The following is a 57,671-nucleotide window of genomic DNA, read 5'->3' as shown; positions in this document are numbered from 1 at the left end:
ATTAGCCAATCCGCCCTAACGCAACAACTGTCTGCTATTACACCTGACACGTTGGATCAGATACCGTGCATCGGACACAACCGCATCGTTATCATGGCCACCGACACGGTGGAATGTGCTTACAGTGATATCAGCGGCGTGCATGTACGCTCCACCAGCCAAACCGCGAGCACCCAACTGACATTAAAAACGTTGGAAGAGAAAACCCCTCTAGTCCGCTGCCATCGTCAATACTTAGTCAGTATTAAAGCGATTAGCGAAATCAAGTTACTGGAAAATGGGTTAGCGGAAATCATCACCAAAACAGGCTTTGAGATACCAGTAAGCCGCCGCTACTTAAAGGTGCTCAAAGAGATGCTCGGCATTAGCCACTAACACAAAAACTTCACACATCATCGCTGAGTTTCCGCTAGCGTATAAATAGGACGCTCTGAAAAGACGAGGCGATGATGTATAAAGTTTTATTCATATGTAAGCACAACGCTGGACGAAGCGTCCTCGCGGAGTCAATCGCAACCAATATCCTGCCAGCAGATTTTAGTGTCACCAGTGGAGGCTCACATCCCACAGGCAAGGTGCACCCAGTGGTGCAAAAATATTTAGATGACCACCAACTCCCCATTCCGCATATCCACACGCATTCATGGGAGGAGCGAACTCAGTTTCTTCCCGACATCGTTATTATTCTCTGTGATTCTTTACATCAAGAAACCGCTCCTCAGTGGCTTGCAGGTGGTGTTCGAGTAAACTGGCAAGTTGATGCTTTTCCGACCGATGGTTCTGATGAAGACATGTACGCACATTGCGAAAAGGTTGCTCAATCGCTTGAGCGAAGAATCACGAAGGTGTCTGATATGATTATCGATGGTTTAGGAAAAGACCAAATTCGTGATTACCTAAATGAGTTAAGAGAGATGTAAAAAAGGCGACCCCACAGGTCGCCTTTTGAATATTCGATAAATGGAGACTAATCCACTTGCTTGATTTGCAGTTCTTTAGGTACTTCAAAGAACATATTCTCTTCACGGCCAAGTACTTCATCAACCGCTTCGGCACCAACGAGTTCTTTGATTCGCTCTAGAATCTGATTAACGAGCTCTTCCGGAGCAGATGCTCCCGCAGTCACGCCGACCTTTGTTTTGCCTTCAAACCACTCAGGTTTGATATCTTCCGGACAGTCGGTTAAGTAGCCAGGTGTCCCTAGCTTTTCAGCTAGCTCTTTAAGACGTGTAGAGTTTGATGAGTTTTTAGAACCCACCACAACCATCACATCTACGTCACCAGCTAATTCACGTACGGCATCTTGGCGGTTTTGTGTCGCATAACAGATATCGTCTTTACGTGGACCTTGGATATCTGGGAACACGCGGCGTAGCTCTTCGATAACATCGGCAGTTTCATCGACAGAAAGCGTCGTTTGGCTTACGTAATGAAGATCGGATGGATCTTTCACAATCGCCTTCAGTTTCTCAACATCGGCTGGAGTTTCAACCAAGTACATACCACCGGTTTCACTGGCGTATTGCCCCATCGTACCTTCGACTTCAGGGTGACCTGCGTGACCAATCAGAACCACTTCCATATTACGACGGCTCGCACGCGCCACTTCCATATGCACCTTAGTTACTAAAGGACACGTTGCGTCAAATACGGTCAAATCACGCAGCTTGGCTTCCTGACGAACCGCCTGCGATACACCATGAGCAGAAAAAATCACAATGTTGTTGTCTGGCACTTCATGCAGCTCTTCAACGAAGATAGCACCACGTTGTTTTAGCCCTTCAACCACAAAACGGTTATGCACCACTTCATGACGCACATAAATCGGTGGCTGATACATCTCTAGCGCACGCTCTACGATGCTAATCGCACGGTCTACACCAGCACAAAAGCCGCGTGGGTTAGCTAATAGGATTTTCATTTCATTGCTCATGGAAATTATCTTTATTGGGTTCGCTATTCTACTGACAAAATTTCAACTTCGAAAGTCACGTCTTGTCCCGCTAGAGGATGGTTGAAGTCCACAGTGACTGAATCGCCTGCAATCTCTGTAATAATGCCCGGGATTTCCATGCCATCAGGGCCACTGAAGGCCATGATTGTACCAACTTCCACTTCTGCATCACCTACAAATTTAGTGCGATCCATATAGTGAATATGATCAGGGTTTGGCATACCAAACGCGTCTTCTGCCTTTAGCTCAATCGCTTTTTGTGCGCCTGTTTCGAGGCCTATCAAGCACTGCTCAAAGTTTTCACTCAAGCTGCCATCACCCATAACAAATTTCGCTGGTTTACCCATGTTATGAGTACTATCTGCAACCGATCCGTCTTTCATTTTAATCGTAAAGTGAAGGGTTACTACCGATTCATTGGTTATTGTTGTCACGTTAATGCTTCCTTGTTCTTGGGTTATTACGCTGTCAGCTTGGTCTTTTTATACATTGATATGCTGATTGGCGCTCCAACATAATAAAAAGCGTCGCTCGAATCAACGGACGACGCTTAGGGTTATTCGATATACCGCAAAAGATTACTTGTCAGCGTCTTTTTTACGGAAGCCATCCAGAATAATCATTGCCGCACCAATACAGATCGCCATGTCAGCAAGGTTGAATGCTGGCCAGTGGTAGTTACCCCAGAAGAAGTCTAGGTAATCAACAACAAAGCCATGAACGACGCGGTCAAACACGTTGCCCACTGCACCACCAATAATCAGTGCATAAGCAATGTTGTTCCATTTTTCTTTTGCTGGAAGCTTACTCATCCAGTAGGTCAAAAGACCCGTAACAACAAACGCGATACCTGTAAATAACCAGCGCTGCCAACCAGCTTGATCGCTCAAGAAGCTGAAAGCGGCACCGTAGTTATGAACGTAAAGTAGGTTGAAGAATGGCAACACCTCAATTCGGTTTGCCCATCCGTAGCCCATGTTGTCCATCACCACCAATTTGATGCCAATATCTGCAATAAATACCAGAATTGCTAACCACAGCCAGCGAACTCCAGATTGCTTTAACGTCAGTGCTTTTTCACTCATTACTTTACCTACAAACAGCCCCAGTAAATACTGGGGCTGTTAATTTAAAAAAAAGTTCAGTCGTTCTAGGCAATTACGCGAATTTACGTACTTCACCTTCGCCGTCTACGTTAGACACACAACGACCACAGATTTTCTCGTGACCTTCAATTGTGCCTACGTCTGGCGTGTGGTGCCAACAACGATCACACTTCTCGCCTTCAGCTGCTGCTACTTCAACAAATAAGCCTTCGATATCTGTGGCTTGTGCTGCATCCGTCTTCTCACCTAGAGGCTTAACTTTCGCCGCAGAGGTTAGTAGAACAAAGCGCAGTTCATCTTCAAGTTTGTTGATCTTCGCTGCTAGTGCGTCATCAGCAAATAGAGTCACTTCAGCTTGTAGTGCACCACCAATGGTTTTCTCTTTACGCGCATCTTCTAGAAGTTTGTTTACCGCACCACGAACCGCTTGGATCTCAGACCAGAATTCGTTGTTCAGCTCTTCACCTTCAGCAAGACCGAATAGACCGTCGAACCACTCACCAGTGAATACGAACTTGTCGCGTTGACCTGGCATTTCGTTCCAGATTTCATCTGCAGTGAACGACATGATTGGCGCCATCCAACGAACTAGCGCTTCTACGATGTAGTAAAGTGCAGTCTGACAGCTACGTTGAGCGTTGCCGCCACGTTTTGCTGTGTACTGACGGTCTTTAATTACGTCTAAGTAGAAAGAGCCCATTTCGATTGAACAGAATTGCATTAGACGCTGAGTCACACCGTGTGTGTTGTACTCTTCGTATGCTTTAACAATCTCTTCTTGTGCTGCTAGTGCACGACCAACCGCCCAGCGATCTAGCGCAACCATCTCTTCAACAGGAACGATGTCTGTTTCAGGGTTGAAGCCGCTCAAGTTAGCTAGGAAGAAACGCGCTGTGTTACGGATACGACGGTACGCATCTGCGCTGCGTTTTAGGATTTCATCAGAAACCGCAACTTCACCAGTGTAGTCTGTAGAAGCAACCCATAGACGAAGAATGTCAGCACCTAGCTTGTTGGTTACGTCTTTTGGCGCAACCACGTTACCGATAGATTTAGACATCTTACGACCCTGACCGTCAACCACGAAACCGTGTGTCAGTACTTGTTTGTAAGGTGCTTCGTCTTTCATCGCAATAGATGAAATTAAAGAAGATTGGAACCAACCGCGGTGTTGGTCAGAACCTTCTAGGTATAGGTCTGCACTGTTGCCGTTGTACTCTTCACGAGCATCAACAACAGAGAAGTGAGTGACACCTGAATCGAACCATACGTCTAGCGTATCTAGCACTTTTTCGTATTGGTCAGCGTCAGCACCTAGTAGTTCAGCGGCATCTACATCCCACCATGCTTGGATGCCTTTCTCTTCAACCAGCTTAGCGACTTTCTCGATCAGCTCTAGCGTGTTTGGATGAAGTTCTGCTGTTTCTTTATGAACAAACAGAGCAATTGGCACACCCCAAGTACGTTGACGAGAGATACACCACTCAGGGCGACCTTCGATCATACCTTCGATGCGGCTTTGACCCCACTCAGGCATCCACTCTACATTCTTGATTGACTCTAATGCTTTAGCACGTAGGCCAGCTTGGTCCATAGAAACGAACCATTGAGGTGTAGCACGGAAGATGATTGGGGTCTTATGACGCCAACAGTGTGGGTAGCTGTGCTCGTAAGCGTGGTGGTGTAGTAGTGCACCTTTTTCTTTTAGTACTTCTACTACTGCATCGTTCGCTTTAAATACGTGCTGACCAGCAAATAGCTCTGTATCTGGTAGGTAAACACCGTTTGAGCCAACTGGGTTTGCTACTTCTAGGTTGTACTTGTTACCAACCGCGAAGTCTTCTTGACCGTGACCAGGAGCAGTGTGAACAACACCAGTACCTGAATCAGTCGTAACGTGATCACCAAGGATCGCCGGTACAGTGAAATCGTAGAATGGGTGTTGGAATTGAGAAAGCTCTAGGTCCGCACCTTTAGCAAAGCCAAGGTTGTGGAAGTGCTCGATACCCGCACGGTCCATTACGTCTTTCGCTAGCTCAGCAGCAACGATGATACGCTCAGCGTTGTCGCCTTCTGTTTGGATAAGCACGTACTCTAGATCATCACGTAGACATACTGCGCGGTTTGCAGGCAGTGTCCAAGGTGTTGTTGTCCAGATAACGATAGATACGTCACCGTGACCTTCATGACCTTCTGTCAGTTCAAATTTAGATAGCAGTGCCGCTTCGTCAGCCGCTTTAAAACGAACGTCGATAGATGGCGATACTTTATCTTTGTATTCTACTTCCGCTTCAGCAAGAGCAGAACCACAGTCTGTACACCAGTGAACAGGTTTGAAACCTTTTAGCAGGTGACCATTGCTTGCGATCTTACCAAGAGCACGAATAATGTTCGCTTCAGTTGCGAAATCCATAGTGCGGTATGGCTTGTCCCACTCACCCATGATACCAAGGCGTTTGAAGCTCTCTTTCTGACCTTCAACCTGACCTGCTGCGTATTCACGACATTTCTCGCGGAATTCCGCTGCTGTCACTTTTTGGCCTGGCTTACCTACTTTCTTCTCTACCATTAATTCGATTGGTAGACCGTGGCAGTCCCAGCCTGGGATGTAAGGTGCGTCAAAACCTGAAAGTGTTTTGGATTTAATAATAATGTCTTTAAGAATCTTGTTTAGTGCGTGACCAATATGAATGTCACCATTTGCGTAAGGAGGGCCATCGTGCAATACGAATGACTTTTTGCCTTTCTTAGCTTTACGGATTTCACCGTAAAGATCTTCTTTGTACCAACGCTTAAGCATTTCTGGCTCACGATTGGCCAGGTTGCCGCGCATTGGAAACCCTGTTTCAGGTAAGTTCAGGGTATCTTTATACTCACTCATCGATTCTTAATTCCGTTATATTGGGCGAAAATTAGACATTATGTTGGACGGTGGAATAAACCGCTCAACGCTTAAGCTGACGCAGCCACACCCTTGCTGCTTCAGCATCCAATTCGATTTGTTGTTTAAGTGCTTCAAACGACTCAAACTTTTGCTCATCTCGAAGTTTATGCAAAAGTTCCACTTCTAGTTGCTTGCCATATAAATTGGCATGAAAGTCGAATAAGTGCACTTCTAACTGTTGGCGAACACCATTGACGGTTGGTCTTTGACCAATATTAGCAACACCACCAACTGGCTTATTTCCTAAGCCAAGCGCTTGAACAACATAGACTCCGGAAACCGGAGAAACACAGCGTTTCAAAGGAATATTTGCAGTAGGGAACCCAATGGTTCGACCTAGCTTTCTTCCGTGAGAAACACGACCGCTGATGCTGTAGTTTCTTCCCAGCATCTGTTGCGCGGAATGCAAATCGTCACGCGCCAGCGCTTGCCGGATAGCCGTACTGCTGACACGTAATTGTTGTAAACAAAAGCTCTGGGTACTTACGACATCAAAGCCGTATTTTTCCCCTGCTTCCTGCAGCATTGCAAAGTTACCTGTACGGCCTTTGCCAAAGCAGAAATCATCACCAACGACAAGAAACTTAACACCCAAACGCTCGACCAACAAGTCACGGATAAACTCTTCCGCGGTTAAACTTGCAAAATGGCGATTGAAATTGACACACAGTAAGCGGTCAATATCGAGCTTACTCAATTGCACGAACTTATCGCGTAATCGCGTCAACCTTGCAGGTGCCTTGTCTTTGGCAAACAGCTCCATCGGCTGAGGTTCAAAGGTCATCACAACAGAAGGCAAGGATAGCCTGTCCGCTTGCTCAGACACTTGCTGCAATACTTGTTGATGGCCTTTATGGACACCATCGAAATTGCCAATAGTCAGCACACAACCATGATGTCGCGGGTTGATATTGTGAATGCCTCTAATCAGTTCCATTGGATACTGCTTTCTGCCTCTGTTTTACTTTACACTGTGTGAAACTGACGGATTATATACTAATCACCCTCAGTCTGTCCCAGCTTTTAGGTCTTTTAAACGCGCACCAGTTAAAAATAGAACCACTAGGTAAACCACGGCTCCTAAACCGATCAACATCCCTAGCACCGCGCTTCGGTGAGCAAAGCTCCAGCCCAGCCATACTGACATATCTTCCAGTTGCCATAAGATTGCCGCCACCATCGCCGCGCCAGCAATAGCTAAACGTATAATAAAGAAGACGGTTCGCTTAGTGATTTGGTATACCTCTGCGATGTGCAGGCCACGATACAGCAGTGCCATATTCACAAATGCCGATAGTGCCGTCGCGATAGCCAAGCCAACGTAGCCATAGAAGTACGCAAAAATTGCATTAAATACCATGTTGGTCACCATCGCAATGATGCCGTATTTCACTGGCGTTTTAGTGTCTTGACGCGAGTAATAACCCGGAGCGAGCACTTTAATCAGCATAAAGTTCAACAAGCCTGAAGCGTAAGCAAAGAGTGACAATGATGCTTGATGTACGTCTTGTGGCGAAAACTCACCTCGCATGAATAACACCATCAACATAGGTTTTGCCAGTACCATCAAACCAAGCATTGCAGGAAGGCCAAGTAAGATCACCATGCGCACCCCCCAGTCCATGGTTTGTGCGAATCCTTCATTTTGTGCGTCAACATGTTTGCGTGATAATGCTGGTAAAATCACCGTTGCAATAGCAATACCAAACAGACCTAACGGGAATTCCAACAAGCGATCTGAATAGTACAACCAACTGATCGAACCGGTTTGCAGAAAGCTGGCAATAAAAGTATCAAACAACAAGTTGATTTGGCTTACCGACACACCGAACAAAGCAGGAATCATTAAGGTTCGGATCTTCACCACGCCCGGATCGCGCCAGCCCCATTTCGGCTTAACCATAACCCCCGCTTTAATAAGGAAAGGGATTTGAAATAAGAACTGAACCAAACCACCAAGGAAAACACCGATGGCAAGACCAATCTCTGGCTGTGGCATCTGCGGCGAGATAAACCATGCTGCCAAAATGATCATCACATTGAGGAAGACAGGAGTAAACGAAGAAACCGCAAACTTACCTAGTGTATTGAGAATGGCTCCCGATAGGGCAACAAAAGTGATGAACCATAAATAAGGAAAGGTAATCTTGAGCATCACGCTAGCAAGTTCGAACTTCTCAGCCGCCGGACCACCATGCATCCAGTCTAGGAACCAACCAAAACCAAACAGTGCAGTCACCACTCCGGAACCTAGAACACCTAAGATGGTAACAATTGAGACTATCACCCCTAATGTACCCGCCGCACGAGCAATGAGCTCCCGAGTTTTATTCATGTCGCCTTGAGCATGGCTTTCCGTTAAAACAGGTACAAACGCTTGGGAAAAAGCACCTTCAGCAAACAAACGTCGTAAAAAATTAGGAATTTTATTGGCGAAGAAAAAGACGTCTGCGCTTGCTCCTGCCCCCATTAAATTTGCCACTACAACATCACGAACTAGGCCAAGAACGCGGGAAATAAATGTCATAGCACTGACGATCATGCCAGACTTGAGTAGTCGTTTACTCACTGTAACCTCGGAATATCACCATAAGACAGCTAACCCTATACTGTTTCTCTGACAGGTGCTGTAAATAGACGTCAAAAATCTATCCGCGGGTTGTAAGGAATAAGTGTGCCTTTCGCGGATAATTATTAGCATTGGTATAAAAATGCTGTTAGAATCCCCGCCATCTTAACCGCGATAACCTGTCTTACCAAAATTTGTTTTGGCTTAGATCGGTTTTTGCACAAATCATTTGACATTTAAGCGCAAATGAGGGATATTCCTCGCCCTTAAATTGTCACAGAACTAAGTTTTTGGGAGTTAGACCCTTGGCAAATAGTAAATCTGCTAAGAAGCGCGCTATCCAAGCTGAGAAACGTCGTCAGCACAATGCTAGCCGTCGCTCAATGATGCGTACTTACATGAAGAAAACTGTTGCTGCTATCGAAGCAGGCGACAAAGAAGCTGCAACTGCTGCATTCGCTGTAGTTACACCTATCCTAGACCGCATGGCAACTAAAGGCCTTATTCACAAGAATAAAGCAGCTCGCCATAAGTCTCGTTTCGCTGCACAAATCAAAGCTCTTTAATAGAGTCCTGATTTTACAGTGAAGAAAAAACCGACCTTGTGTCGGTTTTTTTATATCTACAAAGTTTTCTTAATAAAAAAAGCTGGCAATGCCAGCTTTTCTTTTTCTGAATGTCCCATTTAAAGACATCAGCTTATTCATTACCCATATAACGCTCAAACTAGAAAGCACTAATAAAACACTTGAGAACAAAGCAAATTGGTCGATGAGTAGTACCCTATCATCAAAAGTTTAACGCCACTCTCAAATATTCCAACAAGTTAGATTCACACTCTAAGATGAGCAGTATATTAGGACTATTTAATTAATGTTGAGCACTCTCAGCACAATAAAGACTATGCAGTGTTTTTATTAACGCTTTCACTTCATCACTCTTTAATGTGTAGTACACCGTCTGTGCTTCTTTCCTTGTCGTGACTAACTCATCACGGCGAAGCCAAGCAAGATGCTGAGATAATGCCGACTGGCTTAGCTCTAACTTTGCACACAGCTCTCCCACGGACAGCTCTTGGTTATGCAGCATACAAAGGATTTGTAGGCGTCTCTCGTTTGCCATCGCTTTGAGCAACACGACGGCTTTTGCGGAGTTCTGCTCCATTTCTTGTAGATTCATGTGTTGGACCTCTAGCTACAACTTACTTATTCCAACCCTGGCCAGCTTGTTGTGTTGCACTGATTTATATATCTAAGAAAATCAAGATACACTTCCAGAGTCTTCATTATTAGAACCTCTAATTTAGTTGTTAGTGATACACCAATATTATCCACCAAGGATTTTAATTGGTGCGCCATCAATAATTAATAGTTTTGCTCACTAAAACAAGTATCTTGCTTACTTAGATATTATTTAGAATTATATTTTTATTGATAGTAATCTATTTATTTACGCAACGATACGGGTTTACTCAAACATTTGACTGAAATCAGCATCACAAACATTTTTTACCGCGGGGTGTTGGATCATTCGTTCCGCAAAAATCACGTAGTACTCTTCTTTTAGCCCATCGACATGGCCAATTAGCTGTAAATTTCGGTCGTCTTCAATCTCCGACATGTATACGGTCGGTGCCAAGAAAATCACATCATCGTGGTACCGAGCAAAAGCTTTCATCAACGCAACATCATCAAACTCCCCTAGCACATTGGGTTGAAGGCCTTGACGATCAAACCATTGAATAACTTTACGCCCCATAGCCGTTCGGCTCGCGGGAATCAGAAGTTTTTTTTGTTCCAAGATCTCAGGGAATCGCACATTTTCAATTTCAGAAGAAGCAAAAAAGCTCATGCTACTTTCACCCAACTTTTTGCTATAAAGGCCAGGACTTTGAGTAGAATCAACGGGACAATCCGAAAGGATCATATCTAGCTTGTGCTGAGAAAGGCGTTCAAGTAGCAGTTCGTGGGTCGATTCATAACAGCGTAAATGAATACTGTTATCTTCCGGGACGGTCGTCATCAGTACTTTACTGACCAAGCGTTTAGATAATGCATCGGCTACACCAACTTCAAATAGAATGTTCGAGTGCTGGCTGTAATTGACGATATCTAACATCTCATAGCTCAAACCGAACATCCGGTCGGCGTACTTAAACACAAGCTGACCTAACTCAGTGGGCTCAACTGTACGACCATTGCGCTTGGTTAACTTTCCTTTCATGCGCTCTTCAAGCGCTTTAATCTGTCCTGTCACGGTTTGCGGTGTCAGGAAGAGCGCGTCAGCCGCCTTAGTTACAGAGCCCTGTTTGCACACCATCCAGAAATAATAGAGATGGTTGTAGTTTAGATGTGACATGATCGAGTCCCGAAAAGAAAGTGATACTTTTTATACCAAATGTGACAGAGACAAACAATAAACTCGACAAAACCATACAATACCTTACAAAAGCATAAGTTTTACCGAAAGTATAAAGTCAATACTGTCATAAAAGTTGAACTGAGGCGCATTTTCTCTACAAAAAAAACGCAAAAACCAAACAAAACGAAACCAAAATTTAACCACTAAAATCAACAAGTTAAAAATTAATTTTCTTCTTCTTTTACGCCATTATCAAAAAGAACAATAAAAATCTCTCACAGCAAGAAATCTGTAATATTACTGAAATATTTATTCTCTAACATCGCCCGCAGATTCAACTACAGACCGAAAAATGAACTGAAAGGTCAACGGAGAAAATTATGATGAACCAAGCTACTTCAACAGTGGCACCAATTTCGAGCACAGCTCGTTGGTTACGCTGGGCTAACTTGGCATTCATGTTATATCTGCTTCTTCTAGCAGTATCTATGGTTGGTAGTGGCTTTAAATGGGCAACTGGCGATCAAGCTAAGGTGCTATTTGAATTTGCCGCACACCCAGTTGCAGGTCTAATGATCGGCTTGGTGGCAACAGCCTTAATTCAGTCTTCAAGTACTGTAACGTCTATTATTGTAGGCTTGGTTGCAGGTGGCTTACCTGTAGAAACCGCTATCCCTATGGTGATGGGTGCTAACATTGGTACCACAGTGACCAATACGCTTGTATCTCTTGGCCACGTGCGCTGTAAAGAAGAGTTCAAACGTGCATTTGCAAGTGCAACCATTCACGACTTCTTCAACTTGCTTGCTGTCGCTATTTTCCTTCCGTTGGAAATGATGTTCGGCATTTTAGAGAAAGTTTCTCACTGGCTTGTTTCTCCACTGCTTGCTACTGGTGATATGAGCATTAAAGGCTTCAACTTTATTAAACCAATTACAAAGCCAGTCGTAGGCGCAATTAAAGAGCCACTTTCTACCTTCGGTGATACTGTTGGCGGCGTCATGCTTATTGCTTTGGGTATTGCGACTATCTTCGTTGCAATCACAGTGATGGGTAAATTGATGAAGAGCCTAATGGTTGGTCGCGCACGTGAAATTTTGAAAAACGCCATCGGTCGTGGTCCTATTCACGGCATCGTATCAGGCTCAATCGTGACCGTTCTAGTACAATCTTCCTCAACCACGACAAGTTTAATGGTTCCGTTGGTTGGTACTGGCGTGTTGAAAGTACGAGATATCTACCCTTTCACTCTGGGTGCTAACATTGGTACTTGTATTACGGCACTACTAGCAGCGACAGCGGTATCTGGAGAGTTCGCAGTATTCGCACTACAAATCGCTCTAGTCCACTTAGTATTTAACATCATGGCGACGCTGTTTATCTTTGGAATTCCATTCCTACGTGAGATTCCGGTTAAAGGCGCTGAGATGATTTCTGAAATGGCTATTAAGAATAAAGCTGTTGTTGGTGGTTACCTAATGTCAGTATTCGTTATTCTACCAGGTGCAATTCTAGCCCTAACAACGTAACAACAACGACATACCATCGCTTATTGTTTAGGCTCCACATCGTGGAGCCTTTTTTATGATAATTAAACTGTTCAAATCGATTGTCCGGTGATAATTTGAGCCACATCAGCATGCTTATGCTGAGCTATCTCATTTGGAGTCGACAACATGACGCAGCTTAATGACGCTATTTCTGATCAGCTACTCGCAATAGACGAAAACCTAACCCAACTGGTTGCTGATATTGATATCCTCAGTAGCGTGAATCCTCTTAATTATGCTCAAGAAAGAGAACGTTTCATTAAAAACAAATATTCTCAAGAGCCTAATTTTCAATATTCAATTACTAACGTAGATACCCACAGCGCAAAGCGACGCCTATATGAGCTACCTCTAGAAAACATTCAAGACACCCAACTGCAGAGGCTATACGCGGATGTAATTCAGTCTTATGCAGATAAACTGGATCAAGTGAATACCATCGGCACGCAAGAGTTTCTTTATAACTCCTTACGCTATTATGGGGAACCGAGCGCCAAAGATATTGCCAACGCCCATTTCATATTGCACCTTCCTACAGAAGAAGAAAAAGAACCTCAGCACGATAGCCGTGCAATAGCACGTTTCATGCAAAATTTTGCTCAACGCAATGGGTATGAATGTGAAATACAGGTGTTGGACGGGATGTTAGCAAACGCACTAGTTTCAGGGTCTCGAGTCAAAATTAACCACGCGGCGTACATCACCACTGATGAGCTGGAGGCTCTTGCACATCATGAAATGGGAGTACATCTCCTGACTACGCTTAACGGTCGTCAACAACCGCTAAAAGTCCTGAGCTTAGGTTGTCCTGCCAATACCAACACTCAAGAAGGGCTGGCTATATTATGTGAGTATCTGTCAGGACATTTCAGTATCAAGCGCCTAAGAACCTTAGCCTTACGAGTTCTGGCAGTAGAGTCGATGATCAAGGATCGCGATTTCCGCCATACGTTCATGCTATTAAAAGAACAGTATAAAGCTTCTGATCTTCAAGCATTTACAACGACTGCCCGAGTGTATCGAGGTGGAGGTTTAACGAAGGATTACTTGTATCTTAGAGGATTCCGAGAGGTGCTCAATGCCTATGATAAATTGGGCGATGACTTTTCACTATTGTTGTGCGGGAAAACGGAGCTGAAGTACTTTGAGCTTATCCGTTCATTAGTGAGTAAAGAAATATTCACTCAACCTAAGTTTATTAGCCCGGCACTGTCCAAACCGATGCAGACCAACCCAATTCACCGTTATATTGTCAGTGCACTAAAATAATACCTTCTAAGTACAAAAAAGAAAAAAGCTCCATTCGGAGCTTTTTCTATATCTTGAAGAACGATACTCGTTACACTGAGAATGGGTAACGAATAGGATCGTGATGCTCGTACCCTTCAACCCAAAAGTCATCCAGTGTGACCCATGTTTCCAAATCTTCTAGAGATTTAATCTCTGGGTTGATATGGAACGTCGGCGCTTTTAATGGCTCACGTTTCAACTGAACATCGCGCATCAGTTCAAGCTGGTCTTCATAAATGTGAGCATTCACAATCTTATGAAATGCCTGACCAGGTTTCTTGCCCGTAATTTGCGCAATAATCGCCAAGAACACGTAAACTTGAACCATATTGAAGTTTAAGCCAAGCGGTACATCACACGAACGCTGAGTACTATTCAGGTAAAGCGTATCATCCAGCAATGAAAAATGGTGACTGTACATACAAGGACGCAAGCACCCCATGTGGAACTCACCCGGGTTGTAGAAGTTCAAGATTTCACCGCGGTCATCAACGCCACGCGTTAAGTCATCCACTATCTTACGTAGCTGGTCAACATGACCACCATCAGGTTTCGCCCAGGCGCGCCCTTGAACCCCATAGACACGGCCCATGTCGTCTTCGCCTTTACGGTATGGGTTATTCAACCAGGCATCATTTAGGTTGGCATTGGCATCCCAGGTTTTCGTGCCCAGCTTACGAAAATCTTCCGCATTATCGTAACCACGAATGTACCCTAGTAGCTCTGCAACGGCTGCTTTCCAAAAACTTTTACGTGTGGTGACCAACGGAAATTGATTGTTCGCAACATCGTAGGTTAAATCCGCGTTGATTACGGTCAGGCAGCGCTTGCCTGTACGCTCATTTTCAACCCAAACACCTTGGTCAACGATGCGTTGACACAAATCTAAATACTGTTTCACACCAATACCTTACTTCGTCTTTTGTGGTAATTCGTCTTTGTAATGACCACGTTTGTATGCCCAAACCATCATGAGGACACCGATAACCACCATTGGCAGGGATAAAATCTGTCCCATGGAAATAAAGCCACCGAATAAACCCAAATGAGCGTCTGGTTCGCGCACGTACTCAACTAAGAAGCGGAATGTACCATATCCAGCTAAAAATAGCCCTGAAACAGAACCTAGAGGACGAGGTTTCTTGATGAACCAATTCAAGATGAAGAAAAGTACGATACCTTCAAGCGCCATTTCATAAAGCTGCGATGGATGACGTGGCAGTGGACCGCCATTTGGGAAAACGATCGCCCAAGGCACATCCGTTACTCGGCCCCACAACTCGCTGTTCATGAAGTTACCTAAACGCCCCATACCCAAACCAAATGGCACAAGCGGCGCGATAAAGTCAGCAACACCGAAGAAAGTTCGCCCGTTTTTGTGTGCATACCAGAACATCGCAGTAATCACACCCAGTAAGCCGCCGTGGAAAGACATACCACCGGTCCACACTTTAAATAGATACAAAGGGTCAGCCAGGAAGAGCTCAAAATTGTAGAAAAGCACGTAGCCTACACGGCCACCAATCACCACGCCAAGGAAGCCTGCGAACAACAAATCAGAAACCTGCTCTCGTGTCCAACCACTTCCAGGCTTATCCGCACGTCGGTTCGCTAACCATAGAGCAAACATAAAGCCCACAAGGTACATCAAACCGTACCAACGAACCGAAACAGGACCAATAGAGATTAAAACCGGATCAATATTGGGAAATTCAATATATCCCTGAGACATAAATCATTCTCTTCTTATCACAACAAAATAAATATACCCAAGTAACCTCTAGATGCTTGGTTCAGCGAGAATGACTTGGGTACAAACTTAGAGCAGCATGGTCGCTGCAACAAACATTAAGAACACCGCGAATATCTTTTTTAATACCGCAGTTGGAAGGTTAGTTGCCAGCTTCGCACCCACTTTTGTTGTGAGCATCGAGGCCATAGCAATCGCTAATAAAGCGGGAAGATAAACATAACCAATACTGTATGAAGGTAAGCCTTCCACTTTATAGCCATGTAAGATGAAGCCGATCATACCAGAAATAGCAATCACGCAACCACAAACGGAGGATGAACCCACCGCTTTACGCATCTCTATCCCATGTTTATTTAAAAATGGTACCGACAGTGAGCCACCACCAATACCAGCAAGGCTTGATACGACACCAATTCCCGTGCCGTAAACTACAGTCACAGGGCTGCTCGGCATAGGTTTACTGCTCGTAACTTTAATGGAACGAAACATTTGTACTGACAGGCAAAGAACAATGACACCAAACACTTTCGGCAAATAGTGTGTAGGGATCCACTCAGCAATATTGGCACCAACAAAGCCACCAATGACCACACCAGGCATCAACCATTTTACGACAAACATATCGACATTGCCGAGCTTAAGGTGATTCATCGCCGATGAGCCAGACGTGACAATAATACTCGCTAACGAAGTGGCTAAGGCCATGTGCATACTCATTTCTGGAGAGATCCCAGCAAGAGGAAGCAAATACAACAAGGCAGGAACAACAATCAAACCACCACCGATACCGAGTAACCCCGCCATCACACCCACAAAAGCGCCTAGCGCCAACAATAACAAAAATAAAGAGACGGTCACGATTTCCTACTTTTTACCTGCACGGATAAAGCCCGCAAAGCCCTGTTGAATGAAGAAGTCATGCATCATTTGATGAATGTCCTCCCCATAGGACTTTGTCATTGCTTGCTCCGCTAATTTTTCTAATTCTTCTTGTTGACTATGACGAATCAAATATTTCACCTTAGCCACGTTGGAGGTGTTCATACTCAAACTGGTATACCCTAACCCAAGTAAGAGAAGAGCGCCAAATGGATCACCCGCTAGCTCACCACAAATACACACGGGCACCTGATATTTATCACACACCTCATGGATTTGCTTAAGCGCTAACAGTACCGCAGGATGCATAGATTCATAGACATCCGCTACGCGCGAATTGTTCCTATCTACCGCTAATAAATACTGAGTTAAATCGTTTGTCCCGACAGAAACAAAATCAACACGGTGAGCAATCGTTGGCAACAGATACACCATCGATGGTACTTCAATCATGACCCCAATTTGTGGGAATTGAATTCTATCATCAAGCAAAACGGCTTCGCTGTGAGCTTGATTAATCAAGCTAATGGCATCGTCTAGCTCTTTTACCCCTGACACCATTGGCAATAAGATACTTAAGTTTCCGCTTTCTGCACTCGCTCTTAACATTGCACGCAGCTGGATCAAGAAAATGTCTGGATGATCCAATGTAAAACGAATGCCACGCCAGCCTAGAAACGGATTATCTTCTTCGATGGGCAAATACGGCAAAGGTTTGTCACCACCAATATCCAAAGTACGCATCACTACTCGTTGATTCGGATAGCTGTTAAGTATTGCTTGGTATTGATGATACTGCTCATCTTCCGAAGGAAAGTGATGCTGAAGTAAAAATGCAATCTCAGTTCGGTACAACCCAACACCATCAACACCTGTGTTGATGGCAATATTACTGTCTGCACTGAGTCCCGCATTCAGCATAATTTCGATATGGTGATTATCTTGCGTAACCGCAGGGAGTGCGAGGTCCTTGTTTACCATGGCAAACAATTCAGACTCTTCGCTTACTAAGCTGCGATACTCTCGCAACAACTGGCGGTTTGGCTCTAAGAAGATCTCACCCGTATAGCCGTCGACTATCCCGAGTTTGCCATTAACCACATCCGGATTAATGTTGGCGCCCATGACTGCAGGGACCCCAAGAGCTCGAGATAAAATGGCAGCGTGAGAGTTAGCGCCTCCCTCTAATGATACGACAGCTAACAAAAACTCTTTAGGTACAGAAGCGAGCAAGGTGGCAGTGAGTTCATTCGCCACCAAAATAATGGGACGATCAATTGCAGAATTTTCTTGCTCGCTGTTGTGTAGAAAATAGAGCAGCCTTTGCCCTAACTCTCGGATATCTTGCGCTCTTTCACGCATGTATACATCCGACATTCTGGCAAATCGATTCGAGTATGACTCTACAACTTGGCGTAACGCCCAGTCTGCCCTATCTCCTTTTTCAATCTGCTTCTTCAAATCACCGCGAAGCATCGGATCATTCAGTAAGTGAGTAAACAGATCGAAGATCGCAAGCGCATCTTTGTTGATTTCACTGTCCAGCTTTTTCCGCATACGGCGAAAGTCATTTAACGCTCGCTCTATGGCCACCAGTAATGTCTCGTGCTCGCGTTCCTTATCTAACGTGGACGAAGGGAAAACATCCGATAAACTCGGCTGGGTATTGTCGAACCAAAACTCTCCAATCGCGACACCAGTAGACGCAGGCAAACCTTTTAATACCGTGGGTTTAGATGCTAACTGCCAATGCCCAAGACTCTGCGCATGTGCAATGAGCACCGCTAACTGAGCGGATAAAGTAACAAGAAACGATTCTTCCATTTCACTAAACAAGCGCGGTGTTTTTTGTTGGATCACCAACACACCTAAAACTTGTTTACGATGAATGATTGGAGTAGCTAAAAAAGAGTGGTAAATCTGTTCGCCGAGTTGAGGAAAGAATTTGAACTCGGGGTGTTTTGAGGCTTCGGCAAGGTTAAGGGGTTCAGCGCTTCGTTTTACCAACCCAACCAAGCCTTCATTGAAGTTGATATGAATACTATCACCTTCAAAAATAAGGCCTTGAGTTGCCATTAACTCAAGGCGCTGCATTTCTTCATTAGCAAGATAGATAGTACAGCACTCAGTACTAAGGGCAGCACAAGTCTCTTTCACCAATATATCGAGTGCCAGATGCACATCATCGACCCTGGAGACTTTCTCAACTATTTCCCTTAGCTGACTGAGCATGATTATCCTCTACGTTGCTTTTTTCTTTTCCCTTTCGCTTTTCTCTCTCGAAAAGGCATGGCTAAGGATGCAAATTCTTTCATCGCTCGTCGATAAACATCTCGCTTGAAAGAAACAACTTGCCTAACTGGATACCAGTAACTTACCCAGCGCCAACCATCAAATTCAGGGGATTTTCCGCGTTGCATATTAATGCGAGACTCATCGCATTCTAATCTCAGCAGAAACCATTTCTGTTTTTGGCCGATACAAACAGGCTTGGAGTCCCAACGCACCAATCGCTTTGGTAGCTTATATCTTAACCAATGACGACTTGTTGCAATGATCTTAACGTCTTTTTTCGTTAAACCGACTTCTTCGTATAACTCCCTGAACATGGCTTGTTCAGGGGTTTCACCTTCGTCAATCCCACCTTGTGGAAATTGCCATGAGTGTTGCCCGTATCGTTTAGCCCAGAAGACCTGACCATGGTTATTACATATCACAATACCAACATTAAGTCGGTAACCATCGCCATCTATCACTGGCTAACCTCTATGAATAAATTTTTTATTACCGTGATTTTTCCACATATCCCCATTACTAGCAAACTTACTGATGTGATATGAGCAAGATTTATTACCTTTTCAGCATTTTTGGATATCTTTTAATCAAACCATACCTTATCAACACAAGAGTGAGACATTGCCCACATTTATTCACCTTTTCTGTGAATAACTTTGTGAAGAATTCAATTCAAATGAGTAATTCAGTTCAATCCCATCAAATGAAAAACAAATGAATAAACAAAAAAACAAACATAAAACATTGATAAAAAAGTATTTATTTTTAAAAACAACGATAATTCGATCTTCAATTTCTTGATGATCTTTTCACCAAACTCAGATCGGTCAAAGATCCACCAACAGGCTATTTATCCACACTTACCTGCTATTCGTTTAGATGATTACAACAAAATCAACCCCAAAAATGCATTTTAACCCCTGTTTATTCATACAGACCTCGTCAGGATCTTATCTATATCTCCTCCACCTGTGGATAAGTTATGAATTGATCGTTCTTACACCGCCTCGGTGAAATCTTAAACAGTAGATTTGGTCGGAGTTTGATAAACTATATTTTTTGTAATACCACCTTGTAACTATGAAACCAGAACCACAAACAGAAGCAGAGCTATTGGAACGAGCGCATGATATGGCAGGACTCAGTTTTGCTGAGTTGGCCGCCGAGGCGAATATGATTGTTCCTGAAAACTTAAAACGTGATAAAGGTTGGGTGGGTCAATTACTCGAATGGCACTTGGGCGCTCCAGCTGGCAGTAAACCTCAACAAGATTTCGCAAAACTAGGGATCGAGTTGAAAAGTATTCCGATCAGTTACTCTGGCAAACCTTTAGAAACAACCTTTGTTTCTGTGGCCCCCCTCACTGGTGTTCATGGTCTTACATGGGAAACAAGTCATGTTCGAAACAAGCTATCTCGTGTGCTTTGGGTACCCGTAGAAGGAGAACGAGAAATCCCACTCGCTGAAAGACGTGTGGGCAGTCCACTCATTTGGTCACCAGATGAAGAAGAAGAACGGATTTTGCGAAATGACTGGGAAGAGTTAATGGAGATGATCGTCTTGGGAAGATTTGATCAAATTTCCGCCAGACACGGAGAAGCGCTGCATCTTCGCCCTAAAGCCGCAAATGCAAAAGCGCTCACCGAAGCATATAACTCAAATGGTAAGCCGATGAAAACTTTGCCCCGAGGCTTTTACCTTAGAACACAGTTTACTGAACAGATCTTACTCAAGCACTACATTAACACTCAACCAGAATAAAACTATATCAGCTATTTAGTGCGTCACGAGCGATAACTCAATATCGCAGTATGAGGCTGCCTCTTCAGTGCCACATTCGTCATACGCATTGCGCAGCCTTAAATACGCTTTATCGACCCCTAACCTCAATAGTTCTTCTTTTACTAAGTCTAGAGAGCCAAAATGTATCGGGTCTTCACCGTCTTTAATCGGCTCAAGTTGATGCTTGTACTCCACAGCTAAAAGATAGTCAGAGACATCAGAACACCCAATCACAAATACTTTGGGAGTTTTATAAGTATCTTTATGTGGACCATGTAGCCACATGTCCAATTGATGCTTCTGCATAACATACCTCCTTCACACGATCATTTAAGTGTAGTTAGGCTAACTGTAGCTTTCGAGTTTGCTCTTCCTTTATACGTAAATCATTTGCGATTGCGGCTACAAATCCCCTATATTGGAGTCACTTATTTAGTCGGTAACTCTTCAAGGACGTGATATGCAATACACAAAACTACCGCACTCATCACTTGAGATCAGTAAAATCTGCCTCGGCACTATGACGTTTGGCGAGCAAAACACAGAAAAGGACGCCTTTGAACAGCTCGACTTTGCCCTCGATCATGGGGTGAACTTCATCGATACCGCAGAGATGTACCCTGTACCGCCAAACTCGGAAACACAAGGGCTCACCGAGCAATACATCGGTAATTGGTTAGCAAAAAGCGGCAAAAGAGAGAAAGTAGTACTGGCAACAAAAGTGGCAGGCCCTCGCAATGTTCCTCACATTAGAGACAACATGAGCCTTAATCGTCGCCACATCCATACAGCAATTGATGACAGCCTTAATCGTCTACAAACCGATTATGTCGATTTGTACCAACTACATTGGCCGCAGCGTCAAACCAACTGCTTTGGTCAACTCAACTACCCATACCCTGACAAACAAGAAGAAGTCACGTTAATTGAAACGTTGGAAGCGCTTACTGAATTAGTGAATGCAGGTAAAGTGCGCTATATCGGCGTATCCAACGAGACGCCGTGGGGTGTGATGTCGCTATTGCGTTTGGCAGAAAAACACGATTTGCCAAGAATTGTCTGCATTCAAAACCCATATAACTTATTGAACCGCAGCTTCGAAGTTGGCTTGTCTGAAATCAGCCATTACGAAGGCGTTCAGTTACTTGCCTACTCTCCTTTGGCATTTGGCTGCCTGAGTGGTAAATACCTAAACGGGGCAAAACCTGAAGGCGCTCGATGCACTAAGTGGGAGCGTTTTGCGCGCTACTTCACTCCGCAAGGTGTTAAAGCGACCGAAGCTTACGTCAATTTAGCTCAAGAGCATGGTCTAAACCCTGCACAAATGGCGCTCGCGTTTGTCAATCAGCGTCCATTTGTTGCTTCTAACATTATCGGTGCAACAAACCTAGACCAATTAAAAGCCAATATCGACAGTATTGATTTGCAACTTAGCGACGAACTACTTACTGAAATTCAAGCAATAGGTACAACTTACTCGAATCCTTGCCCTTAACGGTACCCCCCTCAAACGAAAACAGCTGACCTTCAAGATCAGCTGTTTATCCAATGAAGTCATACTTCATATAAAAAGTTAAGCGTGTTGAATGACTCGTTAGCAACTCAGTCAGTCCAACACGCTAACGATTACGTCATTATTCGCGACGTTAAAACTCGACGAAGATGACGAACTCGACGTTCAACTTTTACTGCATCCGGAACATTGGCACGTGTAGAACGACCATCGCGATCTAAACCAATATCCCTCAATAGATGAACATTCGTCCATGGAATATCATGAGCAGTTCGGCGTATGGTACGCTGCCATTGCTTTTCTTCGCGTTTAAGGTCTGCTTTCAATAGCAAAGTGGCCAATTGTAAGTAAATAGAGTGACGCATAATATTTTCTCCGATTATCGATGTATTCGACTGGGAAAAATAGTGCGTAAAATGAACAGAAATATTCTGTTGATACTAAGCCGCTACTTTCCCGCAGCCTAGTAATAAATATGATAGGTTACGGATTAATTTTTATCTTGTGAGCCAGTGGTATTGGTATCATCCGATTTAAGGGTTATCGGAGCGATAGGCATACGATCAGCGCAAGCAGTGGTGTTAACAACGTAATGTTTCATCTTGCGCCTCCTAGCTAAAAATTAATCCGTTTATGAAAGGTATAACTCATTGAGTTACGGTTAAATTGTAAGCTTTGATGAATATATATCAAACATTTTTTGCCTTTTTGATTAAAAACAAATCAATACACCGCAATTTAGTTTCATATACTTTTATGTATAACATATTCACCTGAGGAATATATAAATTTGCGGATTTTATAAATCAAACCAAACAAAAATAAAAAGAGCGGCTCTGTGGCCACTCTCTTTTATTGTATTTATTCGCCTATTTAACACAGGGAAAGGCCAACTACATGGCTTGTTCGGAAATCAAGTTATGTTTATTAAGTAGTCGATACATGGTTGCACGCGAAACTCCGAGCTCTTTCGCCGCATTTGAAACTTGACCAGAATGAGATTCCAAAACAACCAGCAACGCATCACGTTCACTCTTCTCTCGGATTGATTTCAAGCTGCGCTTTGAGTCATTACGTTGAGGTAAATCTAAGTGATGCTCTTCAATCATTACGCTGTCGGACATTAATACCGCTCGCTTCACTTGGTTCATCAGCTCACGCACATTTCCAGGCCAGAAATAACGTGTCAGTGCCTTGAATGCATCCTCAGAAAAGCTTTTTGCTTGCGAGTTGTACTCTTTTGAGAACTCTTGTAAGTAGAAACGAGCCAGCAATGCGATGTCACTCGCACGTTCTTTCAAGCTAGGGACATTGATGCGCAGAACGTTGATGTAATGGTAAAGCTCTTCATTGAAGTCACCGTCAATCAAAGCTTTTTCAACATCCGACGAGTTAGCAGCAAGAATACGCACGTTAACCGCTTTTACGCCATCTTTAGTATCAATGGTGCCTTCTTGCAAGAATCTCAGCAGATTCATTTGCTGCTCTTTTGAAATGGTAAGAATGTCATTAAACAACACGGTGCCACCATCTGCTTGTTCAAGCAGGCATGCTTCCATATCTTCATCGGCGTTAATACCAAATACTTCAGCTTGGAAACGTTGTTCATTGAGTGCGCGACAGTTAATTGCCATAAACGGTTTATGAGAGCGTGAAGAGACTTTATGGATGGCCCTAGCAACCGCCTCTTTACCAGTCCCACTTTCCCCAGAAATCAGAATGCTGACGTCCGTTGGACCAATGCGCTTCACTTGATCGCGTAAACGTTTCATCGGGATAGATTCACCGATCAAACCCATATCTAAACTGCTACCAAAACTAGGCCAAACTTTTTTCTCCAACTTAAGCATGCCAAGCTGGTGACCTATTGTGCTTAATAACTGTGCATCTGGGATCGGCGCTGTGAAAAAATCGATACAAAAGTTAACAATGAACTGGCATATGGTGTCAGTGCCAAGCTGAGATTCACGAATAAACGCTAACCAACGTACGTGTTTGTGAGAGCTGACTAAGTTCGCCAAGCCATTCAAGCTGAACTCGTCATGGCTGAGATCAACAATACCGATACATGGACCAATATCTTCTAACAGCGTATTAGCTTTGCGTAAATCACCTACTTGGTGACACTTCCAGCCCACTTGCTCCAGTACCGATAACCAAGGCTCATAAGTACCGCCAACTACCACAAGCGATCCCGGGATGGAATCCATCTTAAACTGCCCAGCCATTCTCTAACCCTTTTTCATTGTTAATAGAAATTTTGTGCCACAAACTTATCTTTGCGAGCGGGTAACATTATCGAGACTCCGCCCCCTCACGTCTGTCTCAGTATTAAGACTATGCAATAGATTGAGATTTGGCGAATGTTTATTTGCATATCCCATTAAAAAGCAAATGCAACAACTTGAATTAACTTAACTAAAAGGCAAAAAAAAACCACCCGAAGGTGGTTTTTTACTCATCCTATCGAATTACGCTTGCGGGCGCATTGCAGGGAATAGGATCACGTCACGGATAGTGTGCGTGTTAGTCAGTAGCATAACCAAACGGTCGATACCGATACCTTGGCCTGCTGTTGGCGGTAGGCCGTGCTCTAGAGCAGTGATGTAGTCTGCATCGTAGAACATTGCTTCGTCGTCACCAGACTCTTTCGCTTCAACCTGTGCTTTAAAGCGTGCATCTTGGTCTTCAGCATCGTTAAGCTCTGAGAAACCGTTCGCTACTTCACGGCCACCGATAAAGAACTCAAAGCGGTCTGTAAAGAACGGGTTATCATCGCTACGACGAGCCAACGGAGAAATATCTGCTGGGTAACCAGTGATGAACGTAGGCTGCATTAGCTTAGGTTCTGCTGTTTCACCAAAGATCTCTTCAAGAAGCTGACCACATGTCCAGAAAGGTTCTACTTCAACATGAACAGATTTCGCGATAGAAACCATTAGATCACGGTTTTGTAGGTCTTCTTCTGTTAGCGCTTGGATTTGCGCGTGGTCTGGGTTGTAGTGCTTGATTGCTTCGAACATGCTCATACGAGTGTAAGTACCACCAAACTCAACCGTTTCATCACCGTAAGGCATTGACGTTGAACCTAGAACTTCTTGCGCCACTGAGCTTAGTAGTTCTTCAGTTAGGTCCATCAGATCTTTGTAGTCTGCGTACGCCATGTAGAATTCCATCATTGTGAATTCTGGGTTGTGGCGTGGAGAAAGGCCTTCGTTACGGAAGTTACGGTTGATTTCGAATACGCGATCAAAACCACCAACAACTAGACGCTTCAGGTATAGCTCTGGCGCGATACGTAGGTACATTGGCATGTCTAGTGCGTTGTGGTGCGTGATGAATGGACGCGCACTCGCACCGCCAGGGATAACGTGCATCATTGGCGTTTCAACTTCCATGAACTGCTTAGAGATCATGAAGTTGCGGATTGCAGACATTACTTTAGAACGTACTACGAACGCTTGACGAGAGTCTTCGTTAACGATCAGGTCAACGTAACGTTGGCGGTAACGCATCTCTTGGTCAGTTAGACCGTGGAACTTTTCTGGAAGTGGACGTAGTGCTTTGGTTAGCAACTCGTACTCTTCCATGTTCACGTATAGGTCACCCTTACCAGACTTATGAAGTGCACCTTTAACACCGATGATGTCACCGATATCTAGACCTTGGTATTTTTCTTTAAGTACTTTTTGAACCGCTTTGTCAGCATAAGCTTGGATACGGCCAGAAGTTTCTTGAATTACCAAGAATGGACCACGTTTAGCCATGATACGGCCAGCGATTGCTACTACGTGGTTAAGCTCTTCTAGCTCTTCCTTCGTCTTTTCACCGAACTCTTTCTGAAGGTCGCCCGCTAGTGCGTCACGACGGAAGTCGTTTGGATGGCCGTTCGCTTTGCAGCTCTTTCGGATTGCATCCAGTTTAGCGCGGCGTTCAGCAATCAGCTTATTTTCTTCTAGTACAGTTTCGTTTTGAACAGCATCAGTCATTTTCGATGTATCCTGTTTTTGTCGGTGAAAAGCTTTATAGACCTGATTTCAGGCTAGCTTCAATAAATTTGTCCAGATCGCCATCAAGAACCGCTTGAGTATTACGGTTTTCAATGCCCGTACGGAGGTCCTTAATACGTGAGTCATCCAATACGTAAGAACGGATCTGGCTACCCCAGCCAATGTCAGACTTAGCGTCTTCATTAGCTTGTTTTTCCGCATTTTGCTTTTGCAATTCAAGCTCAAATAGCTTCGCTCGAAGCTGTTTCATTGCCTGATCTTTGTTCTTATGTTGAGAACGGTCATTCTGACACTGAACCACTGTGTTCGTAGGTACGTGCGTAATACGTACCGCAGATTCTGTGGTGTTTACGTGCTGACCACCTGCGCCTGACGCACGGTAAACGTCAATGCGTAGGTCGGAAGGATTAATGTCGATGTCGATGTTTTCATCAATCTCTGGATAGATGAACGCAGAAGCAAATGACGTATGGCGACGACCGCCTGAATCGAACGGAGATTTACGAACAAGACGATGAACGCCCGTTTCAGTGCGTAACCAACCGTACGCATATTCACCAGAGATGCGAACTGTTGCCGACTTAAGACCCGCGACTTCACCTTCAGAGACTTCAATCACTTCAGCTTTGAAGCCCTTCGCTTCTGCCCAACGTAGGTACATACGCAGCAGCATGTTAGTCCAGTCTTGTGCTTCTGTACCACCAGAGCCAGCTTGCAAATCGATGTAACAATCAGAGCTATCGTGGTCGCCAGAGAACATACGACGGAATTCAAGCTTTTCTAGCTTCTCTTCCAACTCAGCGAGTTCTGGTTCAATTTCGTCAAATGTTTCTTGATCTTCTTCTTCTACAGCCAGCTCAAGAAGACCTTCTACATCTTCCACACCTTGCTCTAGTTGATCAATGGTTTCAACAACCGCTTCTAGTGATGCACGCTCTTTACCCAGTGCTTGCGCACGCTCAGGTTCGTTCCATACATCTGGTTGTTCAAGTTCTGCGTTGACTTCTTCTAGACGCTCTTTCTTCGCGTCATAGTCAAAGATACCCCCTCAGGACATTTGTGCGCTGAGACACGTCCTGCAGACGGTTTTTAATTGGATTGATTTCAAACATGTTTACTCAACATTTTAGAATAGAATTTAACCGAGAAATTCTACTGAAAAATGTGACCGAGATACAGGAAAATTTCGGATGAGAAATCAGATTGCGGTGAGAGAGAGCACGGTCATAAAATTTTACACCCACTTAGGGATAACCGTACTCTATAAGAAAGGTTAATCTAGGTATTACTTAGCTTCGATATGGTCGATCATCAATTGCAATGATTGATTACCACGAAATTCATTCACATCCAGCTTATACGCGAGACGTACTGTTTTAACCGATGCATCTGGCCATCGACGTAGATCAACATTGAATGCGATACCGTCGATCATCACATTGGTAGGGTGACCTTTATAAAGCGGCTCTAACATCAATTTAAGATGCTTCTCACCCACCAGCTTTTGATGCAGTACTTTAAACTCACCATCAAAGATTGGCTCTGGGAAAGCTTGTCCAAAAGGGCCACCCGATCGCAGCTGTTCAGCAACATGCATAGAGAACTCTTCCGGCTTAAGTTCGCCATCGGACATGATCACGCCTTTTAGCGCCGCTTCATCGAGTTCCTTTTTTACCACTTCATCAAACAAACGACTGAAACGCTCAAAATCCTGCTCTTTAATCGTTAAGCCTGCTGCCATGGCGTGTCCACCAAACTTGATGATCAAACCCGGGTTTTGCGTGTCGATGAAATCCAACGCATCGCGCATGTGTAGCCCCGGAATAGAACGACACGAGCCTTTAATCGTCCCTTCTCCGCCATCAGCAAATGCAATGACTGGACGGTGAAACTTCTCTTTAATACGCGAAGCCAAAATACCAATCACACCTTGATGCCAATCACGTTGGAACAAGGCTAGGCCATAAGGAAGCTCATTGCCTTCACCAAACTGAAGGCGCTCACAGAAAGCCATCGCTTCTTGCTTCATGCCTTCTTCAATCTCTTTACGAGTTTGGTTCAAGCCATCCAATTCACTTGCCATGCGACGAGCAGCGTGGATGTTGTTACACATCAATAGTTCAACACCGAAAGACATGTCATCAAGACGACCTGCAGCGTTAATACGTGGACCTAAAGCAAAGCCAAAATCGGACGCAACTAAACGACGCGCATCGCGCTTCGCGACCTCAATTAATGCCTGGATGCCGGGACGCGCTTTGCCCGCACGAATACGTTGCAAGCCTTGGTGTACAAGAATGCGGTTGTTTTCATCCAATGGAACGACGTCGGCGACGGTACCCAGTGCAACAAGGTCAATCAGTTCCATCAACTTGGGCTCTTGCATCCCCTGTTCTGCAAACCAATTGTGTTTTCGCATATGAACGCATAGTGCCATCATGAGATAAAACGCGACCCCTACACCCGCAAGCGCTTTAGATGGAAAGCTACAGCTCTCAAGGTTTGGGTTCACCATTGCATCCACATCAGGCAACACTTGTCCTGGCAAGTGGTGATCGGTAACAAGCACGGTAATGCCATTTTCTTTTGCGTAACGCACGCCTTCGATTGATGAGACGCCGTTATCCACCGTCATGATCATCTCAGCGCCAAGCTCTAAGGCTTGGTCAACGACTTCTGGGCTTAACCCATAACCGTCTTCAAAACGATTTGGCACTAGGTAATCCACATTGTGACTACCAAGCATGCGCAGCGCGAGTACTGATAATGCTGAGCTTGTCGCGCCATCAGCGTCAAAATCACCGACAACGATGATGCGTTTTTGTTCTTTTATCCCCTGAAACAAAAGATCGACAGCTTGCTCAATCCCCCCGAGTTTTTGATATGAATGCAACCCACGGGCCGACGTTTCTAATTGTGAAAGATCCGTTATCCCACGGTTGATGTAGATACGTTTAAGAATCGGAGGAATGGAATCAGGAAGAAGGGAAAGATCAGGTTCAGGACGTCGTTGAATTTCTATCATGCTTAAAAGAGCCGACAACTTTGCCGACTCTGCTCCTAATGGATTATAGTTGCTTTAAACGTTTCAATAGCTCTGCAGGTGGTAGGTAGCCACCAACCATTTCGCCATTCGGTAAGAAGATTGCTGGCGTACCAGAAATACCCAATTGGCGACCTAGATTGTAATGCGCCTGGATGGTTTCTTTACACTGTTTCAGGTCTTTCGCAGGGTTATCAAATGTACGATTCACTTTCGCGTTGTGCATTGCCGACGCCGGATCTTCAGCACACCAAATCGTTGCCATTTGTTCTGCCACAGGGCCAGTTGCACCTTGGCGAGGGTAAGCCATGTAACGCACTGTAATACCTAGATCATTATAGCCTTGCATTTGGCTATGCAGACGCACACAGTAACCACATGTGATATCGGTGAATACGGTCACAACGTACTTTTCATCGTCGGCTTTGTATTCGATCATGCTATCGGAGAACTGCGCAATTTTCTCGGCGTTAAGCGGCGCTTGACGCTCTGCTATGACATCTTTGTAACTGCCATCATCATTAATGGCATAAAGCGTACCGGCGATAAAATGGCTACCATCATTTGAAGCAAACAGGATCCCGCCATTGGTTTGAATTTCCAATAAGCCAGCGACGTCTGATGGTTGAATATCAACGATAGATAAACCAAGCTTTGAGAACTTAGTTTTTAATGCTGCTTCATCAAAGCCGCTTTGTGCAGCTGGCGCCACTTGTTGCGCAGGAGTCTCCGTTTGAGCCTGACTTTCTTCTGCACCACAAGCGGTAACAAAAAATGGTAAAGTCAGCAGAGTTAGTCGGCGTAATACGCTCATGAAATTCACCTTAATGTAAAATCGTTTTTCCAAGAGGACATGGATGAATCTAACCATTGTTATGCTCTTGGGTGGTGTTGACTGTGGATCTGCTTCAATCGTTCAGTCGCCACGTGAGTATAAATTTGCGTGGTCGATAAGTCACTATGTCCTAAAAGCATCTGTACGACCCTGAGATCTGCGCCATAGTTCAATAAATGCGTGGCAAAGGCATGACGCAGTACGTGCGGCGACAGCTGATCAGTATCAATCCCTGCTATCAAAGCATAGTACTTAATACGGTGCCAAAACGTCTGACGAGTCATTTGTCTTGCGCGTTTACTAGGAAAAACAATATCAGATGATGTATCACCAAGTAACGCAGGACGCCCTTGTTGAATGAACGTCTCGATCCAATCGACCGCGTTTTCCCCCATAGGAACTAGGCGTTCTTTACCACCTTTACCAGTCACGCGCACCACCCCTTGGCGCAAGCTAACATTTTCCATGGTCAAACTGACGAGCTCTGTCACACGCAACCCTGTCGCGTAGAGTAGCTCTAGCATCGCTTTATCGCGCAATTCTATAGGGTCGTTCGGGTCTGGCGCCTCGAGCAACGCGTCCACTTGCTCTTCACTAATATCTTTGGGTAAACGTTGTGGCAGTTTAGGACTAACCAAGAGCGCACTCGGGTCATCAGCGCGCACCTTCTCACGATGCAGGTATTGGAATAAACGGCGAATCGCCGACAACATACGCGCACGAGACGTCTGTTTGTAATCTAAATCTACAAGGTGGCTTTGATATTCTTGCAAGCCAGACAAACTGATAAAATCAAGACGGTATCGATGTTTTTCCATCCACACGAGCAACTTCATTAAATCGTTTCGGTAGGAAGCCAACGTGTTCTCTGATAGGCCACGCTCCATCCACATCGCATCTAAGAATTGCTCAACAAGCGAAAAATCTTGTTGATTGACAGGCTGTTGTGCCGTCATGAATGCTTCCTTATCTGTTTATATTTACAGTATTTAGATTAAAGCACCTGCCAATCCAATACCATAAAAAATCATCCCACATAGGATATTCGCTGCAATCTTCCTCAATTTATGGTTAGAATCTTCCACAACAGCAACACAAATAACGACGAATATAATGAAAATCGGACTCTTTTACGGCTCAACGACCTGCTACACCGAAATGGCAGCAGAGAAAATTCGTACCCTTATTGGTGAAGACCTTGTCGACATTCACAATGTGAAAGAGACACCGTTATCACTAATGGCGGACTACGACTTATTACTCCTTGGCATCTCAACTTGGGATTTTGGTGAAATTCAAGAAGATTGGAACGCGATTTGGCAAGACATCGCGACCACACCACTGAAAGGCAAAGTTGTAGCGCTGTTTGGTCTGGGTGACCAAGAAGGTTACGGAGAGTGGTATTTAGATGCGATGGGCTTACTTCACGATGAATTGCAAGCCACAGGCGCAACCTTTATCGGTTACTGGCCAAATGAAGGCTACGAATTTGAAGCATCGAAAGCATTGATCGAAGATAGCAGCAAGTTTGTTGGACTTGCGTTAGATGAAGACTCACAGTACGAACTGAGTGATGAACGCATCGAAAAATGGTGTGAACAAGTTCTTGTGGAATTCCACGACACGCTTTAATAGCGCAAACACGTCATCATTAAAAAGTAAAAAGCCCGATGAAGTAATTCATCGGGCTTTTTATTATCTTGATTACGCGGTTTCTTGTGCTAGCTCTGGGCGAGGTTTCGCGATGAAGAACATGCACACGATAGCCGCAAATGTTGGAAGCACCCAACCCATGCCGACTTCGAATAGTGGCAACATGTTAAACGCAGAAACATCAATACCCGATACTTTTGCCGCATCAACTAACGCAAACAGCAGAGATACAAGCAGTACCGCACGGTAAGCAAAGCGTGGATTCGGCAGTTTGCTGCGCACAAATGTTAGTGCAACCAACGCAATCGCCACAGGGTACAGCGCAAACAATACTGGCACTGACAGAGAAATCAGCTGCGCAAGACCAACGTTTGCAACCAATGCACAAACAGAACCATTAATCAGTACCCATTGCTTGTATGACAGTGGTGTTTTCGAGCTGAAGAAATCTGAACACGCAGAAATCAAGCCAATCGCGGTTGTCAGACACGCTAGCAATACGATGACAGACAGAACGATTTGACCGTATGGACCAAACAACGCTTGAACGTATTGGCTAAGTACTAGGCCACCATTATCAGCACCAGCAGCAACCGTTGCACTCGTCGCACCTAAGTAAAATAGTGAGATGTAAACAAACGCAAGACCAGCAGCAGCAATACAACCTGCATAGATCAGATATTTAGTAGTTGCAGAGCGCTCAGTAATGCCTTTACCGCGCAGTGCATCAACCATCAGCATACCAAACATCAATGACGCGAACGTATCCATTGTGTTGTAGCCTTCTAAGAAGCCTTTGGTCAGAGGCTGCGTTAGGTATTCACCGTGCGCGCCAATCATATCGCCCTGAGGATCAAGGAAGACAGCGACAGCAAGAATGATCAAACCAACGAACAATGCTGGTGTCAGTACTTTACCGATGAGATCGATCAAACGGCCTTGGAACCATGAGAACATCATTGCTGCGATAAAGAAGATCACTGAGAACGCTGTCAGATGCGTTTGTGATGCCTCAAGGAAGAAAGGTTTCACCGCCATCTCGTAAGCCACTAGGCCAGTACGAGGCGCTGCAAACGCAGGACCAATGATGATGAAAATCAGTGCAGCCATAAGAACTGCCGCTTTTTTCGGAAGATCTTGCGTCAAGTGATCCCAAGAACCACCAGCAACAGCAATAGCAACGATAGTAATAAGAGGTAGACCTACCGCTGTTAGCAAGAAACCAAACATAGCTGGCATTAAGTTTTCACCCGCTAACTGACCCGCTAGAGGTGGAAAGATAATATTGCCCGCACCTAAAAAGAACGCAAATAGCATAAAGCCTACTGCGATAATATCTGTTAGTTTTAACGTCTGCTTCACAGATAACCCTTGTCTTTTAATTAATGAATGTTGTGTATGCTTAGACCACTTTTTGTATACCTAAAGTCAATAAGTACACGTGGTTCAATCTATAAAATTTTCGCCGCATAATGACGAAAGACTCATCATTTGGCAACCTTTAAGAAAAAAACACCATATTAATTTAGTTTTCAAACTTAAAAGCAGTGGATATAACCAGATCCAAATAACAGACCAGTTCTTTATCTCGATCAATTAACAATACAATTTAATAACCAACAAAACAACAATCTATACAATTAATAAACAATAGAGCAATCCACTTAATTATTGAGCAAATATAAAACAATCATGAAGAACAAAAAACTGAAAACTAAAGGCTTCAATTTTAAGCAATTTTGTATTGAGGGCGGCGAGAGTGGTATGCCAGTCAGCACAGATGGGGTAATGCTTGGTGCTTGGATTCAAAGCCCTAACGACGCTAAAATTCTCGATATTGGCACTGGCACTGGCCTGCTTGCCCTGATGTGTGCTCAACGCTTTACGGAAACTCAAATAACCGCGGTCGATATCGAATTAACAGCCGTTGCTGCCGCGCAAAAAAATATGGCCCAGTCTCCTTGGTCAGATCGTGTAAGTGTGCATCACACAGACATACTGCACTTTACGCCGACACATCCATTCCAACGCATCATTTGTAACCCGCCCTACTTCAACAGCGGCGAGCAATCGAAACACAGTCAACGTGCAACCGCGAGGCACACTGATACGCTAGGCCATAACGCATTGCTACAGCGTTGCTATCATTTGCTTGATGACGAAGGGAGAGCTAGTTTTGTTTTGCCAATCACCGAAGGCGAGCAGTTCATTGAGCTAGCATTAAACCAAGGTTGGTATCTATCGAGGATCTGTCGTGTGCAACCATCAGAAAAGAAACCAGTACACCGACTGTTATTTGAACTGTCAAAACGACCTTGCGATTCGCAAACGTCACATTTAATTATCCGTTCAAATGACGGCTATAGTGATGATTTCATCCAGTTAACCCGCGAGTTTTATCTTAAGATGTGAAATAACATGTGATCCTTATCACCAATCACTTTATAATGTGCGACCTTTTTGTATTCTATGCTGTTGTGGCGAACCATTAACCAAGCTTTGCTTGTGGAGAACTCATTGTGATCAGAACCTTTGCTGAACTTGATCTAGACCAAAACCTACTTGAAGCCATTGAAGAGATGGGTTACGAACGCCCAACAAAAATTCAGGCAGAAGCGATTCCACAAGCGTTGGACGGTCGTGACATTCTAGCGTCAGCGCCAACAGGAACTGGTAAAACGGCCGCCTTCGTCCTGCCAGCATTGCAATACTTGCAAGACTTCCCTCGTCGTAAGCCTGGGCCTGCGCGTATTTTGATCCTAACGCCTACTCGCGAACTGGCGATGCAAATTGCCGATCAAGCACGTGCTTTGGCAAAAAATACCAAACTCAACATTTTCACCATCACTGGTGGTGTTCAGTACCAAGAGCACGCCGACATCCTTGCAACAACGCAAGACATTGTGGTTGCGACACCTGGCCGTTTAAAAGAATACATTGATGCAGAACGTTTTGATTGTCGTGCAATCGAATGGTTAATCCTTGATGAAGCAGACCGTATGCTAGATATGGGTTTTGCTCCTACTGTCGATCGCCTATCGAACGAATGTCGCTGGCGTAAGCAAACCCTTCTGTTCTCAGCAACGTTAGAAGGGAAAGGCGTAGAAGGCTTTACCGCAGATCTGTTGAATGACCCAGCAGAGATTGATGCAAAATCGCCGCTGCGTGAGCGTAAGAAAATTGCTCAGTGGTACCACCGAGCTGATGATGCAGAACACAAACTGGAATTACTAAAACACATTATTACTCAGCAGGCTGAACGCACCATCGTCTTTTTAAAGACTCGTGAGCGTTTGGCTGAGCTACGAGCGCAGCTTGAAAGCGCACAGATTCCATGTTCTTGGATTCAAGGTGAAATGCCTCAAGATCGTCGTAATAATGCGATTTCTCGCTTCCGCGATGGTACTGTGAACGTGCTGCTCGCGACGGACGTTGCTGCGCGCGGTATCGATCTTCCGGATGTATCACACGTTATCAACTACGATATGCCACGCACGGCTGATGTTTACCTTCATCGTATCGGCCGAACTGCTCGCGCAGGTAAGAAAGGTAACGCTATCTCAATCGTAGAAGCACACGACCAACCAATGATGGATCGCGTTGCACGTTACGTGAAAGAAGACATCAAAGAGCGTTTCGTGAAAGAGATGCGTCCTAAACACAAAAAGCCCGTGTTTAAGAAGAAAAAGAAAAAAGACGACAAGAAAAAAGTAGCGAAAAAGAAAACCGCTAAGAAGAAGTAATCTTGTTGGGGCCAAGTAGCTCAAGCTAGAAAATAACAAAGGGTTGGCAATGCCAACCCTTTTTTCGTTTGTGCTGAAAGAGATTAACGTCGATTACGTCTCAATCAGCTTTATTTTTGCTCTTCGCGTTTAAATACTAACTCTGTTGGCGTCGATTCATCTTCCACAAAGTAGTAACCCGCCGTATCAAACTTAGTCAGGTCTGCCACGCTCTCAACACGGTTTTCAATGATGTAACGCGCCATCATACCGCGCGCTTTCTTCGCGTAAAAACTGATGACCTTGTATTGACCATTCTTACAATCTTTGAATACTGGCGTGATCACTTGCGCATCTAAATTCTTTGGCTTAACCGCTTTAAAGTATTCATTTGATGCAAGGTTGATAAGGACATTATCACCTTGAGCAGAAATCGCTTCGTTAAGCTTGTCCGTAATAACATTGCCCCAAAACTGGTACAAGTTCGTACCTTTGTCGTTTGCAAGCTTGGTACCCATTTCAAGACGGTATGGCTGCATCAAATCAAGTGGTTTTAGTAAACCATAAAGACCCGATAGCATACGCAGATGATCTTGAGCATATTCGAAGTCCGCTTCAGATAAACTTTCGGCGTCTAGCCCTGTGTAAACGTCACCTTTAAATGCAAGAATAGCTTGTCGAGAGTTTTCCGTGGTAAACGTTTCACTCCACTCTTGGAATCGGCCCACATTTAAATCGGCAATCTTGTCGCTCACTTTCATTAAAGAGGCAACATCAGCAGGAGTCAGTTTGCGGCAAACATCGATAAGCTCTTTTGAGTATTCGACCAACTCAGGTTGAGTAAATTTTTCTGTCGCTAACGGAGACTCGTAATCAAGAGTCTTCGCTGGAGAAACTACGATAAGCATGACTTTCCCTTCTCTAATTTTGTTTTTAATAGGGTACAAAAAAAGCCATGCATTGTCTGCATGGCTTTTTACATCGTACTAATAGCTTTCAACTATGAGTGATAGCTCACTTAGTCTTTTTTATCGTTGTACCAAATGCCTTCTTCAAGCTGAGATTTCAGCTCTGGGAAATCATTCGCATCAAATGTTGGCACTTTGCCTTCACCAAGCTGGCGATTGTAATCTTTGGCCAGTTTAATCACGATGCCAGATAGCAAGATGATCGCCACCAAGTTGACTATCGCCATCAGACCCATAGAGACGTCAGCAAGCGACCATACGACTGGTAACGAAGCTAGTGCACCAAACATCACCATACCAAGAACAATAACGCGGAAAATGCTTAAGCCCGCTTTATGATTGTGCTCTAGGAAGATTAAGTTCGTTTCAGCATACGAGTAGTTTGCAATGATTGAAGTAAACGCAAAGAAGAAGATTGCCACAGCAACAAAGATGCCGCCCCAATCGCCAACTTGTGAGCTCAATGCACGCTGAGTTAGCTCGATACCCGTCACTTCTGTTGCTTGACCGACATACTCACCAGACATCAGGATGATAGCCACTGTTGCAGAACAGATAACGATCGTATCCATGAACACGCCTAGCATCTGTACGTAACCTTGAGACGCTGGGTGTGGTGGGTAAGGTGTTGCTGAAGCTGCCGCGTTAGGTGCAGAACCCATACCTGCTTCATTCGAGAATAGACCGCGCTTGATACCGTTAATCATTGCCTGTGCAATTGCGTAGCCAAGACCACCTGCTGCTGCTTCTTGCAGACCAAATGCACTCTTAAAGATAAGCATCAATACATCAGGTAATTTCTCTAGGTTAGAGAACATGATGAACAGCGCTAGGGCTAGATAAAGTAGTGCCATGATCGGAACGATCATCTCAGCAACTCTTGCGATACGCTTGATGCCACCGAAAATAACAATTGCAGACAGTAAAACAACGGCAATACCGACATACAGGTTATTCCAACCAAATGCGTTGCTCATTGCATTGGCAATTGAGTTAGCTTGTACGGCGTTGAATACCAAACCAAAAGCGATGATTAGGAAAACTGAGAACAACACGCCCATCCAACGCATGCCCAGGCCTTTTTCCATGTAGTAGGCAGGGCCACCACGGTAGTTGCCATCATCATCTTTGGTTTTGTATAGCTGCGCCAGTGTGCTCTCAGCAAACGATGTTGCCATACCAAGCATTGCAATCAGCCACATCCAGAAGATCGCACCAGGACCACCCGCAGTCAATGCAACTGCAACGCCCGCCATGTTACCTGTACCAACACGTGCAGCAAGACTAGTACAAAGCGCTTGGAAAGAGGAAATACCAGCTTTGTCTGCTTTACGGCTGTTCTTAAGAACAGAGAACATGTGGCCGAAATGGCGGAACTGAATGAACCCTAATCGAACGGTGAAGTAAATACCAACACCAACAAGAAGATAAACCAGAATCGAACCCCAGAGGAGATCGTTCATCAAATTGATTAAGTCTGTCATGTGTACCTCAAAGTGAGTTGCGCCAGTCTATGCGTCCTAGCCATCCACCAAATTGCCTGCTAAGTGTCAAAGTGTGCTTAGCTTTTTAAGTAATGTTTATGGGCAATCTAGAATCGTAAACGTCGCTTCATGCATCCATTTTACGTACCAGCGTATTTTTTGACGGGCGGATAATGCAACCTAGGAGCGCAAAAATCAATATGCAACAATAAGAATAACATTGTTATTTTTCACTATAAAGTCACCAAAAAATAACATAAATAGAAGACTTAACACTCAAACTGCGCAACATTTCAATTACCAAACACCAACATAAATAATTATTCTTCATTAAATGGAATGGCAAACCGTATAAACAAGAACAAGCTAGTATTCACAAGGTGTTACATAAATTTACGCTAGTGACTTACCATCTAATTGAACACTATTTCATCAAACTGATTTTATGCAACTTTAACCTTTGCGCAGTGCACCCATTCATCAAATCGAATTAACATAGAAAATTTCTCTATTTAATCGTTTTCTTGAGATCGTTTGTGCATTTTTTATCCACATCGTTGCAATAAAAAGTGTGATTTTGAGAATATTTTTGCACGAAAATGTCATGCTACCGACACAAATGCGAAATATATCATGGTTATTCTCACGGCTATTGTGGTACTTAAAAAACTCCACAAGGACTGGTTACAACAGTTTAGCTTAAGAAAGGTAAAGGTGGCTTATGGAAGGCTTTCAACTAGATGACATTTTTAATCTGGATACTACCTCAACAACCAAATCTCGTGCCAAACCAGTAAAGCGAAAGTGGCGTGAAATAGAAGAGATGAACGACAGACGCAATTTGCTTAAAGAGCTGCGCGAACTTGATGTCTGTACCGATTATAACTTGGAAGACATTAAACTCTAATTCAAACAAAAGGCACCTTACAGGTGCCTTTTGTTTTTTGTTTACAGTGACCGTAAACACCGTGAGTTTATGTACCAAGGTTTAAGTATGAATACCATTATTACTCAATGAGAATCTTCCGTACTTTTTGCCGAGAAATATGCACACTAAATTTTCGGTTGATTCCCAATAAATAAGAAATGTATCTCACAAACCCGAGAGACGGCTTTCGCTCGCTCAGGTTTCATCACTCAGGCTTAAACATACTCAGTATCACTTTGACGAACACGTTCGGCCAACTGCTTATAACGATCAGCAATCGTGTCACCAAACACAGGATCATCCTCACTGACGCTCCATAAGCTCTCGACATGCTGCCAATCTTCTGTGGTAAATAACTCTTCAATGAGAGGCAAAATTTTTCGCTCTTCTAGCTCCAAGTGGTGCCTTTGCGATTCTATGAAATCTTCTAGGTGAGCGACAAACATGTCTTGTGGCACAACAGCATCCTGAAGGATCATCTCTATCACGGATGAAAACTCTCTGGTTTTACTCGCTAACTCTAGATGTTCTTTCTCTAAATTTTCCATGGTTTGTTGCTTACCATAGTGTTCAAGAAAGTGGTGATAGAGGATATCTTCTTTCGGGTGGTGTACTTTCTCCGAATGATTAGAGAGGTAATCAACAATCTCGCTTACTAACGCATAGTTGATTACACGTTCTTTTTTTATCTCATTAAGCTTATGGCGCAGTATCGCCAACAGACGAACCATATAACCATGTTCGCGTCGAATTCTTTCGATCATCATAGCGTCTCTCCTTAACACCTACTTTTAGTAAGTGTACATGAGAAATTTACTATCAGCCTCGAGCGTGCTCAAAAAAACAGCGATCATACCATCCATGATCGCTGTCTCTTCATTTATACCGTTAATGGCAAATGCCAGTTAATTGGTGCTTTTTCTTGTGATGTAAGCAACTGGTTTGCTTGAGAGAAATGCTTACAACCGAAAAAGCCTCGATGTGCAGAAAGTGGCGATGGGTGTGGGGCAGCTAACACATGGTGCTTATTGCGATCGATAAAACGACCTTTCTTCTGTGCATGTGAACCCCATAGCAAGAACACTACACCTTCTTGATGCTGATTAATGGCTTCAATCACTCGGTCAGTAAACGTTTCCCAACCTGTCTTTGAATGTGAATGCGCTTTACCTTGCTCCACCGTTAATACCGTATTGAGTAACAATACGCCTTGTTCAGCCCAGCTTTGCAAAAAACCATGTTGAGGGATTTGGAAACCTTCAATATCTTGCGCCAGCTCTTTATACATATTAACCAGTGACGGTGGCGTTTTAATGCCAGGCAGTACAGAGAAACACAGGCCATGCGCCTGATTTGGGCCGTGGTATGGGTCTTGTCCTAGAATCACGACCTTAACGTCTTTGAACTCGGTAAAACGAAACGCGTTAAAGACATCTTTTGCGGGAGGAAAAATAGCTTTGCCTGCGGCGCGTTCGGCTTCAACAAAATTCAAGGTGTCTACAAAGTAGCTCTGCTTTTTCTCTTCGCCGATCACATCGTGCCAAGTGGGTGACTGATTCATGGAAAGTTCCTGTCCTAAATTTTGCTTCTATTCTAACGAGCGAAACTCAAACAAACAAAAACTTACCACGAACTTGAGACAAGTAATAAAAGACTAATGCTTCTGTGGCGTTCGAAAATGACCCTGTCCGGTAATGTGACGATTAGGCATCGGTAAGCGAAGCACGCGACGAGTGTAAGCATAAGGAGTAAAAGAGAGTGGTCGAGACATGTTGGCATCCTTCTTTGCTAATTCAGAGATTGATGTTCAATGACTAAGAAAGAAAGGTGCCAACTTTGTGGTTACGCCATTAACTGTCAATGGCCGCTAAATGGAATTGACGCAACGTGTTGATCTCTCGCTGCCAAATATCTGGATCAATTGTTTCTAAAATCAGAGGGATACCATCAAAACGAGGGTCTTTCGCGATGTACTCAAAGCAATCCCACCCGATCTCTCCTTTACCAAGAGAATGGTGGCGATCTACTTTGCTGGCAAACTCTACTTTTGAATCATTTAGATGCATTGCTCTTAAATAGTGCATACCTACTATACGGTCGAACTCTGCAAAGGTGCGCTTGCAATCTTCTTTTGTACGTAAGTCATAACCAGCCGTAAAGGTATGGCAGGTATCAATACAAACGCCGACACGATCTTTATCTTCCACTTGCTCGATGATTTCAACAAGGTGCTCAAACTTCCAGCCTAAGTTAGTGCCTTGACCTGCCGTATTCTCGATAACAGCGATCACATTCGGCACCGCTTTATGCGCAAGATTGATCGACTCGGCGATCGTCGCGAGGCACTCCTGTTCAGAGACTTTCTTTAGGTGACTACCCGGATGGAAGTTAAGCAAAGTCAGCCCCAACTGATTACAACGCTCCATTTCATCAATAAATGCCGCGCGGGATTTATTCAGCTTTTCTTCTTCCGGCGCACCCAAGTTAATCAGATAAGAATCATGGGGAAGAATATGTTCTGCTCCGAAACCCAGCATTTTACAGTTCGCTTTAAACGCACTGATGGTTTTTGATTCTAAAGGCTTCGCCGCCCACTGGCGTTGGTTTTTTGTAAATAGTGCGAATGCATTCGCGCCAATTTCACGAGCTCTCAACGGAGCTTGATCGACCCCACCAGCAGCAGAGACATGTGCACCAATGAGTTTATTCCCAAGCTTGTTTTTCATGTTTGTCATTTAATCACTTTAGACTTTCAGTATTGCTACCTAAATACAGATAGTTGCGTTAACCAGTTTAAATTTTAATCTCAATTTGTAGTAAATTTACAACAAAACCAGTTATTAAATATTTTTTATATTATCAAATAAATTGTAATTAGTTTGTTTTCAAAGGTTTTATTGATTTAACTCAATAAAATTACCTTAATAAAAATAATGTTTTTGGTTGTTTTTTGACTTAAATCAATATTAAAATAGTGGATATTAGCTATATAATACTCAGCTCAACGAAAATTCGAAAATTAACACCAATAATCACCACGTAAGTGGTCTAGGAGATAGTGATGATCCAAGGTATCCAAATTACAAAAGCGGCAAACGACGACCTACTAAACTCTATCTGGCTATTAGATAGCGAAAAAAATGAAGCTCGTTGTGTTGCTGCAACTGCTGGCTACGAAGCAGACCAAGTTATCGCAATCAGCGACCTAGGTGAATACGAAAGCCGTGAAGTTGCAATCGAAACTGCTCCTCGTATCGAAGGCGGCCAACACCTAAACGTGAACGTGCTTAAACGCGAAACACTAGAAGATGCAGTTGCACACCCAGAGAAATACCCACAACTAACTATTCGTGTTTCTGGTTACGCAGTACGTTTTAACTCGCTAACTCCAGAGCAACAACGTGATGTAATCGCTCGTACTTTTACTGAGACTCTATAATCTCTCAGTAAACTAGCTCGCTAGAATTTAAAAAGCTTGGTCAGCAATGACCAAGCTTTTTTGTTTCAGAATCCTTCTAACCCCTTTCTATAATGGAAAGCAACTCGCCTCTAAGGTGCATTTCTTTGCGAAGGATCTTTCTGAAACGCTTGCGCTACAGAGGTTGGATCAAGCCTATCTCTTTGCAGTGACGCCCCTTCTGCCCACCAAATCAATTGATGCATAGTGCGATTCATATAGTTGTCCCACTGCGTCTGCTCCGACTCATCCGCAGCAACGCCCTGTTCATCAAAGACTTCTTGCGCTTTCGGAATGTGGATCATCGCAGAGACAGGTAGACATCCAAGTTCAGATAAGAAGGTACGCATAGAAACGGCAGCTCTAACACCACCCCATTGTCCGGCAGAATAGGTCACGATAGCACTCGGCTTGTAAGAAAACAGCGAACTGCCGAAATGGTTAAGCATGTTCGCCAAAGCAGGACTCATCGAATGGTTATATTCCGGGCTAACCATCACATACCCATCCGCATGTTTGATTTTGTCTGCCAGCTCACTTAGGTGCTGCGGAACTTTAGAGCGGTGATAAGCAAACTCGGGCTTAAACACATCGCCAAAGTCGTAATTCAAAGGGTCGATGATTTCGACCATATGTTGCGAATGTTGACTCGCGATGAGTTTTTCACACGCTTTACTGACTCGCATTCCTAAACGGGCTGGTCGTGGTGGCGTGCTGTTTCTCACTGAGCCAAGAAAAATCAAAAAATGCATGCTTCTCTTTCTATCTCATTTAGTTAAGTTCGTTTCTCAATCATAAAGAGAGTCAAAACTTACCGACAATAAAAAAGGTGAATGATTACTCATTCACCTCTCGTTATTTCTGTTTTTGATACTTACTATACTTTGAAGCTTACTGCACGCGGCGCAGTACTTGTTTCAATGCGTCAAAGTCTGCGTCGAGCTCTTCCGATAGCAGCTCCATCGCAGCGTGCTTCGCTAGTGGCGCAGGAAGGTCGATATCGGATTCTAGAATATCATCCACCACTTCTTTGAACTTCGCAGGGTGAGCAGTACATAGGAACAGACCGGTTTCACCGTCTTGCAATTGTTCTTCAAGCACTCGGTAAGCAATCGCACCATGCGGTTCGCATAGGTAGCCTAGAGCATGTAAATCTTTCACTGACTGTGCGCTTTGCTCATCAGATACTGCGCCTTTACCTAACGTCTCCAAGCCCCACTCTTTCACGCGGCACAGCTCTTCAATACGAGGCCAATTGTTTGGTTGGCTCACGTCCATCGCGTTCGATGTTGTTGCGACTGTTGGTTTTGGCTCCCACTTACCTGTTTCTAGGTAGCGAGGAACCGTGTCATTGGCATTAGTTGCAGCGATAAAGCGTTTGATAGGCAAGCCCAACGCTTTTGCCAATAGACCAGCAGTTAGGTTACCAAAGTTACCACTTGGTACAGACACAACAAGGTTTTCACGCTCTTGTTTGCTCATTTGCGCAGCTGCTTCAAAGTAGTAACAGATTTGCGCCATCAAACGGCTGATGTTGATTGAGTTTGCAGAGTTCAGACCGATCTCTTCACGCAGTGCAGAATCATCAAAAGCTTGCTTAACCAGTGCCTGACACGCATCGAAGTCTCCATCGATCGCGACAGTGTGAATGTTTTTACCAAGCGTACAGAATAGCTTCTCTTGCAGTGGGCTGATCTTGCCTTTTGGATAAAGAATCACAACGTTGATGTCTTCCATACCGTAGAAAGCATGCGCAACGGCTGCGCCAGTATCGCCAGAAGTTGCAGTCAGAATGGTGATCTTGCCACCGTCCGAAACGGCTGCAAGAGATTGCGCCATAAAGCGACCACCAAAATCTTTAAATGCAAGCGTTGGACCATGGAACAGTTCCAGAGCGTAAACACCGTCTTTGACCTGATTAATTGGCGCAGGGAATTGGAATGCAGCATCAACAAGAGCATTCACCTGCTCTTCTGCAAGTTCATCTCCAATTAACGCCGATAGAATCTTAGTGCTACGAGAGACAAAGTCTTCTGCAAGCAGCGCATCGATATCTTCAAATTTTGGTAATTCCGATGGGAAAAATAGGCCTTGATTGCGACCTAACCCTTGGCGAACGGCTTGGCCAAAGGAAACTTGTTCATCATTTTCTTTTATATTGTAAAGCTTCATAGCTCACTTCCTGTTACTTTCGAACCCTGCTTATCTAGACGACAAACGTGGACGAATCCTTCTTCGTTTTGTACGTAGTTTTGTTCTAACCAGCGAGCAACTCGCTCAGCGACATCTTTCTCTTTGCAAATACTGAACAGTGTCGGACCACTGCCAGAAATACCGGTTGCCAATGCACCCGCAGACGCTGCGTATTGACGTGCATTCGCAAAACCTGGAAGCAGTTTCTCACGATACGGTTCTGCGATCACGTCTTTGATCATTTTTGCAGCAAGTTCTGGCTGACCAGAATGACACGCATGAATAAAGCCCGCAAGGTGGCGACCATGAGCGATGATATCTTGTCGGCGGTATTGAGATGGTAGGATCTCACGCGCTTCCGCCGTTGATACCTTGATACCCGGATACGCCATCACCCAGTACCAATCATCAAAGCAAGGCACTTCTTGACTGATGATACCCAACTCTTCAAGCATCAGTTGCACACCACCAAGGTAACATGGCGCAACGTTGTCGTAGTGAATACCACCAGAGATCTTGCCTTCCATCTCTCCCATCAGCGCCAATAATTCTGTCTCGTTAAGTGGCTGTCCATGGAATCGGTTCAATGCATCTAATGCTGCGACGATAGAACATGCACTTGAGCCTAAACCAGAGCCAATTGGCATGTTCTTTTCTAGCGTCATCTCAAGTGGTTTTAGCTCAACGCCTTTTTTGTCTAACTCACGAGCAAACACGAGCCAACAGTCGTAGACGATGTTGTCTTTTGGTTCAGTTGGCAATTTCTCAACAAAATCACCCGCCGTTTTAAGGCTGAACGGATCAGCCCCAGATTTCACCAATACACGGTCACCCAATAGTGTGCCATCCACTGGAGACACGGCCGCCCCCAGCACATCAAAGCCAACGCTTACATTACCAATTGATGCTGGGGCATAAACCACTACATCCATATCACTTGAACTCATTATTGTTATACCCCTAGTTTCCAACCTAAAGTACGCATCACGTCAGAAAATACACCCGCAGCCGTTACTTCGGTGCCTGCACCATAGCCACGTAACACTAGTGGGATTGGCTGATAGTAACGGCTGTAAAATGCCAGTGCGTTTTCACCGTCCTTGATTTTATACATTGGATCGTTTTCATCCACCGCTGCGATGCTTACTGTGCACTTGCCCTCATTAATCTCACCAACGTAGCGCAGTACTTTGCCTTCTTCCGCTGCCTTTGCAGATAATTCTTTAAAGTAAGCGTCTGCTTCAGGTAAACGCGCCATAAATTCATCAACGCTACCAGAATCATCAAAACCTGGTGGCAGTGCTTGATCAACCACAACGTCTTCTAGTTCTAGAGACATGCCTGCTTCACGAGCTAGGATCAGAAGCTTACGCGCGACATCCATACCAGAAAGATCATCACGAGGATCCGGTTCAGTAAAACCATTTTCTTTTGCGATATTAGTAGCTTCACTTAGGCTCATACCTTCATCTAACTTACCGAAGATGTATGACAGAGAGCCAGAAAGAATACCGCTAAAGCGCTCTAGCTCATCACCCGCTGAGATTAGGTTTTGCAGGTTTTCGATTACCGGTAGACCCGCCCCCACAGTTGTTTCGTACATCAGCTTGCGACGAGAGCTGCGCGCAACATCGCGAAGCTGATGGTAGTAAGCCATGCTTGCTGTGTTTGCTTTTTTATTTGGTGTAACGACATGGAAACCAGCAGCTAAGAAATCAGCGTATTGGTTCGCGATATCTTCACTTGATGTACAGTCAACCAATACTGGGTTGATGATGTGGTTACGTTGAACCAAAGAAATCAAACGCGCTAGGCTGAACTCTTCTGTCGCTGCCGACATATGATCACGCCAATGCTCGAGTGGCAGACCTTCACTATCAAGTAAAAGACCTTTGCTGTTTGCCAAGCCACACACGCGAATAACGATGCCTTTTTCCGCAAGCTTCGCCTGTTGACGCTCGATCTGATCCACCAGCTCACCACCAACGCCACCAATACCAACCACGAATACGTCTAAGAAGTGCTTAGAGTTGAAGAGGTTTTCGTGACACGCTTTGATTGCTTCAGAGATTTTATCTTCAGGAATCACGGCTGAGATAGCACGCTCAGATGAGCCCTGTGCGATGGCTACAATGTTTACGTTCACTTCAGCAAGAGATGAGAAGAAGCGAGATGCAACACCGCGCGATGTACGCATGCCGTCACCAACCAACGTTATGATTGAAACATTATCAATAAACTCGACCGGCTCTAATAAGCTATCTTTCAGTTCCAACTCAAACGCATCGGCCAGTACTTGTTGCGCTTTTGCTTTATCTTCTGCCTCAATACAGAAGCTAATGCTGTACTCAGAAGAAGACTGAGTAATAAGAACAATAGACACACCAGCGGAAGACATTGCGCCAAATACGCGGCTTGCCATGCCAACCATACCCTTCATACCTGGGCCGGAGACGTTAACCATAGTTAGGTCGTTTAGCGTCGTGATACCTTTGATCGCCAGATTGTCTTCACCAGTGTCTTGCCCAATCAAAGTTCCTGCACCTTGTGGGTTAAAGCTGTTTTTGATCAGACATGGGATGTGGAACTGCGCGATAGGAGCAATGGTCTTCGGATGCAAAACGGAAGCACCGAAGTAAGAAAGCTCCATCGCTTCTTGATAGCTAAGAGATTTAAGTAGGCGAGCATCTTCGACTAAGCGAGGGTCACAGTTGTACACACCATCTACGTCTGTCCAGATCTCACAGCAATCTGCGCGCAGACACGCCGCAAGAACCGCCGCCGAATAATCAGAGCCATTGCGACCAAGTGTTACCAATTCACCTTTCTCGTTACCTGCGGTAAAGCCAGGCATGATATTCACATGGCCCAGAGGAAGAGGGTTTTGGCGGAAGTTTTGCGTTGAAACATCTACATCGACCATGGCTTCAAGGTGATCACCTTTTGCGTATAGGTATTCAACTGGGTCGATAAGATGTGCAGGCTGGCCTTTGGCTTCTAACACCGCTTTCATCAATTGAATCGAAACGCGTTCGCCTTTGCTAATAATACGTGCATTAACATTGTTTGGGCACATGCCAAGAAGATTGATGCCATGAACGAATTGGCGTAATTGAGAGAGAGAAGTTTTCACTTGGTTATCGAAAGCTGAACCATCGATATTGGGTAGTACTGCTTGGACTTGAGTGAAGAGCGTTTTAAACGACTCCTCCAACTCTTTGATTTGTAGTTCTGCTTCACCATTGCGCAATGCGCCTTCAATGACCGCAACCAATTTGTTTGTTGTTTTACCAGGAGCGGAAAGAACAACCGCCACTTCTTCTTGTTGAGCGTTATTGGCAATAATGTCTGCCGCTCTCAAAAAGCGATCTGCATCAGCTAGTGATGATCCGCCAAACTTCAATACTCGCATCCCTTCCTCCGGTATATCTTCTTAAATTTGTCTAAATTCTGGATAAAAAAGCATAAAAAAAGGCCTGTATCTTGTTGGATACAGGCCTTTTTTGTGAATTTCTTTCGCTCAGCAGCCTGCCCCAACATGTGTCGTGTCGGTAATAATAATGGTCGTGGTCATTACTACTAGGCTGTTAGATGGCATAAATAAATATTCAACGTTAATTGTGTTTGCTTAACTCTACGTTTACCGAGTTTCTGATACATAGTCAACAAAAAATTGTTTGTTTTTCCATCTTTCAGAGAATTCTGCTAAGCAATGTCATTGATATTTATAGTTAATTACACATTATTGATCATTTAAAAATCTACAGTTAGTTTTTGTAAAGGACTTAACCATCATCACCAGTTCGGTTTTTTATCTAATAACTAGTCTGATCTTTGCCATAAAACGTACGATCAAATAATTCGAGAGGGTTGTGACACATAACAACAACTTAACTGTGACTTATGTTCATAGGATCGAATTATTTAGAAAATAGGTGAGCTAGCTTTCATATTCTATGCTTTAATAGTGAGAAGCTTTGGGCGCATACTAATAAAAAAGTTGACACAAGGAGTGGTGAACATGAAAAGAGGGCTTTTTCTGTTGCTGTTTTTTGTGCCTGGTGTTTGTCTAGCAAACGAGCTTCCGCCGCTTCCAGGTAAAACATCCCCTTCTCCTCATAAACTATTCATTTCCAGCGACAGTTATCAGTCTGACAGTTTTGATGTTTGGAATATCGATACGGGTTACGCTTACGAACTTTTTGATTCGGTAGACGTTTATGTCGGTGCGCGAGTCAATAACTCTCCTACCAAAAATCAAAGTGGTTTTTTGAGTGGGATCAGCTATCACTTTAATGATCGTGTCACGCTGAAAAGTACAGTTCGCTCTTACAAGAACGAAACAGCGGAAGGTATTCGCCAAGACGACAGTAGCCTCGCGGCTGAAGTATCAAGTCGCGTAAAAATTACCGATAAACTGGATCTTCACGCGACTCTTGATTACCAAGATTGGCAACAAGGCTTTGAGGTTGGTTTAGGCTTTCGTTTTTAGAAGTCCAGCTTTTGCTTAGAAATCAACACACCGTTCCAGTCCGCGTAAACGTAGTGCTTAGGTTGAACGATTTGGTTTTGCATCGTTAAGGTTACGTTTACCTCTCCTATCCCGCGTTTCTCTGTTTTAAACGGGTTAGTTCCAAGAGCTTGAACGCCAATGTCCATTTGAGATATTTGTGCTACGTCGCGTATTGCACCATAGACAATGATACCTTCCCACCCATTTTCTATTCCGAGTATCGCTAATTGATCGCCGAGTAATGCTCTCTGACACGATCCATGTCCGTCAACAATCAATACTTTACCCGTTCCATCTTCGCCCAGTACTTCACGCACTTTCGAGTTATCGTGATAGCAGCGCACCGTAACGATTTCACCGTAAAAAGCGCTACGTTGACCAAAGTTCTGCAATGGTAAAGTAAGCAAGCTCACTTGGTCTTCAAATTGGTCACAAATATCGGGTGTAATGTCTCTCATATTTCCTCCGTGAATTTTCTCACCCAAGCGGTGCTTCAGTGAGCAGTATCCTTTTCTATACCTTCTATACGAGCCGAGGTTTAATGGAGCCTAACGTATGAAAAACTTTCGGCTGCGAGCACGCAATAAGATAAAGTTGGTCATTAATGACGTAATAAATCGCGTTTTGTTGAAAGTCACTCGCCAATTCAACGGCTACCTCTGGCGACAACTCGACGGCAAAGCTTTCCTCATACCATGTAAAAGCGCTATCACCTACCGTGACAGGCGCGTAATTAACGTGCTGTAGCTGTTTTTCTAACGCGTGATTGTTTATGCTGTTCTCTTCTTTGGACCTCAAGTTACTGTATGGGTTCCAAGCGGTTATCACAGCATAGTTTGAAACACGCCACTCGGCTTCGAATCTGAAAAAAGATTCTGAATAAGCATTCCATAACGATGCGTCTATGTTCTTATTACTTTTTTCTATCATAAGTCTTAAACGATTAATAACAGTTACATTTCATCAATTGATATAAATCAACAAACTGAATGGAATTAACATTTGAGCATTGTTAGCATGCTGTTAACAATATAAAATCCGCTCAATATCTTAGGGTGTTTACGTTTCAGGCCCCACTGAAAGCAGGAAATGAAAGGTAAACAAGCCCTTTAGAATAAACGTCGCCATTGGATACTGGTGAGTTGGCAAAATTCCATGGAGGGCGGATAACTGAAAGAAGTGTTTTTTTGATCAACTTGATTTATTATCAAAATCACATTACCTGTATGTTATATTTTTGCCTAGAATTTATTCTATTAGCACAATTTTGTCACAAATTTAGGTACCGCCAATGCAAACCCCGCAGATTCTTATCGTTGAAGATGAGCAAGTAACTCGTAACACTCTTAAGAGTATTTTTGAAGCAGAGGGATACGCTGTTTTTGAAGCCAGTGACGGTGAAGAGATGCACCAAGTGTTGTCTGATAACTCAGTCAACTTGGTTATTATGGACATTAATCTTCCAGGCAAGAATGGCCTTCTACTAGCGCGTGAATTACGCGAGCAAGCGAACATTGCTTTAATGTTCCTGACAGGCCGTGACAATGAAGTAGACAAGATCCTAGGTCTTGAGATTGGTGCAGATGACTACATCACTAAACCATTCAACCCACGTGAACTAACTATTCGTGCACGTAACCTACTTAGTCGCTCAATGAGCTCTAACGCGGTGCAAGAAGAGAAGCGCTCGGTAGAAAAGTATGAATTCAACGGTTGGGTACTAGACATCAACAGCCGCTCTCTAGTAAGCCCTGCTGGTGATAGCTACAAGCTACCTCGCTCTGAGTTCCGCGCATTACTGCACTTCTGTGAGAACCCGGGTAAGATTCAAACTCGTGCAGATCTTCTTAAGAAGATGACTGGTCGTGAACTTAAGCCACACGACCGTACTGTAGACGTAACGATTCGTCGTATCCGTAAGCACTTTGAGTCTGTTTCAGGTACGCCAGAAATCATCGCCACTATCCACGGCGAAGGTTACCGCTTCTGTGGCGATCTAGAAGACTAGATTTAACCGCTAATATGCAAAGGGCTTGCTCATTGAGCAAGCCCTTTTTGTTTTAGGTCTAACGACTAATGCAACATCATTGCGGTTAATAAACCTTGTTAATCTTCACGTACTTTTCGACTAACCAACGCTGTTTACCCGCATCGTCTAGAAGCACTGCGATATCAACCGATTTTTCTGTGTTCACATCAATGTGAGACGAGAACGCCACCTCCCATCGGCTTTCACTGTGCGTTCGAGTATCTAAAGACGCACTGTCCACCAACCACTCTTTTTGCCCCTGTTTAATAATAAGAGCTTCTGCCGTTAGATTTGCAGGAAGTAACTGATCTCCTTCGAGGTAAAGTGCACCTTGAATACTTTGCTCTTCCACGTCCCCAATATTCGGCATGAGGTTCACCCATAAATTACTTTTGAGCTCAACATTAACCTCATTAATCGTAATCTGACTGTTTTGTTGCCAATTCACATTTGGAACGGAACTACAGCCTGCCATCAATGCCATGGCTAATGCCAATGGTGCGATTCTTTTCATGTTATTTCCTTTGTTCCAACCAACTTTTGAGGACTTGAATATCGTTTTGGTATTCATTTTTGATCTCTTCAACCCAGTCTGAAATGTTTTCCCACCATGCTGGCATATCGGGCGATTGCGCTTTTTGCGCCACACTTTGGATACGTTTCAGGCCAATTGAACCTGCAGCACCTTTGATTTTATGCGCTTCAGAAACAATCCCATCTTGATCTTTCGCTGTCATGTTCGAATCTAAGACATCGATATAGTCTGGCATCATATCTTCAAACATTTTTATGCTGTCGTAGACAGGTTTTGCACCAACAATGTCGACGTAAGACTCTAACATATCCATATCGAGCAAATGTGTCTCAATCACAGGAGAAGGCACTGGCTCTTCCACTGTTTCGGGACCGCTCACCACTTCCTTAGGTTGTTCTAACTGGTGAGCGAAGAATTTATCAATCACTGACTGAATAGCATTCACTGCCAGCGGCTTACTGATCGCATCATCCATGCCGTTATCTAAGTATTCACGACGATCTTTCATTACATTAGCAGTTAAGGCGACCAATGGAGGAAGATTGTTATAATGCTTGCGGTAATAATTGGCGACATCAAAGCCCGTCATATCAGGCAGTTGGATATCCAACAACGCTAAGTCGTATTTTTCTGGCACAAAGTTCACTAACGCTTCTTGGCCCGTCATTGCCACGGTGACAGAGTGCCCTAGGCTCTCTAGTAACGATTTAGCCACAGTTACGTTAAGCTCGATGTCTTCGACCATAAATATGTTGAGGCGCACATTGTCGCGTTTCGCATCAATGACTGGCTCAGCTAGTTCAACAATCGGAACGTGGATCGATACAGTAAAAGTGCTACCAAAGCCTTCCTCACTGGTAACCGTAATGTCACCATCCATCATATTGATCAGTTGCTTAGATACCGCCAAACCAATACCTGTACCGACCGCATGCAGGTTGTCCTTGCCTGATTTCACTTGGTAGTACATCGCAAAGATCTTATCTAGCTCTTCGTCTGGGATACCAATACCTGTGTCTTCCACTTCCATAATAATGGTCGCAAAATCGTCTTCGACATCCGCGCTCACTGTCATCACAACGCCACCTTCCTTGGTGAACTTCATTGCGTTGCTGACCAAGTTCCAAATCACCTGACGTAGACGGGTTGCATCCACTTCAATTGCTTTTGGCAAGTCGCTTAAACGTTCTAAGTCAAAGCGTAACCCTTTTTGTTCCGCCATCAGAGCTGAGATACTCTCAATCTCTGCGACGAAGTCTTCGAAGTTAAGTGGCGCAGGTAATAGTTCTAACTTACGGCGATCAAATTTATCCATATCGATAATATCGTTGAAGATGTTACCTAGAGTAATCGCACTCACATTGATGGTCTGCATGTGTTTACGCTGCTCTTCTGTCAACGGACTATCTAGAAGCATACGACTTAAGCCTACAATGCCATTCAGCGGCGTTCGCAGCTCATGACTGATGGTTGAGATGAAGGTAGTTTTGTCGCGGCTTGCTTTCTCTAACGACTCTTCATGGCGCTTACGTTCAGTGATATCACGACCGAACCCAACGAGACCAAGGTGGCGGCCATCTTTGCTGTAAAATGGCACTTTACGCAGCTCAAAGTAATGCTTGCGACCATCTGGGTATTCGAGCCATTGCTCGTAAGTAATTGCTTGATTATCGGCAAAAACCTTTTGGTCAGTATCAACGATATGCTCGGCGATTTCTTTGCTATACACATCCCAAGGGCTTAATCCGACTAACTGGTGCTCTTTCTTGCCCGTTAGCTCTTCCATCGCGCGGTTACAGCCAGAGAAAACACCATCCGCATTGCGGTAGTAAATTAAGTCTGGTGAGGCATCAATAAATGAACGCAGTAATGCGGTACGTTCTGCCAACTCTAATTGAGTACGTTCGCGTTGGAACACCTCATTTTCGAGGTCTTGCATCGCCTCTTCACGTGCTTCTTCCGCTTTAATACGCTCTTCAATTTCTTGGTTAAGCTTTTCAATGTTTTGTTGAAGTTGGTAATTCAGCTCTTGATCTCGCGAACGCATGTCCTTCAGTTTGGACACCAGCTTAGTTAAACGCTGGCGAGACTCTTCTAGTTGATCTACAACCACAGAGAGGAAGTAAACCGCCCAAGGGGTGATCAATAGACCAAAAAACACCGAACGGACAATGTCGATATCATCTACTCGCCCTTTGAGAGCTAAAGTAATCCCTACCTGCACCACAACAGCTAATGCCACCAGCGCAAGGGCTAGCAAAATAGAGAAGCGAACAATCCCCAGTTTGACTAGCAAGTCGACATAATACTGGGCGAGATTTTTCATGGGTTTCATTAACTACTCCATGGTGGTGGCTAGATAGCGCCATTCGATGATGAAAAACAGGTAAATGCACTCGACCTAACGCAATTTAGGTCTGTTTGATTAGTGAAAAACACACGGTGCGATCTGCGCTTGTGACACGAGATAAAAAGATAAACCAACGAGCGCACAGGCTTGTGTAAGTTTAACGTGTTTAATACGGTGATTTAAACAATCAGCTATCAACTTAGAGCAAGCGGTCACAAAGCGTTAGCAAGAACTGGGGTGAATACAAGTGCGATTACGTCCATCAGCTTTAGCTTGATATAACGCACTGTCAGCCATAGCGATGCCCATTTCGGGTTCATCACCATGCTGAGGAATGTAAGAGACCAGACCGATACTGACGGTAAGGCGTTCAGATGCTTCTGAACTGTCGTGTTCCATATCAAGCTGTAGAATTTTCTCATGAATACGCTGTGCTACGTTGCGCGCACCTTCCGTGGTGGTATTCGGCAAGATAAAACCAAACTCCTCGCCACCATAACGCGCAACACAATCCGAAGAACGATTGATGACTTGTGTAAACACGGTAGCAACACTGACTAACGCTTCATCACCTTGTTGGTGACCGTAACAGTCGTTGTAATCTTTGAAAAAGTCGATGTCACATAACATGATGGTGAGCGGCAGCTTTTCTCTAGCATGGTGGTACCACAATACCTGCAGTTGTTCATCGAAACGGCGTCGGTTCGATACTTGAGTTAAGCTATCCATAAAGCTCAATTTTTCTAACTCTAGGTTGGCTTTTTCCAACTTTTGTTCTGCAAGATAACGCTCAGAAATATCACGCGCCATGATCAGCACACCATTCGTTCCTGATGCTTTATCTTTAAAAGGCGATTTCACCACATCAAACCACGTACTTTTACCATCACTACTCACGACTTTATCTATGTATCGAACTGGCTCTAACTGGCGTAATGCTTCTAAGTCACTGTCTGCTAAGCGCGCGTACATCTCTTTAGGAATCACGTCTTGGAGGCGCTTACCTATCAAATCAGAAATTTTTGAAATTCCTAACGCCTTAACAAAAGGCTGATTACACGCTTGATAGACCATGTTCTCATTGAAAATACCAATAGAGTCCGGACTGGCATCCAGAATCGTTTGTAAGATAGTATCTCTTTGCGCTAGCGCCACCTCTGTATCTTTGCGACGCTCCATTTCATCTCGCAGATTCTGTTGCATCTTGTGCCATTCAGTCACGTCATGACTAATAGACAGCGTACCGATAAGCTCACCACTCGGCGAAACAAGAGAGTTTTGATTGACTTCCAGTAAGCAACTTCGACCTTGTGGATCCGTTGTCCATTTACGTTCGCTTTTTCTGGTCATCTCACCCAAGGTCTTGGATGCGCAAGCTTCTTCCCTTCGCCCTTGCCAGAATTGATCAAATGCTCGATTGGTCGTTAACAGATTGCCTTGGCGGTCTTGGGTACAAATCAGCTCTGAAAGTGAGTCTAATGCCGAACGTGCGATGATTAATTGCGCAAGTTCTTGTTGCTGCTCTTGGTGAGTGGCTTGATATGGCTGAGCATAAAGAATCCAAACTCGATGATTGCGCAATAAACTCTTTCTGCCTGACAGCTCCACTTTAATAGATTCACTATCAGATAGTCGCCAGTCAAAAGCCTGCTGACGAAAATGACGACTAGAGAAGCGATCGAGAAACTGCTCAAGCTCATGAATATCGAATAAAGCAGGATACAAATACCCCGTTCCCAAAGAGCGAATGCCTAATAACTGCATCGCAGCCTGGTTAGATAGCAAGAGCTGAGCATGGCTAGTGTCCACCACTATGACTGGATAGGGAGAATCCGTTACTAGTTGCTTAAGTGACGTCTGAAAGTGCAAATAGATCAGTGCTAACGCGCACACGCCTGCGATTAATAACAAGACGACATAGCCATAACCGCCTTGACCACCCCAAAGCCAATTGAGTAACTGATCCATCGTTTAAACCTTCAAAGAACACTGGTTAAAATATATCAGTTATTTATTGAGCGATCTGCTATTAATTCCGGTTTAGTATAGATAAAGGCATTCCCTGTAAGGCTCCCTTGAGCACCATGAGCACTGAGTTCTCGACCAATTTCCGTCATCGCTAGCCAACGGTTTTCACACCACAGAGGCGATAATAACGTGGGCCTCCTGGCTGCTGATGAAACGCGATGATAAATCACATCTGGTGGTGTCATACGAATCATTTCACTGGCGATCGCAACATATTCTTCTAATTCAGGGGCTTCTAGCTTTCCAGCACGCCAAGCTTTCGCCATGGTGCTACCTTCGACAATATGCAAGCCATGTAACTTGATGCCATCCGTTCCCACGGCCAACACTTTTTGCAGGGTTTCAATATTTTCGGCGCGGGTTTCTTTGGGTAAACCCACAATTAAGTGAGTACAAACCTTGATTCCGAGTGTTCGCGCACGCTTAGTGATTTCGGCATAACACTCAAAGTCATGACCACGATTGATACGTTTTAGGGTGTCATTGTTGGCGGTTTGAAGACCTAGTTCTAGCCAAATTTCATAACCTTGCTGTACATAGCCCGACAGTAAATCCAATACCGCATCAGGGACGCAATCAGGACGCGTCCCCACACAAAGACCAACCATGTCTGCAGCCTTTAGTGCTTCCTCATACATGTTTTTGAGAACTTGTACTTCGGCATAGGTACTGGTGTAGGCCTGAAAATAAGCGAGATACTTCTTCGCTCTGTGAATTTCACCTGCGCGATCTTTTAACTGTTCGTGAATGCTTTTTATCTGGACTTCTTCATCTGCAAACGAAGCCACATTGCAAAATGTACATCCTCCCCGCCCAATCGTGCCATCGCGGTTAGGGCAACTAAATCCACCGTGCAATGTTAACTTATGAACCTTTTCACCGTATCGACGCTGAAGATCTTGGCCGATTGTATTGACCAACTCATGTAACTGCATAAATTCTCACCAACAATAAATCGTAATCAATCTCACTACGATCTGTGTAAATAAATTACATCCCTGCAAGAAAAAACACACAATATTAATCAATTCAAACACCCATCATGCGGGTCAAAATCAATAAACTTGCATAATTAAAGACAAAAATCGTTCATGTTGCGTAAGTGTTAAACTAAAAATGCATAATTAAACGAAAAAATTGGGTCACAACGCCGACTTTTTCATTGCATTCTGAAGTGACAAAATTGTAGGATACTTACACAACCCCGTTATTTTTGTGACTTTTATTACAAAGCACACTGCGGGATTTGTCGGTGTTATCCCACTCCTACCTATATAAATCACTAGATAGTGATAATAAATAAAGGGATACCACCAAGGATTGTTTTTCTCGCAAAACTTTTCCTGCGAGATACGGAAAGGAATCAAGACCGGTCAACCTAGATCGGTGGCGATAATAAATATAAAGGACAAGACGTAATCAATAGTCTAGGTAGTATTTGCTGCCCGGTACTTTTGCGTCGACATTGAACTGGAAGGATGTATCTATGGTAGATAGAGAGCAAAATCCACAGGGTCTGTACACTCCGGAACTGGAGCATGACGCTTGTGGTATCGGTTTTGTTGCTCACCTTAAAAACCGTAAATCTCATGAAGTAGTGACTCAAGCATTGGATATGCTGGCTCGCATGGAACACCGTGGTGGTCAAGGTTGTGACCCATGCAGCGGTGACGGTGCGGGTATCTTGCTACAAAAACCTCATGAATTCCTATTAGAAGAAGCCGTTAAGCTAGGCATTAAACTGCCTTCGTTTGAAAAGTATGGTGTTGGTGTCGTTCTTTTCCCGAAAGACGAATACAAACGCGAGCAATGCCGTGACATTCTAGAACGTAATGCACAGCGTCTAGATCTTGAAGTTATCGGCTACCGCGTTCTGCCAACCGACAACTCAATGATCGGTGCAGACCCACTAAGCACAGAGCCTCAG

53 protein-coding genes and 1 other annotated feature (2 of these 54 only partly in view) are annotated in these 57,671 nt (G+C 44.2%); of the genes, 15 read left to right on the top strand and 38 right to left on the bottom strand.

Annotated elements, in window-relative coordinates; translation table 11 throughout:
- Nucleotides 1–375 carry the 3' portion of a two-component system response regulator BtsR gene (gene btsR, locus IJ23_RS09505; protein ID WP_005381917.1) on the top strand. It extends 354 nt beyond the left edge of the window, so only the last 375 of its 729 coding nucleotides appear in the window; its start codon lies beyond the left edge, outside the window; it ends in the stop codon at nt 373–375.
- A 71-nt stretch (nt 376–446) separates the two neighbouring features.
- Nucleotides 447–920 carry an arsenate-mycothiol transferase ArsC gene (locus IJ23_RS09500; RefSeq protein WP_033906110.1) on the top strand — a complete coding sequence of 158 codons (474 nt, stop codon included), beginning with the start codon at nt 447–449 and terminating at the stop codon, nt 918–920.
- A 47-nt stretch (nt 921–967) separates the two neighbouring features.
- On the opposite strand, the gene ispH is transcribed toward IJ23_RS09500, so the two are convergent.
- The 6 genes from ispH to murJ form a co-directional block, all read right to left on the bottom strand.
- A complete protein-coding gene (ispH, locus tag IJ23_RS09495) occupies nt 968–1,933 on the bottom strand; it encodes a 4-hydroxy-3-methylbut-2-enyl diphosphate reductase (RefSeq protein ID WP_017636164.1) in 966 nt (321 codons plus the stop codon).
- A 23-nt stretch (nt 1,934–1,956) separates the two neighbouring features.
- Entirely contained in the window at nt 1,957–2,388 is a 432-nt protein-coding gene (gene fkpB / locus IJ23_RS09490; protein WP_005381922.1) for an FKBP-type peptidyl-prolyl cis-trans isomerase, read from the bottom strand.
- Between the two features lie 144 nt (nt 2,389–2,532).
- The gene (gene lspA, locus IJ23_RS09485) at nt 2,533–3,039 is read right to left on the bottom strand and encodes a signal peptidase II (RefSeq protein WP_005385948.1); all 507 of its coding nucleotides are present in this window, start codon (nt 3,037–3,039) and stop codon (nt 2,533–2,535) included.
- A gap of 73 nt (nt 3,040–3,112) precedes the next feature.
- Nucleotides 3,113–5,941: an isoleucine--tRNA ligase gene (gene ileS / locus IJ23_RS09480; protein ID WP_017821497.1), complete on the bottom strand. Its 2,829-nt coding sequence runs from the start codon at nt 5,939–5,941 to the stop codon at nt 3,113–3,115.
- A gap of 64 nt (nt 5,942–6,005) precedes the next feature.
- Entirely contained in the window at nt 6,006–6,941 is a 936-nt protein-coding gene (ribF, locus tag IJ23_RS09475) for a bifunctional riboflavin kinase/FAD synthetase (RefSeq protein ID WP_005381933.1), read from the bottom strand.
- A 69-nt stretch (nt 6,942–7,010) separates the two neighbouring features.
- Entirely contained in the window at nt 7,011–8,573 is a 1,563-nt protein-coding gene (murJ, locus tag IJ23_RS09470; protein ID WP_025998736.1) for a murein biosynthesis integral membrane protein MurJ, read from the bottom strand.
- 305 nt (nt 8,574–8,878) lie between these two features.
- Between murJ and rpsT the strand changes: the two genes are divergently transcribed.
- Nucleotides 8,879–9,139 (top strand): 30S ribosomal protein S20, encoded by a 261-nt coding sequence (gene rpsT / locus IJ23_RS09465; protein WP_005381938.1) that lies wholly within the window; start codon nt 8,879–8,881, stop codon nt 9,137–9,139.
- A gap of 304 nt (nt 9,140–9,443) precedes the next feature.
- Here rpsT and IJ23_RS09460 read toward each other — a convergent pair whose 3' ends face one another.
- Nucleotides 9,444–9,752: an ArsR/SmtB family transcription factor gene (locus tag IJ23_RS09460; protein ID WP_005381940.1), complete on the bottom strand. Its 309-nt coding sequence runs from the start codon at nt 9,750–9,752 to the stop codon at nt 9,444–9,446.
- 288 nt (nt 9,753–10,040) lie between these two features.
- Nucleotides 10,041–10,931 carry a transcriptional activator NhaR gene (gene nhaR / locus IJ23_RS09455; protein ID WP_005381942.1) on the bottom strand — a complete coding sequence of 297 codons (891 nt, stop codon included), beginning with the start codon at nt 10,929–10,931 and terminating at the stop codon, nt 10,041–10,043.
- A gap of 386 nt (nt 10,932–11,317) precedes the next feature.
- On the opposite strand from nhaR, the gene IJ23_RS09450 reads away from it, so the two are divergent.
- Entirely contained in the window at nt 11,318–12,463 is a 1,146-nt protein-coding gene (locus IJ23_RS09450; RefSeq protein WP_025768431.1) for a Na/Pi symporter, read from the top strand.
- Nucleotides 12,464–12,610: 147 nt separating this feature from the next.
- Nucleotides 12,611–13,753 carry a flavohemoglobin expression-modulating QEGLA motif protein gene (locus IJ23_RS09445; RefSeq protein WP_017636169.1) on the top strand — a complete coding sequence of 381 codons (1,143 nt, stop codon included), beginning with the start codon at nt 12,611–12,613 and terminating at the stop codon, nt 13,751–13,753.
- 70 nt (nt 13,754–13,823) lie between these two features.
- Here IJ23_RS09445 and IJ23_RS09440 read toward each other — a convergent pair whose 3' ends face one another.
- The 5 genes from IJ23_RS09440 to rppH all read right to left on the bottom strand — a co-directional run bounded on the left by IJ23_RS09440 (nt 13,824) and on the right by rppH (nt 19,162).
- On the bottom strand, nt 13,824–14,675 hold the full coding sequence (locus tag IJ23_RS09440) for a thymidylate synthase (RefSeq protein WP_017636170.1): 852 nt from the start codon (nt 14,673–14,675) through the stop codon (nt 13,824–13,826).
- Nucleotides 14,676–14,684: 9 nt separating this feature from the next.
- Nucleotides 14,685–15,506, bottom strand: coding sequence for a prolipoprotein diacylglyceryl transferase (gene lgt, locus IJ23_RS09435; protein WP_005381948.1), 822 nt, complete (start codon nt 15,504–15,506; stop codon nt 14,685–14,687).
- Between the two features lie 87 nt (nt 15,507–15,593).
- A complete protein-coding gene (locus tag IJ23_RS09430; RefSeq protein WP_005385965.1) occupies nt 15,594–16,385 on the bottom strand; it encodes a sulfite exporter TauE/SafE family protein in 792 nt (263 codons plus the stop codon).
- Nucleotides 16,386–16,391: 6 nt separating this feature from the next.
- Entirely contained in the window at nt 16,392–18,638 is a 2,247-nt protein-coding gene (gene ptsP / locus IJ23_RS09425) for a phosphoenolpyruvate--protein phosphotransferase (protein WP_033906109.1), read from the bottom strand.
- Between the two features lie 2 nt (nt 18,639–18,640).
- The gene (rppH, locus tag IJ23_RS09420; protein WP_005381953.1) at nt 18,641–19,162 is read right to left on the bottom strand and encodes an RNA pyrophosphohydrolase; all 522 of its coding nucleotides are present in this window, start codon (nt 19,160–19,162) and stop codon (nt 18,641–18,643) included.
- Nucleotides 19,163–19,781: 619 nt separating this feature from the next.
- On the opposite strand from rppH, the gene mutH reads away from it, so the two are divergent.
- Entirely contained in the window at nt 19,782–20,462 is a 681-nt protein-coding gene (gene mutH / locus IJ23_RS09415; protein WP_017821501.1) for a DNA mismatch repair endonuclease MutH, read from the top strand.
- Nucleotides 20,463–20,477: 15 nt separating this feature from the next.
- On the opposite strand, the gene IJ23_RS09410 is transcribed toward mutH, so the two are convergent.
- On the bottom strand, nt 20,478–20,789 hold the full coding sequence (locus IJ23_RS09410; RefSeq protein ID WP_005381772.1) for a DUF6482 family protein: 312 nt from the start codon (nt 20,787–20,789) through the stop codon (nt 20,478–20,480).
- Nucleotides 20,790–20,943: 154 nt separating this feature from the next.
- Here IJ23_RS09410 and IJ23_RS09405 point away from each other — a divergent pair, with 154 nt between their 5' ends.
- Nucleotides 20,944–21,978, top strand: a complete 1,035-nt coding sequence (locus IJ23_RS09405; protein ID WP_033906108.1) for an NADP(H)-dependent aldo-keto reductase — start codon at nt 20,944–20,946, stop codon at nt 21,976–21,978.
- A 131-nt stretch (nt 21,979–22,109) separates the two neighbouring features.
- On the opposite strand, the gene IJ23_RS09400 is transcribed toward IJ23_RS09405, so the two are convergent.
- The 7 genes from IJ23_RS09400 to xerD form a co-directional block, all read right to left on the bottom strand.
- Nucleotides 22,110–22,361, bottom strand: coding sequence for a hypothetical protein (locus tag IJ23_RS09400; RefSeq protein WP_005381776.1), 252 nt, complete (start codon nt 22,359–22,361; stop codon nt 22,110–22,112).
- Nucleotides 22,362–22,889: 528 nt separating this feature from the next.
- Complete coding sequence (gene vpsR / locus IJ23_RS09395) at nt 22,890–24,224, bottom strand: cyclic-di-GMP-binding transcriptional regulator VpsR (RefSeq protein ID WP_017635067.1); 1,335 nt, start codon at nt 24,222–24,224, stop codon at nt 22,890–22,892.
- 243 nt (nt 24,225–24,467) lie between these two features.
- Nucleotides 24,468–25,985, bottom strand: coding sequence for a lysine--tRNA ligase (gene lysS / locus IJ23_RS09390; RefSeq protein WP_005382861.1), 1,518 nt, complete (start codon nt 25,983–25,985; stop codon nt 24,468–24,470).
- A gap of 34 nt (nt 25,986–26,019) precedes the next feature.
- A protein-coding gene (prfB, locus tag IJ23_RS09385) for a peptide chain release factor 2 (protein WP_100068604.1) occupies nt 26,020–27,118 on the bottom strand; the annotation gives its coding sequence in 2 pieces (ribosomal slippage) (nt 26,020–27,042 and nt 27,044–27,118; 1,098 coding nt in all).
- 173 nt (nt 27,119–27,291) lie between these two features.
- A complete protein-coding gene (recJ, locus tag IJ23_RS09380; RefSeq protein ID WP_017635068.1) occupies nt 27,292–29,031 on the bottom strand; it encodes a single-stranded-DNA-specific exonuclease RecJ in 1,740 nt (579 codons plus the stop codon).
- A gap of 43 nt (nt 29,032–29,074) precedes the next feature.
- Complete coding sequence (gene dsbC, locus IJ23_RS09375) at nt 29,075–29,863, bottom strand: bifunctional protein-disulfide isomerase/oxidoreductase DsbC (RefSeq protein ID WP_005381786.1); 789 nt, start codon at nt 29,861–29,863, stop codon at nt 29,075–29,077.
- Between the two features lie 59 nt (nt 29,864–29,922).
- The gene (gene xerD / locus IJ23_RS09370; protein ID WP_005381788.1) at nt 29,923–30,840 is read right to left on the bottom strand and encodes a site-specific tyrosine recombinase XerD; all 918 of its coding nucleotides are present in this window, start codon (nt 30,838–30,840) and stop codon (nt 29,923–29,925) included.
- 157 nt (nt 30,841–30,997) lie between these two features.
- Between xerD and fldB the strand changes: the two genes are divergently transcribed.
- Nucleotides 30,998–31,516: a flavodoxin FldB gene (fldB, locus tag IJ23_RS09365; RefSeq protein ID WP_033906107.1), complete on the top strand. Its 519-nt coding sequence runs from the start codon at nt 30,998–31,000 to the stop codon at nt 31,514–31,516.
- Nucleotides 31,517–31,588: 72 nt separating this feature from the next.
- Here fldB and brnQ read toward each other — a convergent pair whose 3' ends face one another.
- Complete coding sequence (gene brnQ, locus IJ23_RS09360; protein ID WP_005381792.1) at nt 31,589–32,899, bottom strand: branched-chain amino acid transport system II carrier protein; 1,311 nt, start codon at nt 32,897–32,899, stop codon at nt 31,589–31,591.
- A 330-nt stretch (nt 32,900–33,229) separates the two neighbouring features.
- Here brnQ and IJ23_RS09355 point away from each other — a divergent pair, with 330 nt between their 5' ends.
- On the top strand, nt 33,230–33,949 hold the full coding sequence (locus tag IJ23_RS09355) for a tRNA1(Val) (adenine(37)-N6)-methyltransferase (RefSeq protein ID WP_033906106.1): 720 nt from the start codon (nt 33,230–33,232) through the stop codon (nt 33,947–33,949).
- Nucleotides 33,950–34,056: 107 nt separating this feature from the next.
- Nucleotides 34,057–35,280, top strand: coding sequence for an ATP-dependent RNA helicase SrmB (gene srmB, locus IJ23_RS09350; protein WP_005381797.1), 1,224 nt, complete (start codon nt 34,057–34,059; stop codon nt 35,278–35,280).
- Between the two features lie 110 nt (nt 35,281–35,390).
- Here srmB and yaaA read toward each other — a convergent pair whose 3' ends face one another.
- Together yaaA and IJ23_RS09340 are read right to left on the bottom strand one after the other, a co-directional pair.
- On the bottom strand, nt 35,391–36,167 hold the full coding sequence (gene yaaA, locus IJ23_RS09345) for a peroxide stress protein YaaA (RefSeq protein WP_005382848.1): 777 nt from the start codon (nt 36,165–36,167) through the stop codon (nt 35,391–35,393).
- Between the two features lie 110 nt (nt 36,168–36,277).
- A complete protein-coding gene (locus IJ23_RS09340; protein WP_005381800.1) occupies nt 36,278–37,711 on the bottom strand; it encodes an alanine/glycine:cation symporter family protein in 1,434 nt (477 codons plus the stop codon).
- Nucleotides 37,712–38,432: 721 nt separating this feature from the next.
- Here IJ23_RS09340 and IJ23_RS09335 point away from each other — a divergent pair.
- Nucleotides 38,433–38,618, top strand: coding sequence for a DUF3545 family protein (locus tag IJ23_RS09335; protein ID WP_005381805.1), 186 nt, complete (start codon nt 38,433–38,435; stop codon nt 38,616–38,618).
- A 236-nt stretch (nt 38,619–38,854) separates the two neighbouring features.
- Here the strand turns inward: IJ23_RS09335 and IJ23_RS09330 are convergent, their stop codons facing one another.
- The 3 genes from IJ23_RS09330 to nfo form a co-directional block, all read right to left on the bottom strand.
- Nucleotides 38,855–39,406, bottom strand: a complete 552-nt coding sequence (locus IJ23_RS09330; protein ID WP_005381807.1) for a hemerythrin domain-containing protein — start codon at nt 39,404–39,406, stop codon at nt 38,855–38,857.
- 113 nt (nt 39,407–39,519) lie between these two features.
- The gene (gene ung, locus IJ23_RS09325) at nt 39,520–40,200 is read right to left on the bottom strand and encodes a uracil-DNA glycosylase (protein ID WP_005382846.1); all 681 of its coding nucleotides are present in this window, start codon (nt 40,198–40,200) and stop codon (nt 39,520–39,522) included.
- A gap of 289 nt (nt 40,201–40,489) precedes the next feature.
- Nucleotides 40,490–41,374 (bottom strand): deoxyribonuclease IV, encoded by an 885-nt coding sequence (gene nfo / locus IJ23_RS09320; RefSeq protein WP_017635072.1) that lies wholly within the window; start codon nt 41,372–41,374, stop codon nt 40,490–40,492.
- 326 nt (nt 41,375–41,700) lie between these two features.
- Between nfo and grcA the strand changes: the two genes are divergently transcribed.
- The gene (grcA, locus tag IJ23_RS09315) at nt 41,701–42,078 is read left to right on the top strand and encodes an autonomous glycyl radical cofactor GrcA (RefSeq protein WP_005381814.1); all 378 of its coding nucleotides are present in this window, start codon (nt 41,701–41,703) and stop codon (nt 42,076–42,078) included.
- A gap of 110 nt (nt 42,079–42,188) precedes the next feature.
- Here grcA and IJ23_RS09310 read toward each other — a convergent pair whose 3' ends face one another.
- The 5 genes from IJ23_RS09310 to thrL form a co-directional block, all read right to left on the bottom strand.
- Complete coding sequence (locus IJ23_RS09310; RefSeq protein WP_033906105.1) at nt 42,189–42,848, bottom strand: NADPH-dependent FMN reductase; 660 nt, start codon at nt 42,846–42,848, stop codon at nt 42,189–42,191.
- 139 nt (nt 42,849–42,987) lie between these two features.
- Nucleotides 42,988–44,268 (bottom strand): threonine synthase, encoded by a 1,281-nt coding sequence (gene thrC, locus IJ23_RS09305; RefSeq protein WP_033906104.1) that lies wholly within the window; start codon nt 44,266–44,268, stop codon nt 42,988–42,990.
- Complete coding sequence (gene thrB / locus IJ23_RS09300) at nt 44,265–45,221, bottom strand: homoserine kinase (RefSeq protein WP_033906103.1); 957 nt, start codon at nt 45,219–45,221, stop codon at nt 44,265–44,267. Before thrB ends, thrC begins: the two co-directional genes overlap by 4 nt.
- Nucleotides 45,222–45,241: 20 nt before the next feature.
- Complete coding sequence (thrA, locus tag IJ23_RS09295) at nt 45,242–47,701, bottom strand: bifunctional aspartate kinase/homoserine dehydrogenase I (protein WP_033906102.1); 2,460 nt, start codon at nt 47,699–47,701, stop codon at nt 45,242–45,244.
- 53 nt (nt 47,702–47,754) lie between these two features.
- Nucleotides 47,755–47,874: a sequence feature (Thr leader region), on the bottom strand.
- On the bottom strand, nt 47,810–47,887 hold the full coding sequence (gene thrL, locus IJ23_RS24100) for a thr operon leader peptide (protein ID WP_074192076.1): 78 nt from the start codon (nt 47,885–47,887) through the stop codon (nt 47,810–47,812). It overlaps the preceding feature by 65 nt.
- Before the next feature lie 423 nt (nt 47,888–48,310).
- Here thrL and IJ23_RS09290 point away from each other — a divergent pair, with 423 nt between their 5' ends.
- Nucleotides 48,311–48,781, top strand: a complete 471-nt coding sequence (locus IJ23_RS09290; protein WP_005381821.1) for a hypothetical protein — start codon at nt 48,311–48,313, stop codon at nt 48,779–48,781.
- Here the strand turns inward: IJ23_RS09290 and IJ23_RS09285 are convergent.
- Together IJ23_RS09285 and IJ23_RS09280 are read right to left on the bottom strand one after the other, a co-directional pair.
- Complete coding sequence (locus tag IJ23_RS09285) at nt 48,778–49,260, bottom strand: putative 4-hydroxy-4-methyl-2-oxoglutarate aldolase (protein ID WP_005381822.1); 483 nt, start codon at nt 49,258–49,260, stop codon at nt 48,778–48,780. The genes IJ23_RS09290 and IJ23_RS09285 overlap by 4 nt on opposite strands.
- 64 nt (nt 49,261–49,324) lie before the next feature.
- Nucleotides 49,325–49,732 (bottom strand): DUF3293 domain-containing protein, encoded by a 408-nt coding sequence (locus IJ23_RS09280; protein WP_005381823.1) that lies wholly within the window; start codon nt 49,730–49,732, stop codon nt 49,325–49,327.
- A 361-nt stretch (nt 49,733–50,093) separates the two neighbouring features.
- On the opposite strand from IJ23_RS09280, the gene arcA reads away from it, so the two are divergent.
- The gene (arcA, locus tag IJ23_RS09275) at nt 50,094–50,810 is read left to right on the top strand and encodes a two-component system response regulator ArcA (RefSeq protein ID WP_005381824.1); all 717 of its coding nucleotides are present in this window, start codon (nt 50,094–50,096) and stop codon (nt 50,808–50,810) included.
- Nucleotides 50,811–50,895: 85 nt separating this feature from the next.
- Here arcA and IJ23_RS09270 read toward each other — a convergent pair whose 3' ends face one another.
- From IJ23_RS09270 to IJ23_RS09255, 4 genes are all read right to left on the bottom strand, one after another.
- The gene (locus tag IJ23_RS09270; protein WP_005381825.1) at nt 50,896–51,345 is read right to left on the bottom strand and encodes a hypothetical protein; all 450 of its coding nucleotides are present in this window, start codon (nt 51,343–51,345) and stop codon (nt 50,896–50,898) included.
- Nucleotide 51,346: 1 nt separating this feature from the next.
- Nucleotides 51,347–53,701, bottom strand: coding sequence for an aerobic respiration two-component sensor histidine kinase ArcB (gene arcB, locus IJ23_RS09265; protein WP_005381826.1), 2,355 nt, complete (start codon nt 53,699–53,701; stop codon nt 51,347–51,349).
- Between the two features lie 237 nt (nt 53,702–53,938).
- A complete protein-coding gene (locus tag IJ23_RS09260) occupies nt 53,939–55,684 on the bottom strand; it encodes a sensor domain-containing diguanylate cyclase (RefSeq protein WP_033906101.1) in 1,746 nt (581 codons plus the stop codon).
- Nucleotides 55,685–55,719: 35 nt separating this feature from the next.
- Entirely contained in the window at nt 55,720–56,679 is a 960-nt protein-coding gene (locus IJ23_RS09255; protein ID WP_033906100.1) for a TIGR01212 family radical SAM protein, read from the bottom strand.
- A 551-nt stretch (nt 56,680–57,230) separates the two neighbouring features.
- On the opposite strand from IJ23_RS09255, the gene gltB reads away from it, so the two are divergent.
- Nucleotides 57,231–57,671, top strand: partial view of a glutamate synthase large subunit gene (gene gltB, locus IJ23_RS09250; RefSeq protein ID WP_033906099.1) — the 5' end (the start) only. It continues 4,110 nt past the right edge of the window; the window shows 441 of its 4,551 coding nt (coding positions 1–441); its start codon is at nt 57,231–57,233; its stop codon lies off the right edge, out of view.

Source organism: Vibrio sp. OY15, from assembly GCF_000742455.1.
In the GTDB taxonomy this organism is placed as follows: domain Bacteria; phylum Pseudomonadota; class Gammaproteobacteria; order Enterobacterales; family Vibrionaceae; genus Vibrio; species Vibrio alginolyticus.
The sequence above is the reverse complement of the archived record's forward strand: the minus strand, read 5'-3'. Positions and strand labels throughout refer to the sequence as shown.

What these genes read in the sequence shown, in the direction of transcription:
- IJ23_RS09500 (WP_033906110.1), top strand. Translation starts at nt 447, where the DNA reads ATGATGTATAAAGTTTTATTCATATGTAAGCACAACGCTGGACGAAGC.
- ispH (WP_017636164.1), bottom strand. Translation starts at nt 1,933, where the DNA reads ATGAGCAATGAAATGAAAATCCTATTAGCTAACCCACGCGGCTTTTGT.
- lspA (WP_005385948.1), bottom strand. Translation starts at nt 3,039, where the DNA reads ATGAGTGAAAAAGCACTGACGTTAAAGCAATCTGGAGTTCGCTGGCTG.
- ileS (WP_017821497.1), bottom strand. Translation starts at nt 5,941, where the DNA reads ATGAGTGAGTATAAAGATACCCTGAACTTACCTGAAACAGGGTTTCCA.
- ribF (WP_005381933.1), bottom strand. Translation starts at nt 6,941, where the DNA reads ATGGAACTGATTAGAGGCATTCACAATATCAACCCGCGACATCATGGT.
- IJ23_RS09460 (WP_005381940.1), bottom strand. Translation starts at nt 9,752, where the DNA reads ATGAATCTACAAGAAATGGAGCAGAACTCCGCAAAAGCCGTCGTGTTG.
- nhaR (WP_005381942.1), bottom strand. Translation starts at nt 10,931, where the DNA reads ATGTCACATCTAAACTACAACCATCTCTATTATTTCTGGATGGTGTGC.
- IJ23_RS09450 (WP_025768431.1), top strand. Translation starts at nt 11,318, where the DNA reads ATGAACCAAGCTACTTCAACAGTGGCACCAATTTCGAGCACAGCTCGT.
- IJ23_RS09445 (WP_017636169.1), top strand. Translation starts at nt 12,611, where the DNA reads ATGACGCAGCTTAATGACGCTATTTCTGATCAGCTACTCGCAATAGAC.
- lgt (WP_005381948.1), bottom strand. Translation starts at nt 15,506, where the DNA reads ATGTCTCAGGGATATATTGAATTTCCCAATATTGATCCGGTTTTAATC.
- ptsP (WP_033906109.1), bottom strand. Translation starts at nt 18,638, where the DNA reads ATGCTCAGTCAGCTAAGGGAAATAGTTGAGAAAGTCTCCAGGGTCGAT.
- mutH (WP_017821501.1), top strand. Translation starts at nt 19,782, where the DNA reads ATGAAACCAGAACCACAAACAGAAGCAGAGCTATTGGAACGAGCGCAT.
- IJ23_RS09410 (WP_005381772.1), bottom strand. Translation starts at nt 20,789, where the DNA reads ATGCAGAAGCATCAATTGGACATGTGGCTACATGGTCCACATAAAGAT.
- IJ23_RS09405 (WP_033906108.1), top strand. Translation starts at nt 20,944, where the DNA reads ATGCAATACACAAAACTACCGCACTCATCACTTGAGATCAGTAAAATC.
- IJ23_RS09400 (WP_005381776.1), bottom strand. Translation starts at nt 22,361, where the DNA reads ATGCGTCACTCTATTTACTTACAATTGGCCACTTTGCTATTGAAAGCA.
- vpsR (WP_017635067.1), bottom strand. Translation starts at nt 24,224, where the DNA reads ATGGCTGGGCAGTTTAAGATGGATTCCATCCCGGGATCGCTTGTGGTA.
- lysS (WP_005382861.1), bottom strand. Translation starts at nt 25,985, where the DNA reads ATGACTGATGCTGTTCAAAACGAAACTGTACTAGAAGAAAATAAGCTG.
- recJ (WP_017635068.1), bottom strand. Translation starts at nt 29,031, where the DNA reads ATGATAGAAATTCAACGACGTCCTGAACCTGATCTTTCCCTTCTTCCT.
- dsbC (WP_005381786.1), bottom strand. Translation starts at nt 29,863, where the DNA reads ATGAGCGTATTACGCCGACTAACTCTGCTGACTTTACCATTTTTTGTT.
- xerD (WP_005381788.1), bottom strand. Translation starts at nt 30,840, where the DNA reads ATGACGGCACAACAGCCTGTCAATCAACAAGATTTTTCGCTTGTTGAG.
- fldB (WP_033906107.1), top strand. Translation starts at nt 30,998, where the DNA reads ATGAAAATCGGACTCTTTTACGGCTCAACGACCTGCTACACCGAAATG.
- IJ23_RS09355 (WP_033906106.1), top strand. Translation starts at nt 33,230, where the DNA reads ATGAAGAACAAAAAACTGAAAACTAAAGGCTTCAATTTTAAGCAATTT.
- yaaA (WP_005382848.1), bottom strand. Translation starts at nt 36,167, where the DNA reads ATGCTTATCGTAGTTTCTCCAGCGAAGACTCTTGATTACGAGTCTCCG.
- IJ23_RS09340 (WP_005381800.1), bottom strand. Translation starts at nt 37,711, where the DNA reads ATGACAGACTTAATCAATTTGATGAACGATCTCCTCTGGGGTTCGATT.
- IJ23_RS09335 (WP_005381805.1), top strand. Translation starts at nt 38,433, where the DNA reads ATGGAAGGCTTTCAACTAGATGACATTTTTAATCTGGATACTACCTCA.
- IJ23_RS09330 (WP_005381807.1), bottom strand. Translation starts at nt 39,406, where the DNA reads ATGATGATCGAAAGAATTCGACGCGAACATGGTTATATGGTTCGTCTG.
- ung (WP_005382846.1), bottom strand. Translation starts at nt 40,200, where the DNA reads ATGAATCAGTCACCCACTTGGCACGATGTGATCGGCGAAGAGAAAAAG.
- nfo (WP_017635072.1), bottom strand. Translation starts at nt 41,374, where the DNA reads ATGACAAACATGAAAAACAAGCTTGGGAATAAACTCATTGGTGCACAT.
- grcA (WP_005381814.1), top strand. Translation starts at nt 41,701, where the DNA reads ATGATCCAAGGTATCCAAATTACAAAAGCGGCAAACGACGACCTACTA.
- IJ23_RS09310 (WP_033906105.1), bottom strand. Translation starts at nt 42,848, where the DNA reads ATGCATTTTTTGATTTTTCTTGGCTCAGTGAGAAACAGCACGCCACCA.
- thrC (WP_033906104.1), bottom strand. Translation starts at nt 44,268, where the DNA reads ATGAAGCTTTACAATATAAAAGAAAATGATGAACAAGTTTCCTTTGGC.
- thrB (WP_033906103.1), bottom strand. Translation starts at nt 45,221, where the DNA reads ATGGATGTAGTGGTTTATGCCCCAGCATCAATTGGTAATGTAAGCGTT.
- thrA (WP_033906102.1), bottom strand. Translation starts at nt 47,701, where the DNA reads ATGCGAGTATTGAAGTTTGGCGGATCATCACTAGCTGATGCAGATCGC.
- thrL (WP_074192076.1), bottom strand. Translation starts at nt 47,887, where the DNA reads ATGCCATCTAACAGCCTAGTAGTAATGACCACGACCATTATTATTACC.
- IJ23_RS09290 (WP_005381821.1), top strand. Translation starts at nt 48,311, where the DNA reads ATGAAAAGAGGGCTTTTTCTGTTGCTGTTTTTTGTGCCTGGTGTTTGT.
- IJ23_RS09285 (WP_005381822.1), bottom strand. Translation starts at nt 49,260, where the DNA reads ATGAGAGACATTACACCCGATATTTGTGACCAATTTGAAGACCAAGTG.
- IJ23_RS09280 (WP_005381823.1), bottom strand. Translation starts at nt 49,732, where the DNA reads ATGATAGAAAAAAGTAATAAGAACATAGACGCATCGTTATGGAATGCT.
- arcA (WP_005381824.1), top strand. Translation starts at nt 50,094, where the DNA reads ATGCAAACCCCGCAGATTCTTATCGTTGAAGATGAGCAAGTAACTCGT.
- IJ23_RS09270 (WP_005381825.1), bottom strand. Translation starts at nt 51,345, where the DNA reads ATGAAAAGAATCGCACCATTGGCATTAGCCATGGCATTGATGGCAGGC.
- arcB (WP_005381826.1), bottom strand. Translation starts at nt 53,701, where the DNA reads ATGAAACCCATGAAAAATCTCGCCCAGTATTATGTCGACTTGCTAGTC.
- IJ23_RS09260 (WP_033906101.1), bottom strand. Translation starts at nt 55,684, where the DNA reads ATGGATCAGTTACTCAATTGGCTTTGGGGTGGTCAAGGCGGTTATGGC.
- IJ23_RS09255 (WP_033906100.1), bottom strand. Translation starts at nt 56,679, where the DNA reads ATGCAGTTACATGAGTTGGTCAATACAATCGGCCAAGATCTTCAGCGT.